Genomic DNA, 57671 nt, shown 5'->3' on the forward strand with positions numbered 1-57671 from the left:
CAAATCCCCTCGCTCCTGTTTCCGGCCCGACTTCGTCGGGTTCCTTCGCCCTGTCACTGATCCGGGGGTCGCCGCAACGGGCCATCCATGGCCCGGTGCGGCTAGCCTGGCGTCCTGCCAGGCTACCCCCGGATCAGCGCCAGGACTCAGCCGTCACCAAGGTCGCAATTTGCGTCGTCTGTACCATCGGGATCGAAAAGCATTTCTGCCTTAACAACTAGCAGACAAGGCATGACTTCGCGTCGCGGCTGCCATGTGAGGCAAGGAGCATCACGCGTAATAATCGATCTCGCTGCTGCCGATCACGCGCGCAGCCGGCTGGCTGACCGGAACAGCGGCATCGACGCCTGCAATTTCATCCGGAGTGTCGCCTGAGCTCACGCCATTGCCACGACCGTTGCGCTGGGCACGGCTGGCCTGCTCTTGAGCCTGTTGCTGGGCCTGCTGTTGCGACTGGTCGGAAACGTTGACGTCGACGTTGCCAAGCCCCTGCTGAACGAACGACTCACGCAACCTCGACATCTGGCTTTCCAGTGCGTCACGCACGCCCATATGGGCGCTCATGAACGTTACCTGGGTCTGCTGCTCAGGTGCCATGTTGATGCGAATGTCCAGACGTCCGAGTTCGGCGGGCTCCAGCTTGATATCGGCGGCTTTGAGGTTCTGGCTCGACAGGTACATGACGCGGTCGACAATGCCTTCGGTCCAGCCGCTTTGGTGCATGGCCAACGGCTGATTCATCAACGGCGCTGCGGCAGGCGCTGCCGCAACACGGGCCGGTTGCGCGGCCTGGCTCAGCGCAGCGAGGCGATCGGCAAAGTTGTCGACGCGCGTGTCGCCCGCGGCGCTTTTGACATCTTTCAGTCCTTCGCCGATCAAGCCGCTGAACGACTTGTCACTGCTTTCCGTGCTGCTCTCTTCCGAGGGAAGCTGCTCGCTCAGGGCCGACAGGTTATTGACGAGATTCTGGTTTGGATCGGCCTCTGCGTTGGTCGGCGTTGCTTTGTTGGCAGCATGGGTATTCTGCGCAGCCAGCTGCGTTTTGGCGTTGGCATTCTCCAGCGCCAATTGCACTGCATCCAGACCATCAAGCGGATCGGCGTCCGGATTGAATGCTTCTTCAGTCGCTGCGGGCGGAGCAGCCTGAGTGACCGTGAGCACGGTAGCTACGGGCGCAGCCGTGGCGTCAGGGCTTTGTGGTCTGGCGACCGGCAACGCAGGCGCTTGAGCAGCCATCGCCTGCAACGCCGGGTCAAGCACCGGATCGACAATCGCCAGCCCTTCAGTCAATGCAGAGTCGGCAGATGCCTGTGCATCATCCTGCTTTGAACCGGCACTGGCAGCATCATCCTCAGCGGCAGTCGATCGGGTTGGCAAATCATTGCCGCTATCGGCAACACTCGACGTGTCAGCGGCATTGGCCTGATCACTGGCAGGCTTGTCCTTGCCGGCGGCAACCTTGTCCTTGTCAGGCGCAGCCTTGTCCTTGTCAGGCGCAGCCTTGTCGCGAGCCGGCTTGACCGGCGCATCATCACGCGACGGAACGGCATCCTTCGCCTGTTTGGCATAGACATTGGAAAAGCTGGAGGCCCCGTCTTTGCTGCTGTCAGCAGACTTGACCGCATTATTGGCCGTACCGGACCTTGAGGTCGCAGTGCTTGTGGCCTGAAGAAGCGCATTGGTAGCGAGGGGCATTTCGGTCTCCGCATAAGCTGCTGGTTATCGCCTTACCAGAACACTGAGCAATATGCGGGCCAACCTTCCACACCCACTTCAAAGGTTGCCGAATAAAGGAAGATCGGGGATCTGGAAATCAGTGATCAGCTGACAAACAACTGCCGCTCTGCGTTAAACAAACCGCGAATAGTCATGTATTCGCTGTCGATTTTACCGATCAACTCTGTCAGACCTGTGAACAACTGCTGACGGGACTGCTCTTCCAACTGATGACACAACTCGGAAAGTTGCAAGGCACCCATATTGGCGCTGCTGCCCTTGAAACTGTGCGCGGTGAGGCTCAATTCCTGAAAGTCAGGATGGCTGACTTGAACAGCAAGACGCAGTTGCGCGATACGCTGCTCGGAATCCTTGAGGAACACATCCAGCAAGGTCGGATATTCGTCCTCCATGACTTCCTGCAAGGCATTCAGCACGCTGTAATCCAGATGAATCGACACTTGTTCACTCCTTGATCAAGACTCCAGGGGGGATTATGCCACTCCCTCCCAGGAAAATTCCACGCAGGCCGTCCTGCCATCCGCGGACCATCGAGCCTCACGACTCAATTCACACACCAGGCGGAGCCCGCGACCATACAGCTCATTGCCCGCAGGTATCTGCATCCGGACTTTTTCAATATCAAATCCCTGACCACTGTCCTCCACACTGAGGGTCAGCCGACCACCCGCTGCGACCGGCTCGACCCGCACAGTCACGCGGATAAACCCGGTCTGAAGCATGCCAAGACGCTCGGCGCGCTGCTGATAATACAGGGCGAAACCTGCTGCATCATGCTTTAGCGCCGAATCCAGCCCTAGTACACCATGTTCCAGCGCATTGCTATAAAGCTCGCCGAGCACCATGTGCAATGCAGCACCCTGATTGCGCAGTCCATGAACTTCAAGCAGCAACTGCAAGACGTACGGCAACGGGTTGAAGCGCCTCAGGGTCGAAGCGCGAAACTCGAAGCTGGCCGACCAGTCCAGTGGGCTGGAGGCACCGCTGTCCGAATAGGTCAGGGCAGGCAGACTCTGCAATGGCTCATCGACGGCACTGATTTCCAGCAAACTGACATCGTCACGTGCCTTGCCGCCAAAATCGTTGAGCGCTTCGAGAATTTCCTCGATCAGCAAGTGCGGCTCGCGGTTGGCAGAAAGCACCTGGCGCAAACGCTGCGCACCGAACAGTTCGTCATTACTGTTGCTTGTGTCGAGCACCCCGTCGGACAACAGGAAGATGCGATCGCCCGGCGCCAACGGATAGACATCGGTGCGTGCATCGAAAGCATCAACACTCAGCACGCCCAATGGCAAGTGACTGGAAGCCAGCGGCACATGCTCACCCTGCGCGCCGCGCAACAGGTAACCGTCCGGCAAGCCACCGCTCCAGACCTCGACCTGCCGTTGTGCAAGGTTGATACAAAGCAGCGTTGCACAACAGAACATGTCGACAGGGAGGATACGCTTGAGCTTGGCGTTCATTTCACGAAGGATTTCAACCAGGCCGTAGCCCTTGGCCGTCATGCCGTAGAACACCTCAGCGAGCGGCATCGCCCCGACGGCAGCCGGCAAGCCATGCCCGGTGAAATCCCCAAGCAGCACCTGCATGTGCCCGGCCGGCGTGTAGGCGGCCAGCATCAGGTCGCCGTTGAACAAGGCATAAGGAGACTGCAAGTAGCGGATATTGCCGGCCCCCAGGCAACCGGCATGGGCAATCTGATCGAACACCGCCTTGGCCACACGCTGCTCGTTGAGCAGGTAATCGTGGTGTTTGCTGATCTGGTCACGTTGTTGACGGACAGTTTCGTGCAATACCCGCAAGCGGTTCATGGCATTGAGCTTGGCGGCCAGCACCAGCGGGTTGTAAGGCTTGGACATGAAGTCGTCGCCACCGGCGTCCAGGCAGCGTGCAAGCGCCTCACCTTCAGTCAGCGAGGTGAGGAAGATGATCGGTACCAGCGACTCACCACTCATCGCCTTGATCCGTCGCGCAGCTTCAAAACCATCCATGACCGGCATCATGGCGTCCATCAGAATCAACTGCGGACTTTCAGCCTTGAAGATGGCCACAGCCTCGACACCATTGCCAGCACTGAGAACCCTGTGGCCCTGCCGCGCAACGATGGTTGAAAGCAGCAACCGGTCACTGGCACTGTCATCGGCGATCAGAATGCACAGTTTTTTCGGGGATGACTGCACTGGGTATGCTCAGTTCGAACAACTTCGAGAAATTGGAAATAGCCAGAATCTTCAGTACATCAGGCGTGCAATTGACAAGGTGCACCACCGCTTTATCGCCACCGGCATGGTCGCGTAACAGCAACAGCATCCCCAGCGCAGAACTGTCCAGGTAATGCGTGCCCCGCAGGTCGACTACATAGTTCAGCGTCTGCGGGTAATCCTCGTAGGCTGCGCGAAACGCCTGATGGGATTGAAAATCAAAGCGCCCTTCGATGTAAAGGGTCAGCGTCTGGCCATCGGCAGAGCGTTCGGAAGTGACTGTCATGGGGAACCTCGAGGTGTTTCATCACCGAGACATTGATAGCGTAGACCAGCCAGAGAAATCACCGCGGGTCTGATTGGGTCAAACGTCAGAATTGTTCGTGACGAGGCAGACGCTGCGACAACTCGTCGAGCAATTTCTGCTCCCGCTTATCCTCCAGCCTGCGTGCTTCATCCATATAACGCTGCACCAGCTTACGCAAGCCTTCGACCCGCGCGTAACAATCCTGCCAGGCGCTCCGCGCCCTATCGAGATTGGCCTTGTGCCACTCAAGGCTTTTGTATTGCTGGGCAACGGCGACATCGAGCTGGCTGAGAAAGCGCTGATAACCCAGTAACCACTGCCCGGAAACCCCGGCACTGCCACGTTGCAACCATTGCTGCTGATAATCCTGACGAAACTGGTCAAGCTCCTGCAGCTTGTTGTTGGCCAGATTGACCTGCCCCTGAAAATGCCCAAGCCGCTGAGCCGCCGTTCGCTCGGCGGCTTCCGCCATCTCGACCACTGGCGCAAGACGCGCCGCTCGACTCTGAGCCATAAGCTATCAGCCGCCAGGTGCCGGTGCGAATATAGACGCCAGCGCCTCGCCACTGCCTTGCATGCTTTCGTTGTCTCGCAGGCCCTGGCGCTGATAGCGCACCAACACCGGGTGCAACGCAATCGCCATGTCGGTCTCGCGATCGCCGCCCGCCACATAGGCACCCACGCTAATAAGGTCGCGAGTCTGCTGATAGCGCGACCACAACTGTTTGAAATGCTGCGCACGCGCCATGTGCTCGGGGCTGACCACCGCAGGCATGACCCGGCTGATGGAGGCTTCGATATCGATGGCCGGGTAATGGCCTTCTTCAGCCAGACGCCGGGACAGCACGATGTGACCGTCGAGCACACCACGCGCGGAGTCGGCAATCGGGTCCTGCTGGTCATCGCCTTCCGACAGCACCGTGTAAAAGGCCGTGATAGAACCACCACCCGCCTCGGCATTGCCTGCGCGCTCCACCAGCTTGGGCAACCGGGCGAACACAGAGGGCGGGTAGCCTTTGGTGGCTGGCGGCTCGCCAATGGCCAGGGCGATTTCCCGCTGAGCCTGAGCAAAACGGGTCAGCGAGTCCATCAGCAGCAGGACATTCTTGCCCTTGTCACGAAAGTATTCGGCGATCCGCGTGCAATACATGGCAGCGCGCAGCCGCATCAGCGGCGCATCATCGGCTGGCGATGCAACCACCACCGAGCGCTTCAGGCCCTCTTCGCCAAGAATGTGCTCGATGAACTCCTTGACCTCACGACCCCGCTCACCGATCAGGCCGACGACAATGATGTCCGCCTCTGTGAAGCGCGTCATCATGCCCAGCAGCACACTCTTGCCCACACCGGTACCGGCAAACAACCCCAGACGCTGACCGCGGCCAACCGTCAATAAACCGTTGATGCAGCGAATGCCGACATCCAGCGGCTGGCTGATGGGGTCACGCTTGAGCGGGTTGATGGTCGGGCCATCCATTGGCACCCAGTCTTCAGCCTTGATGGGCGAGCGGCCGTCCAGCGGCCGGCCCGCGCCGTCAAGCACACGGCCCAGCATGCTCATGCCCATTGGCAGGCGACCGGTATCGGCCAGTGGCACGACCCGCGCACCGGGCGCAATGCCCGCCACGCTGCCGACCGGCATAAGAAACACCTTGCCGCCAGAAAACCCCATCACTTCGGCTTCGACTTCGACCGGGTGATGACTGTCATCGTTGATGACCACACAACGGCTGCCCATCGCAGCACGCAGGCCCTCGGCCTCTAGTGTCAGGCCAACCATACGCAGCAGGCGGCCCTCTACAACGGGCTGGGCAGGCAGACTGATCGACTCGGCGTAGGAGCCGAGGCGCTTGCCGAAACTGGTGCGATCAAGGCGCATCGAGCGTGTCCACGTCAGATTCGGCTGCACTGGAAGCCTTGCCGGGCGCAGCCTCCAGCTCGACGCTGAGGTCCGCCGCAGCCGGATGCGTCACCTGCTCATGCAACTGGTCATGCATTTTGGAAATAGCCAGGGCGATTCGCGTTTCGACACTGGCATCAATACGACTGTGCTCGGTTTCGATACGGCAACCACCCGGCAGCAAGTCTTCGTCTTCGACTATTTTCCACGACTCCTCATGACGCTCGCGCATGGCCTTGACCAGCAGGAAGTCCTGAGGATTGATGAAAATTCGCAGGTTCTGCGCACCCATCGGCAATAGCTTGAGCGCATCGCGCAACACGCTGGCGATCTGCCCGGAATCAGTGACCAGTTCGCGCTGAATGACCTGCCGCGCGATGTGCTCGACCAGATGAATGACGGCCTTTTCGATCTGTGTGTCCTGCTCGGCGATAGGTGCCAACAGGTGGCCCATCAGTTGTTCCAGGCTGGCGACCTTGGCCGCAAGAACGACTTCCGCTTCCTGGCGCACTTTTAGCTGGGTGCTGTGAAAGCCTTCCTTTTCACCGGTGGCGAAGCCTTCGTTCCACGCCTCCTGGCGGATGCTTTCCAGCTCCTCCAGGGTCAACGGCTGAACTTCATCCAGCGGTACTTCTTCCATCTCGGCCGGTTCATCGACCGGTTCCGGTTCGGGCTCAGGCTCGGGTTCCACATGTGGATCGAAGCTGGGCAACGACCAGATATCGAGTAACCCGGCGTCCTTGGCGCGAATGAGGTCGCTGGCCGATTCTTTATTGGAACTGGACATGAGTCGGCTGAATCCTTAGATCATTTCCTCGCCACCCTTGCCACCGAGTACGATCTCGCCGGCCTCGGCCATACGACGCGCAATGGTGAGGATTTCTTTCTGGGCGGTTTCCACATCGCTGACACGCACCGGACCTTTTGCTTCCAGGTCGTCGCGCAACAGTTCGGCGGCACGCTTGGACATGTTCTTGAAGATTTTTTCCTTGATCGCCTCGTCCGAGCCCTTCAGCGCCAGTACCAGCACGTCCGAGGATACTTCGCGCAACAGCGCCTGAATACCGCGGTCGTCCACGTCGGAGAGGTTGTTGAAGACAAACATGAGGTCTTCGATCTGTACCGAAAGGTCTTCGTCGACCTCGCGGATCGAATCCATGAGCGCGCCTTCGATGGAACTGTCGAGGAAGTTCATGATGTCGGCTGCACGCTTGATACCACCCAGGGTGGTACGCGACGTGTTGGCGTTACCGGAGAACTGCTTCTCGAGAATCTGGTTAAGCTCTTTGAGCGCTGCTGGCTGCACTGTGTTGAGCGAGGAAACGCGCAGGATGATATCCAGACGGACCTTGTGGTCGAAATGCCCAAGCACCTCGCCCGCCTGGTCAGCGTCAAGATACGCCACCACGATGGCCTGAATCTGCGGATGCTCGAAACGGATCACGTCGGCGACGGCACGCGGCTCCATCCACTTGAGGCTGTCCAGACCGCTGGTGTTGCCACCCAGCAGGATCCGGTCGATCAGGCCGTTGGCCTTGTCTTCGCCCAGTGCCTGGGTCAGCATCTTGCGGATATAGCCATCGGAGCCGACGCCAAGGCTGGTCTGGTCGCCGACGATGTCGACAAACTCGCTCATGACCTCTTCGACCTGCTCGCGATGCACATTGCGCATCTGAGCCATCGCTACGCCCACTTTCTGGACTTCCTTGGGCCCCATGTGCCGGAGCACCTGAGCAGCGTCGGTTTCGCCGAGGGAAAGCAGCAACACTGCAGCTTTCTCGACTTTGGAGAGTTTGGCTACCATGGCTCGATCATTCATCAGTGTTAATCCACTCTTTCACGACCTGGGCCACACGACCCGGATCTTCGGCCACCAAGCTCTTGATTGCGTTCAGCTGTGCGTCATAACCCTCGGTCGGGCTAGGCAGCAGAATACTTTGCGGGCCACCCAGGCTGACGCGGTCGTTGGACAACTCACCATCCAGGCCGCCCATGCCACCAAGCTCGGCGTCGCCACCGAAACCGGCCAGCTCCTTGCTCTTGCCGGTGGTGATGTTGGTCAACACCGGACGCAACACGCCGAACACCAGGATCAGGATGAAGATCACACCCACCGCCTGTTTGACGATGTCCCAGAACCAAGGCTGCGAGTAGAACGACGCCTCTGGCAACACTTCAGCGCGCTCGCTGGAGAATGGCACGTTGATCACGCTGACGCTGTCACCGCGGCTGGCGTCGAAACCGACGGCATCCTGCACCAGACGGGTAAAGCGAGCCAGGTCCGCCGCGCTCCACGGAGCACGAGTGACTTCGCCGTTGGCGGCGTTGGTCTTGACCATGTCGTCGACTACCACCGCAACTGACAGACGAGTCAGACGGCCCTGCTGCTGCTTGGTGTGACTGATCGAACGGTCCAGCTCGAAATTCTTGGTCGACTGCACGCGTTTGTCGGCAGGGTAAGGAGCCAACGCTGGCTGACCGGTCGCCGGGTCCATGATCTGTTGACCATTGGCATCCAGCAGCGGTTGGCCTGGAGCGATAGGGCCGGCAGCACCGGCCGCACCGGCAGTTGCATTCTGCGGCGCCGTCGCAGGACCTGGCGGCTGGTTGCTCAACGCGCCCGGAACGCCGCCCGTGCTTGAACTGCTGGAGCGCTGTTCGTTGACCGACTGCTCGCTGCGCAAGGCAGGCTGGTCAGGGTTGAAGCTTTCGGCGGTCGATTCGACGGCGCTGAAATCGACTACTGCCGAGACTTCAGCCTTGTAGCGATCGTTGCCCAGAATCGGCTGCAGAATGTTCTGCACACGCTGGGTCAGCATGCCTTCCATGCGACGGCTGTAGTCGAACTGCTTGCCAGCCATGGTCAGTTCAGAGTTTTCCGCCTGATCGGACAGCAAAGCGCCCTTCTGGTCGACAACCGTGATCTGCGACTTGCTCAGCTCGGGAACACTGGTGGCCACCAGGTTGATAATGGCCATAACCTGGCTGGGCTCCAGCGAGCGGCCAGCATACAGCTCGACCAGTACCGAAGCGCTTGGCTTGCGGTCGTCACGGACAAACACCGAACTCTTCGGAATCGCCAGGTGCACACGGGCACCCTTGACGTTGTTCAGGGCAGAGATGGTACGTGCCAGTTCGCCTTCCAGACCACGACGATAACGCGTGGCTTCCATGAACTGACTGGTCCCCAGGCCCTGATCCTTGTCGAGGATTTCGAAACCGATGTTGGCGTCGTTCTGCACCACGCCTGCCTGCGCCAGCTGGATACGCGCACGCTGCACATCATCGGACTTGACCAGCAACGCGCCGGAATTGGGTTCGACGGTGTAGTTGATATTCGCCGCAGTCAGGGTGTCCATGATCTGCTTGCTGTCCATGCCCGCCAGGCTGCCATAAAGCGGACGATAGTCAGGCTGCTGGGACCAGAGCACCACGGCAAAGCCGATGGCCACGCTCGCGGCAAGACCGACCATAAGGCCGATCTGACGCAGCATGGTCATTTCGGAAAGGTTTTCCAGAAAAGACAAACCGAACAACGGTTTCTTATCGGAAGCGCCCGCTCTTGCTGGAACGGGATCGGCAGTTGCTTCGGCCATGACTCAGTACGTCCCTTAAACCGGCATCTGCATGATGTCTTGATAAGCTTGAACCAGCTTGTTACGCACCTGGGTCAACGCCTGAAAAGACACGCTGGCTTTCTGCGACGAAATCATGACGTCGGTCAGATCCACGCCGCTCTTGCCGATTTCAAATGCATTGGCCAACTGGCTGGAGGCCTGCTGGGTCTGCGCGACCTTGTTGACGGCCTGGCCAAGCATGTCGGCAAAGCTGCTGGCGCCGGCTTCCTGCGCGCCGGACACGGGCTTGGGTGCAGACATCGCATCCATCTGCATGGCCCGCATATCCAACATCAAGCGATTAAATTCAACACCTTGGCTCATGGACGTTTCTCTCGTAAGGCCCGCAAATTTTTGACACTGATTCAGCGGGTACAGAAGACATAGCAACAACGGTGCCAGCTAGATGGCGGCTATTTGCCACACCAAATGGGAATACCATGTTGCCCGACATGAAATCACTCCAGACCTCCCGTATTCATGGGGGTATCCGGATATTTCCGGCTTGCGCCGTTTATACGAATATTCAGTGACCGGCGATCACAACCACCGATCAGCGCCACCGGTTCAGGTAGCGAACAGATAGGCTTCCACATCCATCCCGGCATCGCGCATCTGCGCCAGCTTGTAACGCAAGGTACGCGGGCTGATACCCAGGCGCTCGGCGGCCTCCTTGCGACGACCGCGCTCCGCACGCAGCGTGTCAATAATCATCTGAAACTCGCGACGCCTGAGGTCATCACCCAGGGCACCGACAGACTCCGCATTGCCACCAGCACCTGCATTATCAGGCGAGGATGTGACAGGCAAAGACGGCACAGCCTCCACCACGGCAGCGGCTGGAAGACTTGTCACCGGCCCGGAGAGACAGAAATCCTGCGCCTGTATCACCCCGCCCTGCTGCAGAATCAATGCTCGCTGCACGGCGTTATCCAGCTCACGCACATTGCCAGGCCAGGGGTAGCTGACCAGACACTGCTGCGCCTCGGCAGAAAGACGAACCGGCGCGTGCTTCATTTTATTGACGTGCTTGGCCAGAAGCCGCTCGGCCAGTGGCAGAATATCGGCAGTCCTTTGACGCAGCGCCTGCCAGGCCAGTGGAAATACCGACAGGCGATAAAACAGATCTTCGCGAAAGCGCCCCGCCGCCACTTCCCCTGCCAGATCGCGGTTGGTAGTAGCCACAACGCGAATATCCAGAATGATCGGCTTGCGCGCACCCACGCGCTCGACTTCCCGCTCCTGCAACACACGCAACAGTTTGGCCTGCAGCCCCAGTGGCATTTCGGAAATCTCGTCAAGCAGGATTGTCCCGCCGTCAGCCTGTTCGAACTTGCCGGCCTGCGCGGCAATGGCGCCGGTAAACGAGCCCTTTTCATGACCGAACAGCGTCGCTTCCAGCATATTGTCCGGAATCGCAGCGCAGTTGATCGCAATAAAAGGCTTATCGGCACGCGGAGAATTTTGATGAATGAAACGCGCCAGCACTTCCTTGCCTGTGCCGGACTCACCGGAGATGAGCACAGTGGAGTCGCTCTTCGCCACACGGCTGGCCAGGTTCAATAACTGGATACTGGCGGGTTCAACAGCAATCGGCCCGTCGCGCTCGGCAGGCTCCAGACGACCCAGTGCATGTCGTGCAACCAATGCAATCAGGGCCTTGGGCTCGAAAGGCTTGACCAGATAATCGGCCGCGCCCTGACGCATGGCATCGACCGCGCGATCAACGGCGCCGTGAGCAGTCATCAGCAGTACCGGCAGTTGCGGATGCCGGCTGCGCAACAGGCTCAGCAACTGATGACCGTCCATGCCCGGCATGTTGACGTCGCTGATCACCAGACTGAACGGTTGCGCCTCGGCTGCGACCAACGCCTCTTCAGCAGAGCCGACCGCCTGGTATCCATAGCCAGCCAATTCCAGGGTTTCCCCAAGTGCCTCGCGCAGCGAACGGTCGTCCTCGACCAACAGCACGTTGATCGACATCAGTTGTTACCCATCGAGCCGGAAGCCGGAATCAATGGCAGGCTGACAATTGCACAGGTGCCACGACCGACCCGCGACAGATAATGCACGCCGCCCTGATGCGCACGCGACACCGCCGTCACCACAGCCAGACCAAGCCCGGTGCCGGTGGTCTTGGTGGTGAAAAACGGCTCGCCGATACGCGCCAGCGCAGTCTTGTCCATACCACTGCCATTATCGCTGAAGCATATGCGCAACACATTGCCGCGGCTGTACACATGAACTTTCAGCAGTGTCCGGCCAGCACTGGCCTGGACGGCGTTTTCAATCAGGTTGAGCAACGAACCAACCAACGTGTCGCGATTGCACAGCAACTCGCCTTCAATACTGTCGCACTGCCAACGCACCGGTACGCCCTGCACATGGGTGACCGCAGCGTTTTGCAAAGCCTGAAACAAGGCAACGGGCGTCAGGCGATCCGTCAGCGGCAACTCGCCACGGGCAAACACCAGCATGTCGCGAACCTGATGCTCGAGCTCATGCAGACGATCCTTGAGCCGTGCGGCAAAGCGCTGCTGGGTTTCCACCGGCAATTCCTGCTCGGTCAGATGACTGGCATAGATCATCGCGGCCGACAACGGTGTACGAATCTGATGCGCCAGAGAAGCGACCATCCGACCCAGCGATGACAAACGCTCGTGACGCGCCAGTTGCTCCTGGAGATGGCGGGTTTCGGTCAAATCATTAAGCAGCACCAACTGCCCGGGTTCAGCGTCCAGCGAGCGGGTTGCAATGGAAAGCCTGCGGCCGTCCTTGAGCGAAACTTCGTGGCCATCGTCTTCACGCGGGGCAAAACACCGACTGATGACGTGACGCCAGAGCATGCCCAGCAAGGGCTGGCCCAGCAGATCGATTGCCGCAGGATTGGCTTCGCGCACCACGCCCATGCCATCAATAACGATTACGCCACCGGGAAGCAGATCAAGCAGGCTTTGCAGGCGGTTGGCCAGCCGCTCTTTTTCCGCCAGCTCTTGCAGGCGCTGGGCACCGGCATGGGCCAGTTCGCCCTTGAGTTCAGTGACACGCGCTTCGAGCAGACCATAGGAGTCAGTCAATTGCGCCGACATTTGATTGAACAGCGAGAACGCCTGCTCAAGCCCCTGACGACTTTCCAGCTCCGGGGAGTATTGAGCCTGAGCAGATAGGGCGGAAGTCAGTTGGGCGGCCTGGGACATAGTTCATCTCTCTCGTGGCGAACCGTCAGTAAACGGTGTGTTGAGAGGGACTTTGCAATCCTCGTGCCGAAAAAAAACCCCTGAAAATTCAGGGGCTTGATTTTTGGCGCTACAGACAGGCGTCAATCATCTGCCTGTTCATCACCTTCGCGACGGCTCATACCGTACTTGCGCATCTTCTCGACCAGCGTGGTGCGACGAATCCGTAAACGCTCTGCAGCACGGGCAACAATACCGTTCGCGTCGTCGAGCGCCTGCTGAATCAGACCCTGCTCCAGACCACCCAGATAGTCTTTCAGGTCCAGACCTTCAGGCGGCAGCATTGCGCCCGACGCGAAATTCGGCGTATTGCTGTTGATGGCGACGCGCTCTTCGATATCGCTGCGCATGCTGTCGACCATCTGCTCGTCTTCGTCATCGACATAGCGGAATTTCTTCGGCAGCTCGGCCACGCCGATCACGCCGTACGGGTGCATGATCGCCATGCGCTCGACCAGGTTGGCCAGCTCGCGAACGTTGCCCGGCCAGGCATGACGACACAGCGACATGATGGCGGCGGAATTGAAACGAATCGAGCCGCGCTTTTCATGCTCCATGCGCGAAATCAATTCGTTCATCAACAGCGGAATGTCTTCAACACGCTCGCGCAACGGTGCCATCTCGATGGGGAACACATTGAGACGGTAATAAAGGTCTTCGCGGAAGCTGCCAAGCTCGATCATGTTTTCGAGATTCTTGTGCGTCGCGGCAATAATGCGCACGTCGATGCTCTGCGTCTTGTTGCTGCCCACGCGCTCGAAAGTGCGCTCCTGCAACACGCGCAGCAACTTGACCTGCATGGGCAGCGGCATGTCACCAATTTCATCAAGGAACAGCGTACCGCCGTTGGCAAGCTCGAAACGGCCGGCACGACTGGTGATTGCCCCGGTAAACGCGCCCTTCTCATGCCCGAACAACTCGCTTTCGAGCAGCTCGGCCGGAATGGCACCGCAGTTGACCGGCACAAACGGTGCATCGCGGCGCTTGGAGTGATAGTGCAGGTTGCGCGCTACCACTTCCTTGCCAGTCCCCGACTCACCGAGAATCAAAACGCTGGCGTCAGTGTCAGCGACCTGCTGCATCATCTGCCGCACATGCTGAATCGCGCGACTGGTTCCCACCAGACTGCGGAACAGGTTCGGCTCACGATGACGTCCACGCTCGCGGGCCTGGTCGTACATCTCGCGATAGACCTGGGCACGGTGCAGGGAGTCGAGCAGCTTGCTGTAGCTGGGCGGCATCTCAAGCGCGGAAAGAACCCGCCTGCGCAGGTCCTCCGGCAACTCGACAGAAGAATTTTCACTCATAAGCAGCACAGGAAGGAACTCATCCCATGCTGCGATGGTCTTAAGAAGCCCTTGAAGGCTGCCCGGCGCGTTTACGCTGCCGACCAGCACACAAAGGACTTCTCGCGGAGATGCCAGAGAGCCGACCACCTGCTGCCAGTCCTGGCTTGAACAGGAGAGGTTTTCTTCGCCAAGAAAATTCAGGATAACCGCCAGATCCCGGCGGCGCTGGCTATCGTCATCGATTAGCAGAATCTTGATTTCACGCCACATGCAATAGCAACTTCCCTAGTCAACTCAATGCCCATGATTGGGGGGCAGCTTGGCATCTCAGCTGTATAAACCTTGAGACGCCAGAAAATAGTAAACATCACTAGTTAAGTCAAAAAAACGAACACAGTCAAATTTATGGCGAAATTCTTGTCGAACAATAAAAATGACAATTAAACATTAACCGAACAGATGGTATACCTTCGTCGCGTTCTTCGCATTCTGGATTTGAGTCATTTCATCGACGACTGCTTGACGCTCCCCGGTTGCAACATCAATCAGTTGCCTGTAGACCCCCAACAACTCCTCAAGATTGCTGCGCAGAGCCGGTTCGTCAGCAGGCGCTTCGCTGACCACCGCATCGACACATTCGCGACACGCCAGGTCAAGTTTGACGATAGCCTCCCAGTCGCGTTCGGCAAGCGCCCCCACCAGGGCTTCCCGGGTTTCTTCGATACGCTTGAGCGCAGCACTCATCTTATTGTTCTCCTCAGGGCAGCAACTTATTGTTGTGCTTGTGCGGTACCGATAGCATCCCAGCCTTCCTTGACGGTGATCAGCAGCCCGGCAACCTCGTCGAGCATCTTCTGATCGTTGCGTGCGTTGGCTTCGGCCAGACGCGTCATCATGTAGTGATAAAGGCTGTCCTGCCTGACCAGCGCTTCGCTGGGGGCGTTGTCCAGGTCAAGCCCTTCACGCAGACCACCTACGATGCCGATCGCCTTGCTGATGAACACGCCTTTGCTGGCGACGTCCTTGCGTGCCATGGCACCCTTGGCTTGAGCGATACGATCGAGGCCACCCTCCATCAACATTTGAACCAGACGGTGAGGACTGGCTTCCGAGGTCTGAGCCTGGGAGCCGATCTTCTGATACTGCCGCAACGCTAACATCGGATTCATAAGGGGGACCTCGTCGCAAATCCATAATACTGATACTCAAGCTATCGACGCATGGCGCAGAAACTTTAGCCCAAAAGCAGAAACCCGACACGGAGTCGGGTTCTTGATACTTCTGTAAAACGAATTTACGAAGCGTTTTTCTGCGCGTTCATCGCTTCGAAGATCGACGTGATGCTGGTAGCGGTCGCCTTGAGCTGCCCTACAACCAGGTCCATCGCGTTGTATTTCTTGGTCAAACTCGCCGTCAAGCTTGTAATACGACGATCCAGTGCGTCCTGATCACTGGCAATACGAGTCTGTATTTTATTAAGACTGCTCGTCTTGCTGGCCAGAACACCGTCAGACTTTGTGTAGGGCAGAAGCGCCTTGGTCATACGCGAAACCAGGCCGCCATCAACCGTACCGTCGGCATTTGTTGCCCCCGTACCAGTGAACATCGTCTGAATCTGACTGCCCAGTTTTTTATCGTTCAGCGCTGCCGTGAATGTAGCAGTGTCCAGTGACAGCGTACCGTTGGACTGCTGGGTCTTGATGCCCAACTGCGAAAGAGCACTGAGGCCGGCACTTGAAGAGGCACTCGCCAGCTGATCACGGATAGTCGCCAACAGCGCGCGCGGCGTAGCGTCACCAGTAAGGGCGGCCGCCGTGTAAACACCCTTGTCGCTGATCGAACCCTTGGTCAGGGAAGTCACCAGGGTGGCCAGCGTGTTGTAAGAGTCCACGAAGGACTGCAGCGACGCTTTCAACCCATCGGTGTTGGTGGCCACCGTAACGGTAGTGGTTGCTCCAGCAGCAGTTGGCGCGACCAAGTCGAAGGTCAGGCCGGAAATCGCTGTACTGACTGTATTCGTCTTGCTGGTCAGGCTCAGGCCGTCAACAGTGAAAGCAGCATCCTTGGCGGTCGCAGTAATAGCGCCAGCACCGGGAATCGCCTTGCCGTTGGCATCGGTCCCCGTGCTGGTATCGCTCATCAGCTTGGTGCCATCGATATTCAGCGCTTCCTGACCGGAAGCACCCACTACCGAAATGTCACTGCCCTTGCCGGTGGTCGTCGAGCTGAATACCAGCCTGGCACCATTGTCGTCGTTGATGATGTTGGCAGTAATGCCTTTACCCTGCAGCGACGAGTTGATCTTGTCGCGCACTTCCTGCAACGTCGAGGTCTTGTCGATCACGACACTGTAGTCAGTGCCATTCTGAGTGATTTTCAGGGTACCACTCGGAATAGCACTCGCCTGCGTGGAATTCAGCGCGGCTGTGGCCACCTTTGAAGGCGTTGCCAGCTGGGTGATACCGATCGCGTAAGTACCGTTGACGGCCGTGTTGCCGGCCGTTGCCTTGACCACCGCCTCGTTGGCAGATGTCGCAGCAAAGCCCTGAAACGCAGGCGTCGTTGAGCTACCCAGGGTATCCAGGGTTTTCTGGAACGCGGCCAGTGCCGACGTCAGCTGACTCACACCCGACAACGATGCGGTTGTAGCGGCGGTCTGCTTGTCGATCTGGTTTTGCTTGGGCGCTTTCTCGGCACCCACAAGACCTTCAACGATGGCCGTGATTGCCAGACCCGAACCCAGGCCTGTTGTAGATGTAATTGGACTAGCCATTTGCTTCTCCCTTCAAGAATGTCGCCGGTTTCACCGCCTTTTCACAGGTCTCGCAAAACGGCAACAAATACCGTACTGGCAATCAGGCCTTGGCGCGGAACAACAAGCTGTTCGCATCACTCAGGCTATCGGCCAGTTTCAGGATTTCTGCATTGGGAATTTGTCTTACCACTTCACCCGAGTCACTGGCAATGACCTTGACGATCACTTTGCCAGAAGCTTCATCAATCGAAAACTCGAGATTGCGCTTCACCGAGTGAAAAAATTTCTGGATGTCTTCTGCCGCGGCTTTGACTTTCGCCTCGTCGTGGGAGTCATCCTTGTGCAGATCTGAGCCTTTACTTTCCGCCGTGGCGGCAACACGCTCGACTGACGGCGTATCGGCAGGCTTGTCAACAGACTTGTCTGGCACTGGCGCCTGACTCGCCGGTTGAGCGGCCGGATAAGACACGTTCAGCTTTACACTCATATCCATGACCATCACCTCCGAAAGTAAAAAAGCGAGAGAGCGCTATTACGCACTCCCCCGCTAAAACTCATGCCGATATTACTGAAGCAGTTTCAGTACAGCGGATGGCAGCTGGTTAGCCTGAGCCAGAACAGAGGTGGAAGCCTGTTGCAGGGTCTGTTGCTTGGTCAGCTGTGCAGTTTCAGCAGCGAAGTCGGTATCTTGTACGCGACCCAGTGCAGCACTGGCGTTTTCGTTGATGTTCTGCAGGTTGGAGATGGTGCTGGTCAGACGGTTTTGTGCAGCACCGAGGTCAGCACGAGTGGAGTTGATGGTCTGCAGAGCCGAGTCGATGGCGGCGATAGCGGCAGAGAAGTTGGTCTCTGCAGTGGTGCTATCGGAACCAGCGATGGTCACAGCCGAACCGACACCCAGGGTGTTGGCGTCGAAGCTTGCGCTCAGAGTCAGAGTGATCTGGTTCGAAGCGCCCGAGTTGGAGCCAACCTGGAAAGTCATGGTGCTGGCGGAACCGTCGAGCAGGTTCTTGCCGTTCAGGTTGGTACTTTGAGCGATACGGGTCAGCTCGGAACTCATCGCGGTGAATTCTTTGTTCAGCGCGTCACGGTCAGTCGAGCTGTTGCTGTCGTTTCGCGACTGAACAGCCAGTTCACGCATACGCTGCAGAATGTTGGTCGACTCTTGCAGCGCGCCTTCAGCGGTCTGCGCCAGGGACATACCGTCGTTGGCGTTTTTGATCGCCATTGTCTGACCACGGATCTGCGAAGTGATCTTGGTAGCGATTTGCAGGCCGGCAGCGTCATCTTTGGCGCTGTTGATTTTCAGACCGGAAGACAGACGAGTCATCGAGGTCGAAAGTGCGTCGGAAGCGCGACCCAGGTTCTTCTGGACGTTCAACGATGCTACGTTGGTGTTTACTGTTAAAGCCATGATGAATTCCTCGTTGGTTTGGTACTACGTGGCTTCCGGCCCCTGCAAGCGCCGGGTGTGCCTAGAGAACCTTCGTAATAGTTATCGTCGCGATGGCAGGTTGCTTGAGTGTTTTTTTTGAATATTTTGCCATCATGCCTGTACCCCTTATAAAACAAGGGTTTGAGACGAAACCAAACCAACATGACGCGAGAAAACCCGTTGTCTGAACTTCACGTTCCAGAAAGAGCAGGCCACTGTAGAAGTTCAAAAACGTGACCAGAATCGATTATTCAAAAAAAAGCGCCCGGTGAACTAGTCACGGGCGCTGTTTTTAGCCTGCGGCGATTCAGGCTTTATAGATAATCGCAGAACCCCAGGAAAGCCCCACGCCAAAACCGCTCAGTGCTACTCGATGCCACGAAGAGTTGAGTACGTGCTTTTCAATCAGCAATGGAATGCTCGACGACACGGTGTTACCCGTTTCAACCATGTCCTTGAGAAATTTCTCGGGTTTGTCTTCAAAGCGGCGTGCCACGGCATCGACAATAGCAGCGCTGCCCTGATGAATGCAGAATGCATCGATATCGTCAGGCGTCAGGTCTGACTCTCCCAACAGTTCGTGCAGGTGCGCCGGTACTTTCAGCAGCGCAAAATTGAACACCTGACGACCGTTCATGAAAAACACGCCGTTGCTGACCTTCAAGTGCGGCGCACCCGAACCATCGGTGCCGAATTTTGCCTTGCCCAGTTGCCAGGCAGCGTCCTCGCCCATCCAGGTTGCTGTGGCTGCATCGCCAAACAACATGGTGGTGTTGCGGTCCTGCGGGTCGACGATTTTCGAATACGGGTCAGCGGTTATAAGCAGGCCGTTTTTCAGCCCTGCTGCCTCCATGAACCCCTTGATCGCGTAGATGCCATAGACATAGCCGGAACAGCCCAGTGAAATGTCGAACGCAGCGACATTGGTCGACAGACCCAGCTTGTCCTGAACGATGGCTGCGGTATGCGGCAGCCCCTCTTCGTCACCGTTCTGGGTAACGACGATCAAAACGTCAATACTTTCGCGCTTGAGCTGCGGGTTGTTGGCAAACAGGGTATTGGCCGCTTCAACGCACAGGTCCGAGGTTTCCTGGCCAGCGTCTTTACGCGGCAGGAACGTGGAACCGATTTTCCCGAGGATGAAATCTTCATCCTTGCCGAAACTGGCACCTTGAGCGTAGTTATCCACGCCAGCAGTGGGCACGTAACTCGCTATGTTTTTAATGCCAATCATCATGGCTTCCCGATGAGTAAACAGGTCATTTTTCGTCCCGATCAGAATCAGGGCGCTACCGAATAAGGGTGATTGCAGACATTTTCAGGGCGCAAGGCGTGTGAAAGCAAGCCAGGCGCGTGTCGCTCCCTGTAACACAATACAGTGAAGATGCACGTTATGACCCGCAGGTCACGCCGGTTTGCACGCTTTGCGATTATTGGCGGAGGGAAAAAACAAAATGCTGCCGCAGCAGGAGGGCGACGATCCGGCCGTAAAACAGCCGGATCGCGTGATGCATGCAGCTTAAACCGCCAGTGTGAACCCCTTGCCGTCGAGATCAAGATTGGCGTTATAGGCTTCGTCCTGGGCAAACTGCGCCGCCCACTTTCCGGCCAGCGCGCCAAGCGCTGGTTGGGGAGCATTTACCACGCCTGAATGCACCACCTGAACATGCGGGGTCCAGACCGTCAGATAGCCCGACTGCGCCGCCTTCAGGCACAGATCGACATCGCCCAGAGACTCGGCAAAAGCCTCTTCGTCCAGCCCGCCCAGTGAGTCGTACAACGCTTTGGCAATCATCAGGCAGGCCGATGACACCGCGGAGTAGTTCTGCTCGACCACCAGCCGCTGCATATAACCGCGCGACGTCTTTGGCTCGCCAACGAAACCGGAACCGACACCGCCATTAAGTCCCAGAACAAGACCTGCCTGAGTAATGGTTCCTTCACGATCAACCAGACGGACCCCGACCACGCCCACTTCCGGACGTTGTGCCTGATTGAGCAGCGACTCGATCCAGCCGACATTGACGATCTGGCTTTCGGCATCCAGCAGAATCAGGTACTCGCCCTTGGCTTCCTGGCTGACCAGATTGCGCAAGGCGGCCGTGCTGACACGCTGATCGGCGCGGAATACGCGTACCCGGCTGGACAGCTGTTGCTGCTGATCAAGCCACGTTGATAATTCGGCAGAGGTGCTGGCGTTATCACCGATCAACACTTCATAGCGCTGATAGCGGGTGCGTTGCAGGATACTGTGCAGGCAACGCTGCAGTTCCGGCAGATTGTCCTGGCTGTGCAGCAGAATCGAGACCACCGGCCGATGGGCATGGCGATAATCGATCTTGTAGGTGCCGGGCAACGCCGAGCTGACCTCAGCCTGATAACCCCGCTGCCCCAGATGACGCGTCAGCGCCTTTTGCTCGTCCTGATTCTCTTCAAGCTCGGGGGCATCGCAGATCAGTACCGGCTCGCTCAAATGCGCCAGACCGCTCATGCCGCCTTGCTCGATCAGGCGCAGCAGCAGGTCGAATTCCAGCGCCTTGGGAAACTCTCGCGAATAGCCGCCCGCCTCGACCAGCAGTTCGCGGCGAATCAGCCAGTGCCGAGCGGCCAGCGTCGGCACACTTTGCAGCAGATCGAGGTTGAAGCCCGGACGGAACAACGGCGCCAGGGTGCCGTTGGCTTGACGGTGAATTTCATCCACAGCAACGGCTCGGCACTGCCCGGCGTCAATCAGCTCGGCGCTGGCCAGCAGCAGACCGCTGCGGGTGAACTCTTCACCCGCCTGCGCCAGCATCAGCCAATCGCTGGAAGCCTGTTTGACGACCTGATTGATCTTGTCGACATAGTTGCTTTCGGTGACTTTGACGAAGTGCAGTGTGTCGTTCAGGCTGGTGGTTGCCGGCAGATCACCGGTGGTGAATACCACGACCTTGAACGCTCGATAATGGCTGTTGATAAGGCTGTCGAAGGTTGCCTGCAGCTTGAACACGTCGGCGTCCAGATCAAGCAGCAAAATACCGATTTGCGAACCTGCTGGCCGACGCGTCAGCTGCGTGGTGAGCTTTTTCAGTTGTGCCGGTGCCGGATCACGCGCATCGAGCCAGTCGAGCAACTTGCCGGAAGGCATGCCACGCAACAGCTGGCTGTTATCGAAAGCGGAATCAGACTGCAGGCGCTGGCCCCAGGCAACGATGCGCTCGGCGCGCTCGATGTCGTCCTCGTCCTCGGACTTGCCCAACTCATCGGCCAGACGTTGCACGACGCTGTGACTGAAGGAGTAGTGTGCATAGGCTTGCCACAGACGGCTCAAAAGCGACTCGGCGTCCGGATTGCTCTGTACACGCAACAGCTCGGCCTGCTTCACCAGCACGGACTCCAGCCCTTCCATCTGCGCCTGCCCTGCCGGCAAGAGATGGATCAGAAACTCGATTTGCGCCAGTTCGTCGAACAACGGCTGGTTGTAGAACGGCAGTTCAACGAACTGGCGAGGCTCGAACTGCGCATCTGCCTGCGTCAGGGCAACGTTCCACGCTGAACTGATGATTTTTTCGCCGCCCTGATACGGCTGGGTTTCGAGGCATTCAGCCATGGCTGCCAGGCCGGCCAGTACAGCGTGCTCGCCCTGCTCACCTTGCAGATCGCGGCTATTGCCGAGCGACGAAACAACCAGGCGCGCAAGCGTTTCGCGCTCGGCTTTGGCCTTGGGGTCGATATGCTTGACTGCGCCTGCAATGGCAGCGCCATAGCGATGCTCTGCCTCCTTGCCGGCGTTGACGTGCAACGCATAGGGAATGGGCAGGATGCGCAATGCAGCAGCCGCAACCAGAAAGGCCATATGGCCGATTTCCTGCCAGTGCCGCTCGGTGCCCTCAGGCACTGACGTGAACCACTGACGCGCCAGCCCGGTCCGGGTCACGGCGTTGAGCAGTGACACGCTCTGACCCATGAAGCTCAGAAGCCGCTCGCCGGCCTGATCAGACGCGTAGTCCTCATGAACCTTGCGGTCGCGGCGGAAATAATCCACGTGATCGACGTAAGCCTGGTAACCCAGGCTATAGCCCTGGCAAGCACCGTAACGCTCGTTGCTTTCAAGGAAACTCACGGCCTCGGTCAGTGCGTCAGGCAGCAGGAAACTGTCGACCTGCGCGTACACCACAAAGGGCGTGGACACCTGCTTGAGGCCTTCTGCAATTCTGGCGCTGAGCCTGGTTTCACTGAGGGCGGCGTTGTGGATGTACTGCAGCCCGGCACGCTCCGCAACCTGCGCGTCTGGCGCAGGCGAGGCATCGACCACAATCACATTGCACGGATAACTGCTGTAGTACTTCAGCGCACGACGCAGGAAATCCGGCTGATTCTCGGCGAGCAACAGCAGGGTCAAACGCTGGCTCAACGGGGTGGTTTCATTTCCAGAATGGCTTTGCATGAGCTTTCCTTGATAGCGTGCCGATCGCGTCTCTAATCCTGGTGACCAGAAGAAACCCTGATAACCAAAAGACCCGGTCAACGCAAGAGCAAACAACACAGCTCCAGCCATCAGTGACTGGAGCGCATTAAACAGGTCGGGTCAGTCGGGCAACCAGCCGTTAGCCCAATATTGCAGGTTTTCTCCACGCAACATGAAATCGCGCAAGACGGTTTCGCGCAATTCGTCGCCCATACGATAGCTCGCATTGGGGTCTGACAGGTGCATGCGAATCGCCTGCAACCATTCTTCGGAGCTGTTGGTGTAGACCCGCGTAGCCGGCAAATGGCCCCGGTACGCCTCGGTGTCCGAACAGATGACCGGGTAGCCGCACGCACCGTACTCCAGCAGCCGCAGATTGCTCTTGCAGTCATTGAAGATATGAAATTCCAGCGGTGCCAGGGCCAGATCAAGGTTCAGGCTGGCCAGTTTGGCCGGGTAGGTTTGCAGGCTTACAGCTGTGTGATACTCATGAATGTAAGGCTTGAGCAAGTCCGGGCACATGCCGAAGAACACCCACTCGACCTCATCGGCCAGTTCACGCACGACATCGACAATCAATTCCAGGTCGCCCCGATGACTGGTCCCGCCGCCCCAGCCGATGCGCGGCTTGCCGGAGGTGCGACGCTGGCTTTTGAGGCTGCTCCACAAGTGCGTCGCCAACATGTTCGGTACGACACGAATATCGCTGTGCATGCTCGACAGCACCTGAGCCAGTGGCTGGGTAGACACCACCACTCGGTCGCACAGGCCTATGCCCTTGCGCAGCATCTCGGCAATGTTGTCGGGCATGCTGCGCCTGTGCTCGTTGCGCTCGGGCACATCGATGATGTAGTCATCCAGTTCAAAAATGCGCATGGCACTGGAGTAATTCTTGGCCAGAACGATATCCTTGATCTTGGGTTCGGAATAACGTCCTTGAAAGACGATGACATCCGGACGCTGGCGCTCGATCTCGACGGGCGTAGTCGACTCATAGGACATTCGGCCTACCACTCGCCCGGCTGCCATCAACTCAAGCAAGGGTTGGCTGACACGGTAGTGGCCTACCGCCGACGAGTTGACCAGCATGCCCAGAATCGAAGGCAGATGGCGGGTGCAGAACGGTTCCCAGCCCATTTGCAGACCTGGGTCAAGATCGAACGCCTGCACTTCATTGAGCTGAAGACTGGGGTTATAGGCCGGGTCCCGAGCCATTTTCGGCAGCCATTTTTCAAAGAACGATTGCTGCTCTTTATCCAGCGCCTGACGAGACGTTTCAGAGCGCTCGGCGGCGGCAGGCTCGGCCAATACCAGAGACGAATCGGGTGTGCCGACAATCAGGTAGCCGTCACGCCCGACCCGCATGCACAGGTCCAGATCCTGCAGCCCCTGAGTGAAGGTTGCTGCTTCCATGCCGCCTGCGTGGTCGAACACTTCCTTGCGGACCATCAGGCAATTGCCACTGACCGCGCTCCAGTTCTGTGTCAACTGCAAGCGCTGCATGTAGCTGCTTGAGCCTGTCGGATAATTGATGAAGGGCCGACCCGCCAGCCCGTCCATGCCCATCACCATCCCTGCATAGAGAATATTGCCCTGAGGGGTGAGGATTCGTGGACCGACGATACCGACTTCGGGGCGCTGAGCATGGTTGAGAAGGCCTTGCAGCCAGTCAGCCTGATGCAGCACGGCATGCGGGCTGAGCATAAGCAGATAATCGCCGTTGGCGTGCCGGGCGGCGAGGTTCTGGGCGCTGGCTTCGCTGCCGGGCTCGGTCAGCGCATAAATGCGCAGCTTGTCGCTGCCCAGCTCACTCATCGCGGCAAACCAGGCGCGGGTATCGGCGCTCTCGCTGGCGTTGTCGACGATCAGCACTTCAAAATAAGGGTAAGTCGTGTTGCTGAGCAGGCTTTCTACACAGCGCTCCAGTGCTGCCAGTTGATCCCGGGTGGTAATGATCACCGATACAAGCGGGCTTGTAGCATGCCGGTACTCGATCCGGTTCAGCAGTGGCAGCTGATCATGGTGGATGACGTGCTCTCGGCCAATGCGCGAAAGATGGGCCGATACGACCGACTCGCTGTGTTCGATCACCTGAGGCAGCGAAAGCCATTCAGCGTAGGTCAGGGTCGATTCAACCTGAACCTCGGCGATGTGTTCGACAGCCTGAGGCCCGACGCCTTCCACCAGACGCCAGATGAAATCGTGCGGTGCCAGTTCGCCGTGCACAGGGTCGAAGCCGCCTGTGTCCAGCAGATTGCGGCGCTGGAACGCCAGCGTGCGGCCAACGTAAGGATAGGCCCGCATCAGGTCCAGGTTGAAATCAGGCTTGAAGATCGGCTCGCTGGATTTCCCATCGACCAGCGCGCCTTCGTCGCTGTAAACGCACAACAGGCCCTCGCTTTGCGCGACTCGCTCTGCCAGCACCAGCAATGACGGCTGAGTCAGCCGGTCCCCGGCACGCAGCAGATAAACCCAATCGGCGTTCTCCAGCAGCGGCAGCACTTCATTTAGTTGGCGCGCCCAATCCGGCTGCAACGAGAAACGCAGCACCTGCGGATCGTCAACATCGGCATTGGTCAACACAACCACTGAGTCAGCGGCGTAATCCTGCTCGGCAATGCTGCGCAGGGTGATATCCAGCCCTTCGGCATCGCCAAACAGGTCAACGACCACCGGAACGATGCGCGGCTGCCACGTCCAGTGTCCGATGCGTTTCTCGATCAGTTTTCTCTGCGGGGCGGTAAATTGCCGACACGACAGCCATTCGGTGTAGAGCTCGGCGTAGGTTTCGCTCTTGCTGCCCACCCTGCTGTGCATGACACCCTGACGACTGGCCATTATCCCGTAAAGGCCGACCTCGTCCCACTCGCGGGGCTGCTCCAGCGCCTTTCGCAAGGGCAAAAAGCGCACCCAGCCCTGGGCCGGGGCCTGCTCACCGCTACGTGCCTTGAGCATTTCGCTCAGCCAGCCCCATTCAGTGGAGGCCTTTTGAATCACGTCGGGCTGGCCGCTGAAACGATCCGGGTGCCGGCGCTCGACGTTTTGAATAGTATGCAGCGCCACCAGGTTGCCACGGCGCAACAGGCATATGAACAGGGCAAAATCCAGCAGTGCGATAAAACCCTGTCCCGACTGGGCAATCGAAGGCAGGTACTCCATAACATCGGCCCGGCGCATCAGAGCAGCACTGAACCCACCCAGATAATTGCGTGGCGTACGCTCGAAAATCGCCAGCATGTCCTCGCCTTTGAACACGGCGTCATAGGGCACAAGCCCGACGTTTTCCAGACGGGGTGGCAATACATAGTCATCGATGTCGACCAGATGTCGTCGGCCAACGACCAGACTCACGTCTTCATAGGCATCCAGGGCGCCTGCCTGATTAGCGATGAAGTACGGAAAGAGGCGGTCGTCGTCACACAGAAACTTGATGTATTCGCCGCGCGATTCTTCAAGGCACTTCAGCAGATTGGCCTGGAACCCCAGCCGCTGCGGGTTGCGCACGTAACGCGCAAGGTTGCTGGATGCAGGCACCAGTTCGTCGAAAACGGCCTTGATTTCATCGGTGCGGCAATCGTCGCAGACAATGATTTCCAGGTTGTCGTAAACCTGATTCAAGGCACTTTGTAGCGCGGCGCGGAAGAACCGGGGATTGAGGGCAGGAATGACGATACTGACGAGGGGGACTGAATTCACTATTGCAGACTCGCGAGCGGCGGGAAGTTACCGGTCAAGTAACCTCCCTCACCGCTGAAATAAAGACGGCGGATGCTCAATGCCAAGGTTACAGCTGGCTGAACAGGTTCAGCTTGGACAACTGGACAAATACCTGCTGAGAGGCATCCAGCATAGTCTTCTGCAACGTCAATCGGGTGGTGGCCTCAACGATATCGGCGTTGACGTAAGTGCCTTGCTCAACTGTGTTGTTACCCTTGAGCAAATCGTTGGTCGTGCCCTGCGCCGTCGCCGCCAATTGCCGTGCGCCGCCGGCGGAGCGCGCTGTGGACGCCTGGTCGATGCTGCTGGCAATGTTGCCAAGCGCCGAGCCCAATGCGGCATCAAGCTTTTGCGAGGCAACCAGATTGCCGTCAGTGGGTGTCGACAATGCCTTGATCGCTGCGGTCAGCGTATTGAGGATGTTCTCGGTCTGGTGCGTGCCGGACTCCACGACAAACTGGTCACCGGCTGCTGGCGTACCGCTGACCGTAAAATTGACGCCCGACGCATTGGCCGTTGAACCGGTCAACGTGCCACTCGACACCGGCTTGCTGCTGCTGGTGACGGGCGACGCATACAGGTCGTAGGCAGTGGCACTGGTGAACTTGAGAATCGCACCATTGGGCGGAAAGGTGTTGTTGAACGCCGTGCGGTCAGCCGTTGTGTTGCCTACTGCCGAACTGCTGATAGTAGCGGCCGACGTGTTACCCGGGCTGCGCGAGGCCGAGACCGTGTCCGGCGTCGAGGCCAGTTCATAGCTGCGATTGGTCAGTGCAGTAGCGGCCGTTGCAGGCGTGGCAGATTCGGCAGCTGACAGGTTGATGTTCATGGTCAGCTCGACACCGCGGAAGGTGAAGGTCTGATCAGCGAACGAGCCATAGCTGAATTTACCGGCAGTTGACGCATCGGTCGTGACATCGGTGCCACTGGCATCGGTAATCTTGAACTGCGTGCCACTGAGGAACGTCATGGTGTACGGTTCGCCAGCCTGATAGCCCGAGTTGTAGGCGCTGGTGGACGTCACCTGACCGCCAGTCAGGCCAACCTTGCCGTCGTCGGTCGCAGGCGAAAGCAGGGTCGAGGACGTACGGGTAGTGTTGACGGCTTGCTCGAACGCTTCATAGCCTGTGGTGTTGCTCGGTAAAACCAGGCCATCACCAATCGCCAGATTGACGCTGGTCTGGTCCCCGCTATAGCTGTAAGTGCCATCGGCATTCTGCGCGTACGGCGGAGCCGAAGACTTGGACCCGGCAAAAATATACTGGCCGTTGGAGTCCTGGCTGTTCATCAAGCCGAGAAGCTGGCTCTGATACTGCTTGAGTTCAGCGGCCTTGGCCAGGCGGTCGGAATCGGTGTAGGCACCGTTGCCTGCCGACACGATCACTTCACGGGCTGTCTGCATCGTATCAACGATGCTGGTCAGCGCGGTCTCGGAATTGACGATGTTGGTATTGATCGTGCCGATGTTCGACGCGTACTGGGTCAGCATGGAGTTCTGCTGAGCCAGTTGCAGGACACGTGCAGCGCCTACCGGATCATCGCTGGCGGTATTGAGTTTGATGCCGCTGGAGACCTCTTCACTGGTCTTGAGCACATTCGAATAAGTACGCTGATAGTTGGTGTTGGTGGATTCGTAGAACTGGGTAGTTGAGATCCGCATGGTTCACGACTCCTTAAAGGCTGTTGATCAGCGTGCTGAAAATGGTTTGGGCCGCCTTGATGATCTGCGAAGAGGCGGTGTAGTACTGCTGATACTTGATCAGGTTGGCCGCTTCTTCATCAAGCGACACGCCGGAGACCGAATCACGCGCCGATTTGGCCTGTGCAACGACGGCAGCGCTGGCGGTGACATCGCTCTTGCCCTGCCCTGCCAGCGTACCGACCACCGAGACCAGATCGGCGTAAGCGCCGGACAGGCTGGTGCCCACGCCGCCGTTGGTGACGCCGACAGTCTTGGCCGTCTGCAACCCTACTACTGCCAGCGCGTTGCGGTTGTCCGAAGAGCCGGCACCCGTCAGGCCGATGCTGAACGTGTCATTGACCAACGGCGAACCGGAGAGGGTCATCTGCACTTCGAATGCCGTCTTGCCGGCTGGCGTGGTGGTGTTGTCGGTGTAACCGATGCTCAGCTTTATGGCGTTGCTCTGGCCCTGAATGATCGTGCCACTTACCGCGCTGCCATTCTGGTCGAGCACGGGCGCACCACTGGCATTGATCAGCGTGTAGCTCTGCACACCGGTACTGCTGACCGCGCCCATCACCAGCTTCATCGGCGCGGAGTCTTTGATCGCGTTACGCAGGTCAGACGTCTGAACGCTGTTATAGATGTCCGATTTGGTATTGAGCACGGGCTGCGTGAAGCCACCTGTACCCGAGTTGCTGGCCCCGGCAGTAGCGGTCAATGGCGCGGCGGCTGCAATGTCCTTGGGATCGGTCAACACCACCGAGATACCCGAGGCGCCGTTGCGTGTCGGAGTGACCTTGAAAACGTCGCCAGCAGCCAGCGCATTGCCATTGAGGCTGACACTGAAGCCATCGAACTGTTTAGGCGGGTTGTCAGTCAGCGCACCGGTGCCGACGCTTTCGCCGTTGGGCAGGCGACGAACCGTGAAGTTGGAGGCGTCGCTGAAGGTGACTTCATAATCGTCGGCGGTCAGTTTGCTGGTATCGCCAATGGTCACGTCCAGGTTGCCGGAACCGGCACTGTTGGTGGTCTTGCCGGTACTGCGCTGCGAAATGGCGTCGGCACTGTTGATGTTGGAATACAGGCTCGAACCGAAGTTGCCTTTGCTGTCGATGCCCTGGCTCATCTGGCTGTTGACCTGATCGGCCAGCACCATCGCGGCACGGCCAAGCTCATTGGTCGCAGGCACCAGCACGTCCGAGCGATAGCGCAGCAGACCGCCAATCGAGCCACCGCTGATCACCGAGGTGACGTCAGTCTTGGTCTGGCCGTAAGCGATTTGTACGTTGTACTGCAGAGGATCGGCAGGGCTCGGGGTCGCCGACATGGTGTACGACGTGCCACCGCTGACCAGCGATTGGCCGGTGCCGGTGTAGATATCGTAGTTGCCGTTGTTCTCGATTACTTTGACACCCACCAGCCCGTTGAGCTGGCGCACAGTCTCATTGCGCGAATCGAGCAGCGAGTTGGGCGTAGTGTTACCAGCCCCTGCCTGAGTGATCTGCTTGTTCAGGCTTGCCAGGGTCGTGGTCAGCTCGTTGACCTGTTTGGTGAAGGTGGTGAGCTGGGCATTGACGTTGTCATTCTGCGACGACAACTGTGAAGCGACCGAATTGAAGCGTGAGCTCAACGCAGAAGCCTGAGTCAGAAATGCCGAACGGTCCGACGACTGAGTAGCGTTGGTGGCAATACCCTGCATCTTGGTGAAAAAGTCAGCCAGCTGCGTGGACACGCCAGTCGCGCTATCGGACAGCAGCGTATCGGTCTTGCTGGCCTGGCCGGAGTACGCAACCGCGTCGGCGCTCAGGGCAGTACTGGTTTGCAATTGGGCATCAAGGTAGCTGTTGTAGATACGACGCACGTCGGACAGCGTCGTACCGGTGCCTATGTAACCGACACCCAGGCCGATATTGATCTGTGCCGAAGCCGTGGTCATTACCTGCTGACGCGAGTAACCGGCGGTATCCACGTTGGCCGTGTTGTTACCGATGGTGTTGATCGCGGCACTGCTGGCATTGATACCTGAGAGCCCAATTGAAATCAGCGACATGATTCAAAACCTTATAAAGTCGTGGAAGAGCCCGATGCAGCAGCGTAAGTCTGGTAACTCTTCATCTGCTTCGCGATCTGCGAAATCTTGCTGGCATAGTCCGGGTCAGTGGCGTAACCGGCCTTCTGCAATTCTTTTACAAACTGTTCCGGTTTATCGGCCGAATTGACCACTTCTTTATAGCGATTGTTGTTCTGCAGCAGGCTGACCAGGTCATGGAAGCTGTCGGCGTAGGAATCGTAGGAACGGAAATCCGCGGTTTCCTTGACCATCTTGCCGTCACGGAACTCGCTGGTAATGGCGCGCGCTTCAGCGCCTTTCCAGCTACCCGCTGCCTTGATACCGAACAGGTTGTGACTGCTGCTGCCATCCTGCTGACGCATGATCGACTTGCCCCAGCCGGTTTCCAGCGCAGCCTGCGCCACCAGCATCACTGGATCGACGCCGATGCGTGCGGCTGCTTCCTTGGCCAGCGGCAGCATGGTCTCGACAAACTGATCGGCGTTGCTGAATGCGCGCTTGGCCGGTGCCAGCGGTGGCTGGGCCATGGAACGCACGTACTCAGGCGCGGGCGCCAGGTTGGGGTCGAGCGTCCAGTCGCCGTTGTTGCCGTTGCTGCTGGCCGTTGCGCGAGCAGGCACCGGGCTATTGCTGACGGCGGCTGTAGCGGAAGGCACGATGCCGGCCAGCAATCGGTCGGTGAGTTTGGTTGGCAACGACAGACGACGCGAGTTGAGCGCCGCCATGTCATTGCGCCCATCACCAGATGCCGAAACTGCCGCAGCCGCCTGATCTGCCGCCGCCGAGCGCGTGGCCCACAGCGGACGCTGATAGACACTGGTCGCCAGTCCGGTTTTGGCCGGGGTTGCATCGGTGGTCGTTGCAGGCGTGGCCGTCGTATCGGTCGGTGCTGCGTGCTGAATACCCTTGTCCTTGGACAGTTGACGCATCAACACGTCCTGCAAACCGATGCCGTTGCCACGGGTGGACAGGGTGACCGCCAATTGCTGGTCATACATGTCCTGATACTGGCGCGTCGCCGGGGTGTTCATCGGGTTGTCCTTGGCCAGCACTTCGTTGGCCGAGCGCATGGCCTTGAGCATCTGGCTGACGAACAGCGACTCGAACTCGCGGGCCACCTTCTTCTGGTTTTCCACACTGTCCTTGTCGCCGTGCTTCAGCGACGCCAGACGGTTGACGTCGGTGTAGGCACCCGAATCGACCGCCGACGAAATTCCGCTCTTGGGCATGTCCATAATCGAGTCCTCAGATGACGATCAGGTCGGCTTGCAACGCGCCGGCCTGCTTAAGGGCTTCGAGAATGGCCATCAGGTCACCGGGCGCAGCGCCCACCTGATTGACCGCACGAACAATCTCATCCAGCGTGGTGCCTGGACCGAACTTGAACATCGGGTGTAGCTCCTGCTGGGCATTGACCCGCGAACGCGGCACGACCGCCGTCTGACCACCGGACAATGCGCCCGGCTGGCTGACAATCGGGTCTTCGGTAATGGTCACGGTCAGGCTGCCGTGCGTTACCGCAGCGGGCGAAACCTTGACGTTCTGACCGATCACGATAGTGCCGGTCCGCGAATTGATGATGACCTTGGCAGCGGTCTGGCCCGGATCGACTTCCAGGTTTTCCAGAATCGACAGGTAGTCGACACGCTGGCCCGGATCAAGCGGCGCGGTCACACGTACCGAGCCACCGTCCAGCGCCTGAGCAACACCAGGACCAAGCAGCTCATTGATCTTGTCCACAATCCGCTTGGCAGTGGTGAAGTCGGACCGGTTCAGGTTAAGAGTCAGGGTATTACCCTGATTGAAGCCGCTCGGCACCGAGCGCTCGACCGACGCACCACCGGGAATACGGCCCGACGACGGAACGTTGACAGTGATTTTCGAACCGTCACGGCCTTCCGCGTCAAAACCGCCGACCACCAGGTTGCCCTGTGCGATGGCGTAGACATTGCCATCGACACCCTTCATCGGCGTCATCAACAGCGCACCACCGCGCAGGCTCTTGGAGTTACCGATCGAGGAAACGGTGATATCGACCGTCTGACCCGGCTTGGCGAACGCTGGCAGATCCGCGTACACAGCAACTGCTGCAACGTTTTTCAACTGCACAGTGCCGGAACCGGACGGCACCTTGATGCCGAACTGCGACAGCATGTTATTGAACGTCTGCAGGGTGAACGGGGTCTGGGTGGTCTGGTCGCCCGTACCATTGAGACCCACGACCAGACCGTAACCGATCAACTGGTTGGCCCGCACGCCGGAGATGCTTGCGATGTCCTTCAAACGCTCGGCGTGAACGCCGAACGCTGTGGACAACAACAAGGTCGCCGCTATCAGTTGCTTGAGCTTGATCATGTTTATCCCGCTATCAGAAAGGGAACAACGGGCTGAGGAAGAACCGGTCGAACCAGCCTGGCTGGCTGGTATCGGCAAAGGCTCCAGTCCCCGAATAGGTAATACGTGCATCGGCAATACGGGTGGACGACACGGTGTTGTCGGTGGCGATGTCATCGGCCCGAACCAGCCCGGCAATCCGCACCAGCTCGTCACCGGTATTGAGGGTCATCCACTTCTCGCCACGCACCGCAAGAATGCCGTTGGGCAAAACATCCGCCACAGTCACAGTGACCGAACCGGTCAGGCTGTTGCTCTGTGCGGCCTTGCCATCGCCCTTGGTAGTACGAGCGCCGTTGTAGCCTGCGTTGAGGCTCAAGTCATTGCCACCAATCGGGTTGTTGGTGGTCAGGCCCGAACCGAACAGCGAGGTAAGACCAATACTGTTGGTGCTGTCCTTGGTCATCGCCGAAGTGGCCGCCTTGCTGGCTGCCATACGCTCGGAAAGCGTGATGGTGATGATGTCGCCGATACGGAAAGCCTTGCGGTCGCCGTACAGGTTCTGCTCGAAACCGGCCTGATAGATGGCACCATTGTTGGCAGCGGCCGACATGGGTGTACGCGGCAACACCGGAGCGTAATAAGGGTCATTGGGCTTGGCCGTCGGCGCAACACAGCCAGACAGCAGGGTGATCCCGCACAATGAAGCGATCAACACTGAAAAACGCGGAACACTAATGCGGCTCATGACACTTGAAACCTCGCGGTGTAACAGGCGCTTATCAGGCGCCCTATCGGATTGAGCAGTTTTACGAGCAACAACATCAAATACTTACAGGTTCTGAGTCAGGTTCTGCAGCATCTGGTCGGCGGTCGAGATCACTTTGGAGTTCATCTCGTAAGCACGCTGGGTGGTGATCATGTTGACCAGTTCTTCAACTGTGCTGACGTTGGAGTTTTCCAGGGTGTTCTGCAGGGTCGGCCCCAGGCCGTTGAGGCCAGGCGTGCCGATCTGCGGCGCGCCGCTTGAACCGGTTTCCAGATAAAGGTTGCCGCCAATGGCCTGCAGACCGGCCGGGTTGATGAAGTCAGCGGTCTGGATGTTGCCGATGATCTGCGGTGTGGCGGTTGCACCGGCCAGGGTGACGGAAACAGTACCGTCCTGACCGACAGTGAAGGTCTGGGCGTTCTGTGGAACGACAATCGCAGGCTCAAGAGCGTAGCCGTTGGCAGTCACGATCTGGCCGTTGGCGTCCAGGTGAAAAGTACCGTCGCGGCTGTAGGCAACAGTGCCGTCCGGCTGGGTCACCTGAAAGAAACCACGACCGTTGACCGCCAGGTCCAGCGGGTTGTTGGTGGTCTGCAGGCTACCGGCTGTGAAGTTCTTCTGCGTACCGACAATGCGCACACCGGTACCCAATTGCAGACCGGATGGCAGCTCGCTGTCCTGAGTGGACTGGGCACCCGGCTGGCGTTTGATCTGGTACAGCAGGTCCTGAAACTCGGCACGGTCACTCTTGAAACCTGTGGTCGAAACGTTCGCCAGGTTGTTGGAGATGGTGGTCAGGTTGGTGTCCTGAGCGGCAAGACCGGTTTTAGCGACGTATAGTGCAGGAAGCATGTGTGTTCTCCTCAAGCGCCGGTTTGTCGGCGCAAGCTGTCATTGATTAGCCAAGTTGCAAGACGCGAGCCATCGACTGATCGTCTTCTTCGGCGGTCTTCATCATCTTGACGTGCAATTCGAATTGACGGGACAAGGCCAGTACCGAGGTCATTTCCTCGACCGCATTGACGTTGCTCGCCTGCAGAAAGCCGGACTCGACCTGAACGGTGGCATCTGCGTCGGCAGGCCGACCGGTCTTGGTGTGGATCAGGCCATCGGGGCCTTTTTCCATGGTCTTGAGGTCAGGCTTGACCAGCTTGATACGGTCGACCTGCGCCATCACCTGTGGGCTTTCGCCCAGTGAGCGAATGCTGATTGTGCCGTCGGCACCGATCTCGATCTGCTGCTGAGGCGGCACGGCAATCGGACCGCCATTGCCCATTACCGGCAAACCGCTGCCGTCGCGCAACACACCCAGAGCATCGATGTTCATGCCGGAGCTGCGGGTGTAGGCTTCGCCACCATCGGGGGTCTGCACTGCAATCCAGCCATCACCTTTGACGGCGATGTCCAGTTCACGGCCGGTCTCGACCATGGCACCGGCGGAAAAGTCGGTCCCCGGACGTTCGCTCATCGCATAGGCACGCGACGGCATGACCTCGCCAAACACCGGCATCGAGCGGGCCTGTTCAAGGTCACGCATGAAACCGTTGGTTGATACGTTTGCCAGGTTGTTGGCGTGAGCCTTCTGCGCGATCGCGTTTTCGGATGCACCGCTCATTGCGACGTAAAGCAACTTGTCCACAGTCTTCCTCCTCCGACAGACGCTTGCCGCCTGTAGCTTTTCTGAAAGGGTTAAAGCAATTTTTGAACCAACTTGTCAGGCTCGATACAAATGCCTGATTAACCAGCAAAAACCGGCATTCGATGAGGCCCTTCGGGCAAAGCGCCACCCAATAGCGGCGGAGGACTGCCGCCTGCCGATCATCAAGCAGCGAGCACCGCCAAAAAAACTTCATTGGTATGGGCTGACAAGCGGATCGACAGTGATAATCTTGCCGACACCGCAGCCCTGAACGGGAACCCTCATGCTTTTTCGTGCGTGCATTGCCGGCATCGCCAGCGCGAGCCTGATGACCCTCGCCCTCCTCGCCCAGGCCGCCCCCGCCCACTATTACAAATGGCAGGGCGACAGCCGGATTGTCTGCGCCCAGACCAGCCCCGGGCCTGGCTGGACACGGCTGAAAGGTCACTTCATCAAATCCGACTGCTCAATCTGATCAGGTCGACTGAATCAGCGTCTGCATCACGGTCGCCTCTGTCGATATGGCTTTGGAGTTGGCCTGATAAGCCGTCTGCGCCTGGATGAGAGCAATCAGTTCATCAGCCAGGACGACATTGGACCCCTCCAGCCCGTCGCCAATGAGGCTGCCCAGCGTGCCGACGCCCGGCACATCGTAATCGGCAACGCCAGAGTCGGCGGATTCGGTCCAGCGCGTATCACTGCGCGCCTGCAACCCCTGCGGATTGGCGAAGCTGGCGAGTATCACCTGACCGATATTCTTGTTCATGCCATTGGTAAACCCGGCACGCAGGATGCCATCGCGCCCCACGCTCAAGCTGCTCAACTGCCCCGCCGCATGGCCATCAACATGGGTGGAAGAACGAGAACTGGCGGCGTTGTGCTGCAGCAGGTTGGTGAAGTCGATCGTAATGCCCTTCGCACTGCCAGCCGCACCGTTGGGCACCCATTTTTCTGGCCCTGTGACCCGCTCGGCAGGCATGGCCGGTGTCCAGCCGGTTAGTTGCAGACCGTTGCTATGGGTACTCGCAAAACCAGGGCCGCCGGTCAATGACTGTACCCAGCCGCCAGAATCAAACACGATGTTTGCCGTCAGCGGGCCGGTGGAATCAGGCATCTGCGGGTTGCGGCCATCAATCAGCGCATGAATGCGCCAGCTGTTGGTGCCGTCCTTCACGAAATACTGCTTCAGCTCGTGCTGATTACCCTGGCTGTCGAAAATCGCATTGGCAAACATATCGCTGTACGTCTTCAGGTCCGATGGATCGAACGCCGGAACCGGGCGATCCATCAACGCATCACCAGGGTCAAGCATGCTGATCGGTCCATTATTCAACGGCAGCGACACTGTGCCGCCATTGGCAGCGCCGTTACTGACCCAGGCACCACCGACCTCTTCAGCCGGCCGCCAGCCTTGCAGGGCAAATTCTGTGTCCGAGACCTTACGAAGGTGCTGGCTATTGCCGCTGTATGACAACGATCCGTTTGGCCTTTGCTCAAGGGTGACGTGCAACGGCGCCACGCTGTTCGGATCCACCGGATTGCGCCCATCGATCAGCACATACATGGACCACTGACTGTCGCCGGTCTTGACGAAATACTGCTTGAGCTCATGATCCGACGCGGGCACAGCAGTAGCCCCCGCTCCAGACCCCGCGTCCTGAATGGTACGGCCAACGGCCCGCGTGTAGGTCGCAGGATCGGCCGGATCGAAGACCGGCAACCGCGCGAGCGAAGGCAGCGAGGCGTCCAGGTTGATGTTCTCGGCAACCCGCGTGGTGGCTCTGGCAGACACATTCGACGTGTCAATCTGCAAGTCGGTACGCAATCCCCGTTTGATCTCGCCCTGCTCGTTTGCCGCATAGCCTTGCAATCGTCCACCCTCGCTGTCGACGACGAAGTTCGCCGCGTCCTTGAGGAACGCTCCGGCACGGGTATAGGCAAGAGACCCACCGTCACTCACCACAAAAAAGCCGTTGCCCTGAATACGCATGTCGAGCGGATTACCCGACGTGGTCATGCTTTCGCCCTGATTGAAGTTTTGCTGCATTGAAGCAAGACGTACGCCATCACCTACAGCATTGCGACCACTGCCCAACTGGCTGGCTGAATACAGCGCCGAGAACTGCGCACGCGACGACTTGAACCCGATAGTGCCGGAGTTGGCAATATTGTTACCGGCCACCTCCAGCCTTTTGTTCGCGGCATGAATGCCGCTGATCGCGGTATTGAACGACATGAAAACTCCTTTACCCCAAAGGGCAACTCATAGAGGAGTTTTGATTCTCACATCATCGCGCGTAGGAGATTTCCAAGTACATTGACTGAACTTTCTGCAAGTTTAATTAAACTCGAGCGTGCATCACTTTGTAAAAAACAACCAAAAAAAAGCCCCTTCGAAAAGGGGCTTTATTTAACGCTCTACACTATCAAGTCATCTGAATAGTGGTTTGCATGATGGTGCTTTGAGTGGAAATAGTCTTGGCGTTCGCCTGGTAGTTGCTCTGCGCCTTGATCAGGTTGACCAGCTCCATGGTCAGATCGACGTTGGACTCTTCCAGCGCCTGACCAGTGATGTAGCCGAGGGTGCCCGATTGCGGCGTGCCGCTGACCGGTACGCCCGAAGCGAAGGTTTCACGCCAGTTGGTGCCACCTGCCTGCGCCAGGCCTTGCACGTTGGCAAAGTTGGTCAGCGAGGTCTGCCCGATCACTTGGGATTTGCCGTTGGTGTAGGTCGCGAACAGGTTGCCGGTTGCATCAACGCTCATCGCACTGAGCTGGCCAGTGGCGTAACCGTCCTGATCCTGAGTAATCAGGCCCGACACCGACGCGGTCTGGGTAATACCGGCCATGTTCAGTTTGATGGAGGCACCCGTAGCACCGTTCGCGCCCCAGCTGGTGGTCGTGCCGGTGCCGGATTGCACACCTGGTACCCAGTTGGCGACAGTAAAGGTGCCATCAGTGTTGAACTTGATGTTCGCACTGTCGGTCGGTACGGTGCCCGGCGCTGCGACGACCAGATTACCCGATGAGTCGAATGTCAGGTCGTTCTTGTCGGCCGTAGTAGTGGTCGGGTCGGAAATGCTGCGACCGTCCATCAGCGAGTACATGGACCAAGTGTTGGTGCCGGTCTTGACGAAATACTGATCCAGCGTATGCGCGTTACCCTGAGTGTCATAGGTCGGCGTGCTGTACTTCATGTTGTACGACTTGGTGTCAGTCGCGTCGAACGTAGTGAGCGACGGCAAGGCAGTGGTCGAATTCAGGTTGGCAACGTTGGTAATGGCGGTGGTTGCCTTGGGCTGAAGGTTGGACGAATCCACCCGCAGGTCGCTCAATGCACCGGTTACCACACTGCCGTTGGCATCAACGTTGTAACCCTGCAACTTCATACCGCCGCTGTTGACGACGTAGCCTTCCTTGTCGGTGTGGAATGCACCGGCACGGGTGTACAGCTTCTCGCCGTTATTGCTGAGCATGAAGAAACCGTTGCCGTTGATGGCAAGGTCGAGGCTGTTGGCAGTACCGGTAGTCAGGTTGCCCTGCGAGAACTGCTGGGAAACCGCTGCGGTTGTTACGCCGCTGCCCACATTGGTCTGGCCGGAAGTGCCGCGAATCGATTGAGCGTACTGATCGGCAAACTCCGCGCGCGACGATTTGAAGCCAGTGGTCGCAACGTTGGCAATGTTGTTGCCGGTAACGTCGAGACTTTTGTTTGCAGCATAGAGCCCACTAAGGCCGATATTGAAAGACATGTTTCACTCCTGCGCCTGGTAGGCTCTACAATCCGATGGTTTGAACTTTGGACAGGGCAACACTGCCGCTGGCCAGATTGAGCATTGTTTCTGCACCATTCACACCCAACGTGACGCTGTTGACCGTGGCAGGCAGGTAAGTCGAAAGCTGTGTGTTCTTGCCGTCAACCGAGCCTTCAGCCTTGAAGGTGTAGTTGCCCGACGCAAGCGCTGTACCGTCGCTGTCCGTACCGTCCCAGGAAAAGCTGGTGGTGCCGACTTTCTGCGCGCCCAGCTCGACGGTGTCGACCAGATTCGATTGCGAATCGTAAACCTTGATACTTGTCGCCGTAGTGGCGCTCGGAATAACGATCGAACCGGTCATACCCTTGGTGGTATCCACGGTGGTGGAGCTCGAATCGATGATCACCGAGCGACCTACCAGCGACGATGCCTGCAACGCCTGAGACGACTTGTAACTGGTTGCAATCGTGTCAACCGTCGACGTCAGGTTCTGCATGCTTTCAAGGCTGCTGAACTGCGCCAGTTGGGCCACGAACTGAGTGTTGTCCTGTGGGTCCAGCGGGTTCTGGTTTTTCATCTGCGTCACGAGCAGCTGCAGGAACGCGTCCTTGCCTAGCGTACCGGTGGAATTCGTCGCGGTCGGCGTCGGATTCTGCAGTGTGTTCAAGAACGTCGATGAGACGCTGCTTGCTGTGGTGTTATCGGCCATAACGTTCGCCTTCTATCACTGACCGAGGGTCAGAACCTTCTGCATCATGGATTTAGCGGTGTTCATGATTTCGGCGTTGGTCTGGAAAGACCGGCTGGCAGAAATCATGTCGGCCATTTCTTCCACGACATTGACGTTGGGGTAGTAGACATACCCGTCCTTGTCAGCGGAAGGATGATTGGGCTCGTAACGTGCTTCCAGGTTCGAGCTGTCTTCGATGATGCCGTTGACCTGAACGCCCTGCCCGGCTTCGCCCTGATCCTGGAACAACGAACCACCTGTGGACTGCTGACCCTGCATCACGGTGGCAAACACCGGGTGACGGGCGCGGTAGGTCTGGTCCATGCTCGAAGACACGGTCTCGGCGTTGGCGATGTTACTGGCCGTAGTGTTCAGACGCGTGGTCTGGGCACTCATGGCGCTACCGGCAATGTTGAACACATTGGCTAGTGACATGAATTATTCTCCGCGAAGGGCTGCAACCAGCCCCTTGAACTTGCTGTTGAGCAATGTGAAGCTGGCCTGAAAGCCCATGGCGTTCTCGGTGTAGCTGGCCTGCTCGACCTGGGAATCGACGGTGTTCTGGTCCAGCGAAGGCTGCGACGGGGTGCGATACAGCAGCGTCCCGTCATCATTGCCCATGCCTTCGGCTTCGATATGGCGGCTGTTGGTCTTGTTCAGCGCGAAATGACCGTTCTGCACCTTGTCGTTTTCGGCAGCCAGCACCGACGAGAAGTCCAGATCGCGAGCCTTGAAGTTCGGGGTATCGGCGTTGGAGATGTTGTTGGCCAACACCTCTGCACGCTGAGCCCGGAAGTTCAGAGCCTTTTCATGTATGCCTAGCGCTTTATCGAAGCTGATGCTCATTTCGGGAAACCTTTGCCGGTTGACCTGATTCTGTTGTTACTGACAAAGCAATCAGCGTGCCATGTTGCAAAAGCCAATGATTGCGGGGGCCGGAGCCAGCGGCGAGGCAGCGATGCCAGAAAAGCGGCAAGGCATTTCCGCTGTGGGAGAAGAAAGCGGCAAGAGGGGTGCCGTTTTTTTGCCAGTATCGGCTTGCCGCCTGACAATGGCGGCACTTCATTACTGCCTCATTCGGACACCCAATAAAAAAGAGACCCGAAGGTCTCTTTGACGACTGAATCAGAGGCCAAGCTCACTCAACCCAGGGTGGTCATCAGGTCGGCGCCCCAGTGGCCAATGGTATTTGCGCTCGGACTCGGCGATCGGCAAATCGTTGATGCAGGCAAAGCGCCGCTGCATGAGGCCGTTTGCAGCGAACTCCCAGTTTTCGTTGCCATACGAACGGAACCAGTTGCCAGAGTCGTCATGCCATTCATAGGCATAGCGCACGGCAATGCGGTTATCGGTAAATACCCAGAGCTCCTTGATCAGCCGATAGTCCAGTTCCTTGCGCCACTTGCGCTCCAGAAAGGCTTGAGCTTCTGCACGACCATTGATGAACTCGCTGCGGTTACGCCAATACGTGTCTTCGGTGTAGGCCAGCGCAACTTTCGCTGCATCGCGAGAGTTCCAGCCATCCTCGGCGCCACGGACTTTCTGGACAGCCGTCTCCAGGGTAAAGGGTGGAAATGGCGGTCTTCCTTTATCACTCATCTCAGCGTCCTCAGAACGGTTTGTAGGGCAGAAATTTTCCATCAAGGGTTATCACGGCTCGCTCACCCCCTTCCGGATCTTCGACTTTCTTGATGTCGAGCTTGAAGTTGATTGCGCTGATGATGCCGTCGCCGAACTGCTCATGCACCAATGCCTTCAGCGTAGTGCCGTAAACCTGAACCATTTCGTGGAAGCGATAGATAGTCGGGTCACTGGAAACGTCTTCGACATTGCCGCGCAACGGGATGGTTTGCAGTTCGGCGACCGCATCCCTGTCCAGCCCGAGACGCTCGGCGACCACTTCGGCCACCGCTTCCGGCAATGGGTGCTGACCGAGCAATGCAGCCGTGACATACACCACGCTCAACCCCGTACCCTCTGCAAGCCCTGCCCACGTCAGGTTCTTTGCGGTCTTGGCCTGCAGCACACGTTCAGTCAGATTCTGGCGCGGCGCTCTGGAAATGTTGCTGTGCGGCATAGGTAACCCTCCGGAATGAATGCACATCAATCACAGCATCAGCAACTATCACCATAAGATCCAAGACTGATTTATGATCATCGCCATAATCCTGCCTTATGGTGATGCCGTGCTGTTACGCCATATACGTTATTTGCTGGCGGTCGCCGACCACGGCAATTTCACCCGGGCGGCCGAGGCCCTGCATGTCTCGCAACCGGCGTTATCGCAACAGATCAGGCAACTGGAAAGCAGCCTGGGTGTACAACTGTTCGACCGCACCCGCCGCAGCGTCGTGCCGACCGATGCTGGCCGCGTGTATCTGGACCACGCGCGTCGCTGCCTGCTTGAGCTGGAGGCCGGGAAGCGTGCGCTCAACGATGTCAGCGATCTGTCACGCGGACAATTGCGCCTCGGCGTCACGCCAACCTTCAGTGAATACCTGATAGCGCCGCTGATCGACCGCTTCAGCGCGCTGTACCCCGGCGTGGCAATCATCCTCACAGAGCTGCCTCTGGAGCAGATCACCGAGGCATTGATCAATGACGCGCTCGATCTGGCCATTGGTTTTGCCGGCAGTCATGCTGTCGAGATAGACAGCCAGCCTCTGTTCGATGAACAACTGTGCCTGGTCATGGCCAAGTCTGCCCCCGAAAAACAGACCGCGCTGACACTTGAGGACCTGCAAACGCTTCGCTTTGCCTTGCTCGCCCCCGGATTCGCCACTCGCCAACTGCTGGATGCTTGGTGCCAGACGCAGAATTTCAAGCCTGCGGTCGGCCTGGAGGCGAACTCGATCGCCATTTTGCTCAAGGTCGTTGCCCAGGGGCGTATGGCGACCATTCTTCCCGATGCCATCGTTCGCGAGCAGCCCGGGTTGCGCGAAGTTCAGACGACCCCTGCCCTGCCTGGGCGGACGGTTGCGCTGCTGCGGCGTAAAAACGGCTACCAGAGCGCCGCCGCCAACGCTTTTGCCAAACTGGTGAGTAACAGTACGCAAACATGAACCGATCGGCAGACGATCGAAGCTGTTTTCAGCCGCGCACAAAAAAAGAGACCCGAAGGTCTCTTTTTTCATCGCAGGCAACTGACAGACCGTCACTTGGCCTTATAGATGATCCCGGGGCTGCACTGAACCATCTGATAGTGATCCGGCAAACCATTGAGCGCTTCGGAAGCCCCCAGAAACAGGTAACCGCCTGGCTTGAGCGTACCGTGGATGCGCAGCAGGATGTCTTTCTTCACTTCGGCGGAGAAGTAGATGAGTACGTTGCGGCAGAACACGATGTCGAACTTGCCCAGCGCAGCGTAGCTGTCGAGCAGGTTGAACGAGCGGAACTCCACACGGCTCTTGATCGGCGTTTTGACGACCCAGCGACCCGGACTTTTCACGTCAAAAAAGCGCTGTAGACGATCCGGCGACAAGCCGCGGCCGATAGCCAGGCTGTCGTACTCGCCAGTCTTGCAGTTGTTGAGCATTGCACCAGACAAATCGGTGGCAACAATCTGCACGCCCGATTTGAGCTGGCCCTGATTGGCGCGCTCGAACTCATCGATCGACATCGACAGTGAGTACGGTTCCTGGCCCGATGAACAGGCCGCCGACCAGATGCGCAGTCGCTGACCAGGGCTGGCCTTGATCTGCTCGGGCAGCACTTTGTTCTTCAGCACTTCGAACGGATAGGTATCGCGAAACCACAGGGTTTCGTTGGTGGTCATCGCATCGACAACCTGTTCGCGCAACCCGCTGCGCGGCTGGGTCTGGATGCGCTGAACCAACTCGCCAAGCGACTTGATGCTTTGCTGCTCCATCAGTTTGTTGAGGCGGCTGGACACCAGATACTGCTTGTTTTCCCCAAGCAAGATGCCACAGGCTTTTTCCAGAAATACCCGGAACTGATCAAAATCCAAATTACCCGTAGACAAGGTGCCGCCTCTCAAATCATGTGAATCACCGGGGACGACGCCCCCGGCTGGTTATTCTGCTGCATTGATCCGCGCAACGACCCTGGCCGCCAGATCATCAGGCCGGAATTTCGCGAGAAAGTCATCCGCGCCGACTTTCTTGACCATCGCCTGGTTGAATACCCCTGACAACGAGGTATGCAAGGTGATGTGCATCTTCTGCATGCGTGGATCATTACGTATTGCTGCGGTAAGGGTATAGCCATCCATCTCCGGCATTTCAATATCGGAGATCATCATCAGGAACTCTTCTTCAGGCTTTTTGCCTTCTGCGACCATCTTGAGCAGGTAGTCCAGCGCCTGACGACCATCGTTGAGCGCGACCACCTCCACCCCGACGGTTTCCAGGCAGCGGCTCACTTGCTTGCGGGCCACCGACGAGTCATCGACCGTCAGCACGCGCATGGAGACAGCCTTGTGCTGAACCTCGGCGTCAATGACACCGACCGAGATTTCTTCGGACACTGGCGCGACTTCGGCGAGAATTTTCTCGACGTCGATGATTTCCACCAGTTGGTTATCAACCCGGGTGACGGCGGTCAGGTAATGATCGCGCCCGGTCCCCTTGGGTGGTGGATGAATCTCTTCCCAGTTCATGTTGACGATGCGTTCTACAGAATGCACCAGAAACCCCTGAACCTTGGTGTTGTACTCAGTAATGATGACGAAGGAATTGACCAACGAAATCATGCCCGTGGAACCCGTCGCCATCGCCAGATCCATGATCGGGATCGTACCGCCACGAATATTGGCCACACCCCGGACGATCTTGCTCGATTTGGGCATGATGGTGAGTTTCGGGCATTGCAGTACTTCTTTTACCTTGAAGACGTTGATCCCGTAGAGCTGCTTGCCGTCGAGACGGAACAAGAGCAGCTCCAGGCGATTCTGACCCACCAGCTGAGTTCGCTGGTTTACCGAATCCATTACACCTGCCATGCCGAACCCCCTTACCAAAATGACCGCCGCCCAGACACCAGATCAACAAGCGGCACGGGCTTTGCTATTTATTACCTCATGAACGCAAAGACGACAATTTCTCGACACCTCGCATTAGAAACCCGCAGGCTTCTGTGCGCAATCGCTCTGCTGTGCCTTTGTGGCACGGTGAGCCTTGCTCGCGCAGAGAATTTCACACTGCCTGAACAGCTTATCGGCGTCACCCAAGGGTTTCTTGAGTTCACAGTAGAAGACTATTTGGCAACCAACCAGATTGACGGGCGTCATGACATACAGGTCAAGCAGCTCGACCCGCGTTTACGGATGGGTGCCTGTGACAAGGATTTGACAGCCACACTGGAAAGCCCGCGCCCGGTCGGCCGGGTTACGGTGCGGGTACGCTGCGAAGGTTCTTCGCCCTGGACAGTGTTTGTGCCAGCCCAGGTGCTGCTATATCGCAACGTCGTAACCGTGATGCGCCCGTTAAAACGCGACGCCATCGTTACTGAACAAGACGTTGCGCTGCGTGAGCGCGACGTGAGCAGCCTGGGCCAGGGATTCCTGGCCTCCCTTGATCAGGCAGTCGGTCAGAAGGTTGTCCGACAAATGGTCATCGACCAGGTCGTTACCCCGGTGGCGCTGGAACAGCCACAAATGATTCACAAGGGCGACCAGGTGATCATCATCGCCCGCAGCGGTTCGCTAGCGGTGCGCATGCCCGGCGAAGCGATGTCCGACGGCGGTTTCAACGAACAGATACGGGTGAAAAACCTTAATTCCCAGCGGGTGATCAAAGCGAATGTCACCGGCCCAGGGCAGGTGGAAGTGGCCATGTAATGCATTGATGCTGGCGCAGAGGGTGTGTTTTTTTTAGACTGCGGGGAATATCCGACGGTGAAAAGCGTCTATTGGGAAGCTTTCTCACAATCGGCCTAAAGTTTGATAGGGGTTGGCCGAAAACAAGGCAAGCGTCCAAACACCCAGAGGTTTTTTCAATCATGGTCATAGATTTCAGTCGCCTTAACAATTCACAGTCTGTTGCCGGTACAACACGTACCAGTGCCAGTAAAGACACCGTCAAAACCGATGCGACAGCTCCTGCAGCCACCGCAGGTATCAAAAGCACCGGGGAAACTTTTTCTTTGAGCAGTGAGGCTCAACAGTTGCAGAAAATCACGGACAAGCTGACCGATCTGCCAACCGTCAATAGTGCTCGCGTTGCCGAGCTCAAGCAGGCCATCGCCGACGGTAGTTACACAGTGGACAGCAACCGTGTCGCCAGCAAGCTGTTGAATTTCGAAACCCAACGCTAAGCCAAGGCTGGCGCTGGATATTCTGGACGCTTAAAAACCAGAGCATGCGATGCAAGACACTACTTTGTTGCAGATGATCACTGACGACATGGTTTCGGCCCGACAGCTTCTAGAGCTGCTGCAGGCCGAATCCCTGATTCTTCACGGCCGCGACATGGGCGAGATGGAGCAGGTGCTGGCGCAGAAACAGGCGCTGGTCATTCTTCTCGATCAACATGGGCGCAAACGTAGCCAGGTGCTTGCGGGCATGGGGCTGCCAGCCAATCGCAGTGGTCTCCAGCAACTGGCCAGCCAGTCGGATGTCGGCGAGCAATTGCTGATGGCCGGTGACGAACTGAATGCGTTGATCAATGAATGCCAGACGCTGAACGAGCAGAATGGTAGTCTGATCCAGCTGCAACAGATCAGCACCGCTCATCAACTTCGCATACTGAACGGCGGTGAGACGCCCACGCTCTATGACAGTCGCGGGTCAACTGCGCTTAGAGCAAAACCACGCCCTCTGAGTCAGGCGTAACTTCCTGTATCAAGGTTTCGTGCGTAGTGGCAGAATGCCTGTTGTTGCGTTGCCGTAGTATTTTGCCTGGAGATTCAAGAACGTGAATGGCTCAAGCGCGGACGATGCTCCGCAGCCCCCGAAGGTCCTCAACACACCTTTGGAAATTGCCGCTAACCTGCGGTTGCTACTCGAGAGTCATGATCCTCTGATCATTACCTTCCATGAGCGTGCTCAACGCTTTCAGAGCTACCTGCTTGAAGTCGACCGTGACAGCAACGTCATGGCGCTCGACGAAATGATCCCCCGTGATGGCGAACGCTTTTTAAGTAATGGCGAATCTTTCCGCGTCGAAGGTTTTCACGACGGCGTGCGTATCGCCTGGGAAAGCTCGTCTCAGATGGAGATTGTCGATACCGACGGGCAGCGCCTGTACCGCGGACCGATGCCTGAAGAAGTGATTTACCACCAGCGGCGCAACGCATTTCGTGCAGCGCTGAAGCTGGCACAGCTGGTCGACATCGAGATCGGCGGCGACCGTTTGAAATCCCCTCTGACCGGCAAACTGCTGGACATCTCTGCAACCGGTTGCAAACTGCGCTTTGAAGGCGATGTGTCCGAGCGCATGCAGTTGGGCCAGGTATACGAACGCTTTATTGCGAAGTTGCCATTCGGAGCAATGACAGCCCCCGTAGAGCTGCGTTATCTACACTTCGAAGAAAGATTTCACACCACCTTTGCCGGCGTGCGCTTCCACAACATGAGTGGGCTTGTGCAGCGTCAGGTTGAGCGTTTCGTCTACCAGTTGCAGCGTGAAGCTCGCCGCTTCGACAAAGACGACGACTTCTGATCCCCGCTTCTGCTTGCTGGTGATTGCGGCAACCTGCCGCAATCACACCGTAATCCCCTGCTCTGCCCCCCGCTACACTCAAGCCTTCCAGGTCTCGCTTTCACGCTCGCGTTCGTGCTCTTCAGCTTCGGCTGTTTCCGTGCCCGCGACCGGCTCGGCCTGTGCCTCGGTTTCTGCGTCGGCGTCGGCCACCACTTCAGACTCAGGTTCGGACTCCGGCTCGACGGTGGTCTGCATCTGCTCCTGAACCACCTGCTCATCGACACGCGGGTCCAGTGCAACCACCAGGGGCGAACTGGACATGCTGTCCGGCATGGCGACGTGATGCAGCGGTGCGTTTTCGACCTGATGCAAATGGGTAACGGCCTTGGGTCTGATCAGCAGCACCAGAATCACCCCGGCACCACAGACGAACGCATACAGCATGTGGCCGCCAAACAGCTTCATGACCACGCCGGCAGCCAACGGGCCGATACTCGCGCCGATGCCATAGGTCATCAGCAACATGGCCGTCAGCGACACCCGGCGCTCGGCCTCGACGTGGTCATTGGCAAATGCCACCGCCAGTGGATAGAGGCAGAACTGCATCAGCGAGGCGAGAAAGCCGACGCCGAACAGGACTTCGACCGGCACACTCGGAAACACCGCCAGCGGCAATGACGCCACCACCAGTGCAGCGGCAAAGATGCGCATCAGTACGGATCGGTCATAGCGGTCGGAAAGCAGACCCAATGGCCACTGCACCAGGAACCCGGCCAGAATGCAGCAGCCCATGAACAGACCGACCTGCTCGGTGGACAGCCCCTGTTCGGCGGCGTAAACCGGTGCCAGACCGTAGAACGAACCGATGATTAGCCCGGCACCCAACACCGCCGTCAGCGACTGCGGCACACGCTTCATGAAGAAGAGCGGCTCCAGCGGTGCCGGGTGCAACGGTGCGGGGTGAATTGCCCGGGTCATGGCGACCGGCACAAGACACAGCGCGAAGCACAATGCCACCAGCATCAGCAGCTCAGGGCCCAGTTGCGGGTGGACCACCAGTACCAGTTGCCCCAGCACCAGGCCCAGATAGGACGCAATCATGTAACCGCTGAACACCATGCCGCGCTGTTTGGCGGCGGCCTGCTCGTTCAGCCAGCTCTCGATGACCATGTATTGGCACATCATGCCAAGGCCGACAATCACCCGCAGCACCAGCCAGGCGGGCAACCAACTGATCAGGCCATGCCCGAGCACCGCAGCACCAACGATACCGGCGCAGGTGGCATAGGCCCGAATATGACCGACACGGCCGATCAGACGGTGACCGATCTTGCCCCCCAGGACCAGACCGAAATAGTTGGCGGCCATCAGCGCACCGACCCACAGACTGTCGACCTGATCGGCCGCCAGGCGCAGGGCCAGATAAGTGCTCAGCAGACCTGAGCCGATCAACATCATCAACGAGGCAAAATAAAGCGCTCGAAAGGACTTCCAGATTTGGCGCATCAACTTTCCAAAAATAGGGAGTCGCCCGACCGGGCGAGCCCAACACTGCGATTCTTAAACCTGAGCAGCCAGAACGCGCCGTTCCCAGGGGGTTATCTCGTCGAAAAAACTGGTCAGTTCCAGGGTCTTCGACGCGATGTAGCCTTCGATGAATTCATGACCAAACAGTTCCTTGGCCAACTGACTGCTTTTCAGACGCTCCAGAGCGGCGTGCAGGGTACACGGCAATGACAATTCTTCCGGCACCTCAATCGCGCCTTGCATGGGCGGGGTGGGTTCCAGCTTTTGCTCGATGCCATGCAGCCCGGCCGCCAGGCTTGCGGCGATGGCCAGATAAGGATTGGCGTCGGCGCCTGGCAAACGGTTCTCCACCCTTCGAGCCGCCGCTGCACTCGACGGGATGCGCAGGCCGGCTGCGCGATTGTCGTAGGACCAGCAGGCGTTATTGGGCGAAGCATAGGGCTGGCACAGGCGCTGATAGGAATTCACGTTGGGCGCGAACAGCGCTGTGAAATCAGCCATGCAGGCCTGCTGACCCGCGATAAAGTGACGAAACGTGTCAGTCGGTTGGCCATCTGCACCACTGAAGACGTTTACCCCGGAGTCTGTTGCTACAACGCTCTGATGAAGATGCATCGAACTGCCCGCCGTGTGCGCGAGCGGCTTGGCCATGCAGACCACAATAAGCCCGTGCTTGAGCGCGACCTCCTTGAGCAGGTGCTTGAACAGAAAGGTCTGGTCGGCGAGCAGCAGCGGGTCGCCATGCAGCAGGTTGATCTCGAACTGGCTGACGCCCATCTCGTGCATCACCGTGTCACGCGGCAGACCCAACGCCGCCATGCAGGCGTATACCTCGGCGAAAAAAGGCCGCAAGCCATTGTTCGAGCTGACACTGAACGCTGAATGCCCCTGCTCGCGTCGTCCGTCCAGCCCTGTCGGCGGCACGAACGGATACAGCGGCTCGGGGTTGGGCGCAAAGACAAAGAACTCCAGTTCGGTGGCCACCACCGGTGCCAACCCCCGTGCGGCGTAGCGGGCGATGACGGCCTTTAGCTGGCTGCGCGTCGAGAGCATGCAACGCTCGCCGCTCAACTCTTCGGCATCGCAGATGGCCAGGGCGCGCGGTTGCTCGCTCCAGGGCAGACGATGGACCTGCTGCGGATCGCTGAGCAGCGCGAGGTCGCCATCATCGCTACCGTAAAACCGTGACGGCGGGTACCCGCCCATGATGCATTGCAGCAACACCCCCCGCGCAAGCTGCAATCGCCTGCCCTCCAGAAAACCGGCAGCGGTCATCACCTTGCCGCGAGGCACGCCGTTCAGGTCCGGGGTCACACACTCCACTTCATCAATGCCCATCAGCAGCTGTGCCAGCGGATGGGGGTCATTGCGTGTCATGGTTCAATCCTTTGTCATGGGCCAGGCCGCTTGGCGGCAACCCGTACAAAATACGCAGCGGGCGTTCGGGATATCAAGCACTGAAACACCTTCGTGAGAATGATCACTACCCGACCTCTACCTGATCCGGCAAAAGCGGTCTTGGCCGGGTTCTTGCTGTGTACCCCGGTCACAACAGTTCGACTGTCATTTTTATGTCAATGGCAACGCCTTTGCCGGAAGCCCTTGAAGCAGATGCCCTTTCGAACAGCAATCGGATAAAACACGAGCAGAGAACCCTCCATGAGCGCACCGATTCCAGTAACTCGTCCTCTGTTACCGCCTCTGGAGGAGTTCATTCCCTACCTCGAACACATATGGGAAAGCCGCCAGCTCACCAATGGCGGGCCGTTTCACCAGCAGCTTGAAAAGGAGCTGGCCGAGTACCTGGGCGTGCAGCATCTCTCGCTGTTTTCCAATGGCACGCTGGCGCTGATGACCGCCATTCAGGCGCTGCGCATCAAGGGCGAAGTCATCACCACGCCCTACTCGTTCGTGGCAACCGCCCATTCGCTGCTCTGGAACAGCCTGACGCCGGTGTTTGTCGACATCGATCCGGGTACTTACAACCTGGACCCGGAGCGCATCGAAGAAGCCATCACTCCGGCTACCACGGCGATCATGCCCGTACACTGCTACGGCATCCCGTGTGACGTCGACCGCATTCAGCAGATCGCCGATCGCTATGGCCTTAAGGTCATCTACGATGCCGCCCATGCGTTCGGTGTCCAGCATCGCGGGCAAAGCCTGTTGAATCACGGGGATCTGTCGGTGCTGAGCTTTCACGCCACCAAGGTGTTCAACACCTTCGAAGGCGGGGCCATCATCAGTCCGGATGCCAAGACCAAGCAACGTATCGATTACCTGAAGAACTTCGGATTTGCTGACGAAGTGACCGTGGTCGCGCCGGGAATCAACGGCAAGATGAGTGAAATCAACGCTGCGTTCGGTCTGCTTCAGTTGAAGTACATCGATGAAGCGCTCTTGAAACGGCAACGTATCGATGAACGCTATCGCGATGCGCTGGCAACGGTACCGGGGCTGAAAATTCTCTGGAAAAGCACCGAAAAACACAATTACTCGTACTTCCCGGTGCTGGTCACCGAAGACTTCGCGATTTCTCGCGATGACCTTTATCAGCGGTTCCGCGACCACAATATCCTGGCGCGCCGTTACTTTTACCCGCTCATTTCCACATTCCCGATGTACCGGGGCCTTGACTCGGCAAAACCTGATCGCCTGCGTGTCGCGACCGGTCTGTCCAGTCAGATCCTGTGCCTGCCGATCTACGACAGCCTGACGGATGAAGCCTTCGACAGCATCATTGATGTGATCGTCACAGCCAGTAAAGAGAACTGCTAATGCGAACGTGCCCGGTCTGCTCCTGTCGTTTTCCGAACTTCTATCCGCTGGGTAGAAGCCATCTGGAAATCCTCCACCGCCTGAACGTCCACTACTGCATCGAAGACTTCGAGACCCTTAACGTCGGGCAATACAGCTGCCCCGAATGCATGGCGTCGGACCGTGACCGGCTTTACGCGCTGTTTGCCATGAACATGCTCTACAACCCGCCGGGCAAACCACTGCGCATTCTCGATATCGCACCGGCAGTGGTGCTCTCGAAGTTTCTGCGCAGCCTGCCCAACGCCCGATATCGCTCGGCAGACCTGTTCTCGCCGCTGGCTGATGACGTGGTCGACATCATGGACATGCACATGTATGCCGACGAGTCCTTCGATTTCATCGTGTGCTCGCACGTACTTGAGCACGTACCTGATGACCGCAAGGCCATGTCCGAGCTGTTTCGGGTACTGGCCAAAGGCGGCTCTGCCATCCTGATGGTGCCGATTCTGCTGACCGCCACCGAAACCGAAGAAGACCCGGACGAGGCCAGCGTCGATGAGCGCTGGGCGCGCTTCGGCCAGGACGATCATGTGCGGATGTACGCCGGACAAGACTTCCAGTCCCGTTTGACGCAGGCCGGTTTCGACGTGAAGGCCCTCGGCTCGCAGGCATTTGGTGAAGGCGTCTTCAAGCAGCACGGCATTACGGAGCAGTCGGTTTTGTATATAGGCCAAAAAAGCTGACGACAACTGCAGATCATGGACGCCGACTGCGTTGCCCGGTTGGTTTTTAAAACTTTTTCAAAAGTGGTATTGCGATGAGTTCTTCACGCCTGGTCAGTATTGTCATCCCCGCTTACAAACCGGCTTTCTTCGAAGCAGCGCTTGCCAGCGCGCTGCGCCAGAACCACGACGACATCGAGATCATCATCACCGACGACTGCCGTGACGATGGCATCAAGGCTATTGTCGAAAAGCTCAGCCCGAACAGCCGCTGGCCCATTCACTATTTCAAAAATGCAACGCCGCTGGGCGAACCTCACAACATCGCACACGCCATAGCGCGTGCGCAGGGTGAGTACATCAAGTTTCTCTACGACGATGACATCCTTCTCCCGGACTGCGTGCGCCTGATGTTCGATGTCATGCACGACAGCCCGGACATCAAAGTCGTGTCAGCGACCAGAAAGAGGATCGACGCCAACGGCGCTCTGCTGGCAGACAACCTCTACACGGCCTACCCATTCGGCAAAAACGTCGTTCTGAACGGTCCCGAGCTGGTGTCCTTTCTGGCCAGTCACCCGATCAACTTCGTCGGCGAGCCCAGTGCAGTCATGTGTCGTCGCGAAGACCTGCTGGTATTCGGGCAGGACATCATGTCTCTGCAACAGGTGCTGATCTGGGGGCTGGGTGATTTGGCCATGTACGTAAAGCTCTTGCGTCATGGAAACCTGGCGATGCTCGCCCGTCCCCTTTCCTATTTCCGGGTGTCGGATCAGCAGAGCAGCGAGGCATTCAGAAAAGACCCGACCCTGCCTCGCGAAGGTCACGCCAACTTCAGGCGCATTCCCACAGAGCTGGGCTGGGTAAGGCCTGACGAGTTCAATGGCAAGGTCAAGGTTGCTCCGCTGTCACAACGCGACAATATTCAGGAAATGGACCTGCTGGCCTACTTCGACAGAAGGCCCGAAGCCACTGTTCGGAATACCCGTGTCGCCGGCTGGCTGGCTCAGCGTCGACCTACGCCAGCCCAGCATGTGTTGCTTGAAGAGTACCTGCAACAACACAACGGCGGCCCTGCGGTTGCGATTGTCGTGTCGGACTTCAATCAGCAGCCCGAGAGCGTGCTGAGCACGCTGCAAAGCCTGGCGTCCGATGCGCCGCTGCTCGACAAGCTCAAGGTGTTTGTCCTTGCCGACTACGACCGGGAACAGCAGACGCCGCTGCAAGCGCAACTGCCCTGGCGGGATGCCAGCATGGAAAACCGTGCAACGGTCATCAACGCGTTGATGCAGGAAAACGACCAAGCGTGGTGGATCCTGGTTGACGCCGGCACGACGTTCACCTCGAGCGGCCTGCTGTGCGCTGTCATGAAAATGATCGAAACGCCCGAAGCCTGCGCAGTGTTCGGCGACGAAGTGACCCTGCATGCGCAGGCAGGTGCTCATCTGGCCTTTCGCCCGGACTTCAGCCTGGATTACCTGCTGACCTGCCCGGCGGCAACCAGCCGCAATTGGCTGTTCAATCGTGAAAAAGCTCTGGAAGTGGGCGGCTTCGACCCAGTCCACGCGCAGGCCATTGAACTCGACCTGATCCTGCGCATGATTGAGGGTTCGGGCTATACCGAATTTGCGCACTCTTGCGAGCCGATGATCATCTCGCCCTTATGGCAGGCGCAGGAGAACTACGATCAGGCGCGCACCGTGCAACGGCATCTGCACGTGCGTGGCTACCCAGGCAGTAAGGTGCATGCGCTGGAATCGGGACTTTACCGGATCGATTACGGCCATGCCGAACAGCCTCTGGTCTCCATTCTCGTCACCTCGCAGGATCAGCTCGAAACGCTGCTGCCCTGCGTAGAGAGCATTCTGGAAAACACGACATATCCGCACTATGAAATTCTGATTTGCGACAACAACAGCCAGTCGGCGCAGACCACGCAATGGCTGGCGACCATCGATTCGATGCAGTCGGAACGGATTCGCATCGTTCGCCACGAACAGGCACTGAGCCCGTCGGCGCTGCTCAACTCTGCAGCCGAACACGCGCTGGGCGACTATCTTGTGATGCTCGACAGCCACGCCCTGATCATCCAGCAGGACTGGCTCAACCACCTGCTCAACCACGCACTGCGCCCTGAAGTAGGCGTTGTCGGCGCGAAACTCATTTCGACGGATGGTAATGTCGTGCAGGCCGGCATCATCATGGGCCTCAATGGCACCGCGGCCACCGTCACTGCCAGCGACATCGCAGGATCTGCGAGCGATGCGCAACGTCTGGAAACAGATCAGAACTACAGCGCTGTCAGCGGCTCCTGCCTGATGATTCGCAAGTCCGTGCATGAAGAGGTGCAAGGCCTGGACGAACACTTGTTCCCCCTGCACTTCAATGATGTGGACCTGTGCCTGAAGGCGCGCAGCACTGGGCATCTGGTCGTCTGGACACCGCACGCCATCGTCGCGCTGCGCCCGGACGACGCACAGAGCGACGCTGAAGCACTGGACTTCGCGACGCGCGCGCTCTACCACCGCTGGCTGCACTACATGGCCTGGGACCCTGCATACAACAAGAATCTGACGCTGACTGACAGTTTCGTCGCCCAGAGCAACCCGCAGTTGAGCTGGCGGCCATTGACCCACCGTCCACTGCCGGTGGTCCTTGCTCTGCCCTGCAATCATGCGGCTGCCGGCAATCGCATCAGCGCCGCGCTGCAAAGCCTGAGCGCCGAGCGCGAGACAGACGGCATCATCAGCCATGCGCCGCTTCCATTCGTGGAAACTGCCAGACTCAGCCCGGATACGGTGGTTATCCAGGGGCCAGTAAACGAAAGCCTGATTGCCAGCATCAACGCGATCAAGGACCACACCAATGCCTGGGTGGCCTACGACCTGCCGCACTACCCGGCGTACGCTGAAATCGACAAGAGCGCTGTGCCACTCGCAACAGTGCAGGCTTCCCTGCGCCACGGGCTGGCGCGGGCAGATCTGATCACAGTCCCCACAACAGCACTGGCGGAGCTGCTGGAGGGCTCACATCCCAACGTTCAGGTGATTGAAACCCGACTTGCGCCTGAGCCATGGCGCAATCTGCAAAGCCAGCGCCAGACTCGCCCCAGACCTCGTGTAGGTTGGGTAGGCACGGCGGCAGAAACGGGCGACCTGCTGATTCTGTCAGAAGTCATCAAGGCACTGGCAGACCGTGTGGAGTGGGTCATCATGGGACCCTGCACGCGCTGGCTACGCCCTTATATTCATGAACTGCGTTCGCCCGTGGAGGGCACTTTGTTCCCTGGGACGCTGGCCAGTCTGAACCTGGATCTGGTGTTGGCGCCTGCAGAATCCAACCTGATCAATACGAGCAAAAGCCCGGTGGCCCTGCTGGAGTTCGGTGCCTGCGGTTTTCCAGTCATTTGCAGTGATGTGCTCAGCGTGCCTGAAGACCTGCCCGTCACTCGGGTGGAAAACGAGACGAATGCCTGGGTCAGTGCCATCGAGCAACACATTGATCAGTTGGATGAGTGCGCACGCAAGGGCGACGCCTTGAGACAGGCTGTCATTGATAACTGGATGCTTGAGGCCGATCACTTGCAAGCCTGGCGCGATGCCTGGCTGAAGGGCTGATCAGAAAGGATTAAAACCAACAACAAGCTCTGCGTCCGGGCGGTGACGCAGAGCGATGATGTTTACCAGCGTATGACGCACGCCCCCCACGAATAGCCCACCCCGAACCCGACCGCAGCAACCCGGTCGCCCGGTTTCAGCGTACCGCGGTTCAAGGATTCCTTCAGCGCAATGGGAATGGTGCACGACACCGTATTGCCACAGTGCTGGAAGGCAGAAACGAACTTCTCGACCGGCAACTTCAAACGCCGACGCAGGGCATCCAGCATGAAGTGGTTGGCCTGATGAAACACGAACAGATCGACATCGGCCACACCCAGTTCGTCATCGAACAACGATGCGAACAACTGCGGTACGCGGGTCATGGAAAACTCGAAAATCGCCGGGCCATTCATGTACAGGTGTGCATCGGTACGCACACTGCCACCGTCATCCTGATACTCGGCAGGCTGAAGGTTTTCCGCCGAGGGTCTTCGCGCACCGCCAATCGGGACCATCAGGTTTTCCGCCCCGGAGCCGTCACTGCCATAACGAAAACGTTCCAGGAAAGGCCCGCCCTCAGTCGCGCTGAGCAGGGTCACAGCCGCGGCGTCACCGAACAGGGTACGAACACTCTTGTCCTGCGGATGAATGTAGCGACTGTAGGTTTCCGCCGTCACCAGCAATACGTTCCGGCATTGCCCTGACTCGATCAACCCTTTGGCGATGCCAAGCCCGTAAATGTAGCCTGAACAGCCCTGATTGAAATCGAAGGCGGCGCAGTGGGTGGGAAGTTGCAAGCGGTGCTGCAGAATGCAGGCGGTGGCGGGCAATACATAATCCGGGCTTTGCGTGCAGTAAATCAATGCGTCTACTTCGCTGCGCTGAATATCTCCGTTGAGAAACAACTTCTCGCAGGCGCGGTACGCAAGGTCGGACGCAGTTTCGTCCTTGTCGATGATGCGCCGCTCGCCAATACCGGTCTTCGAGAAGATTTTCTCGACATCCCATTCGGGAAATTCGCGCGCCAGTGTTTCATTGTCCAGCGAATGAGCAGGCAGTTCATATTCTATGTTCACGATCCTGGCATGAGCGCCCATGAGCGTTACCCCGATATGCGTGTGGCAGGTACACCGAATACTGTAGTGCCAGCGGCGACATTGCGTATTGCAACGCTACCCGCTCCGACCACAGCCTGTTTGCCGATCCTTACCTTTGGCAGGACGCTGGCATGCGTCCCCATGAAAACACCCTCCTCCAGCACGACACCGCCAGTGATATCGCAATGCCCGCTCAAGGTGGAGAAGTCGCCGATGTCTGCGTCATGCCCCACCAGACAGCCAATATTGAGGGTTACAAATGCGCCGATACGAAGATCGACCGTGAGCACCGTTGAAGGACAGATCACCGCACCCTGGCCAATGGAAACATTTTCGCCAATGATGACCGAGGGGTGAATGAGGGTGAAAAATTGCGCGCCCCTGGCAAGGAGTTTTTCCACGACCAGGCGCTTGCCGCTCGGGTCGCCAATCGCGCAGACCAGATACTCTTCGGGCTTTGGCTGGTAGCCGTCCACCGTCGAAACGACAGGCGGATAATGGTCGAAGCGCTCGGTCGAGCCCGGGCCGTCATTGATGAATCCGGCGATGAGCCATCCCGGATTGTTCTCCACCCAATCCGTCAGCCAAGCGTGCACTTCACGGCCGAAAGCGCCGGCACCTACGATGAGCAATCTATTGGCATTCATTGCGCCAGGTATCCTCCATCCACAACCATCGCTGTTCCGGTCACCCAGCGAGCCGCCGGAGACAACAGGTAATTGACCGCATAGGCTATGTCCAG

Annotated in this window: 51 protein-coding genes (1 of these 51 running past the window's edge); 9 read left to right on the forward strand and 42 right to left on the reverse strand. The window is 58.2% G+C overall.

Going from position 1 to position 57671, the window contains the following annotated elements:
• Positions 1-270: 270 nt before the first annotated feature.
• The 28 genes from RYB66_RS12730 to RYB66_RS12865 form a co-directional block, all read right to left on the reverse strand.
• A complete protein-coding gene (locus RYB66_RS12730) occupies positions 271-1695 on the reverse strand; it encodes a flagellar hook-length control protein FliK (protein ID WP_316894538.1) in 1425 nt (474 codons plus the stop codon).
• A gap of 125 nt (positions 1696-1820) precedes the next feature.
• Positions 1821-2177, reverse strand: a complete 357-nt coding sequence (locus tag RYB66_RS12735) for an Hpt domain-containing protein (RefSeq protein ID WP_057405267.1) — start codon at positions 2175-2177, stop codon at positions 1821-1823.
• A gap of 33 nt (positions 2178-2210) precedes the next feature.
• Positions 2211-3917, reverse strand: a complete 1707-nt coding sequence (locus RYB66_RS12740) for a fused response regulator/phosphatase (RefSeq protein ID WP_004664462.1) — start codon at positions 3915-3917, stop codon at positions 2211-2213.
• Positions 3874-4224 carry an STAS domain-containing protein gene (locus RYB66_RS12745; RefSeq protein ID WP_002554287.1) on the reverse strand — a complete coding sequence of 117 codons (351 nt, stop codon included), beginning with the start codon at positions 4222-4224 and terminating at the stop codon, positions 3874-3876. Before RYB66_RS12745 ends, RYB66_RS12740 begins: the two co-directional genes overlap by 44 nt.
• 85 nt (positions 4225-4309) lie before the next feature.
• Entirely contained in the window at positions 4310-4759 is a 450-nt protein-coding gene (gene fliJ / locus RYB66_RS12750) for a flagellar export protein FliJ (RefSeq protein WP_002554288.1), read from the reverse strand.
• A gap of 6 nt (positions 4760-4765) precedes the next feature.
• Positions 4766-6124 (reverse strand): flagellar protein export ATPase FliI, encoded by a 1359-nt coding sequence (fliI, locus tag RYB66_RS12755; protein WP_004664459.1) that lies wholly within the window; start codon positions 6122-6124, stop codon positions 4766-4768.
• Positions 6114-6932 carry a flagellar assembly protein FliH gene (gene fliH / locus RYB66_RS12760; protein WP_057405268.1) on the reverse strand — a complete coding sequence of 273 codons (819 nt, stop codon included), beginning with the start codon at positions 6930-6932 and terminating at the stop codon, positions 6114-6116. Before fliH ends, fliI begins: the two co-directional genes overlap by 11 nt.
• A gap of 15 nt (positions 6933-6947) precedes the next feature.
• Positions 6948-7964 carry a flagellar motor switch protein FliG gene (gene fliG, locus RYB66_RS12765; RefSeq protein ID WP_002554291.1) on the reverse strand — a complete coding sequence of 339 codons (1017 nt, stop codon included), beginning with the start codon at positions 7962-7964 and terminating at the stop codon, positions 6948-6950.
• Positions 7957-9741 carry a flagellar basal-body MS-ring/collar protein FliF gene (fliF, locus tag RYB66_RS12770; RefSeq protein ID WP_002554292.1) on the reverse strand — a complete coding sequence of 595 codons (1785 nt, stop codon included), beginning with the start codon at positions 9739-9741 and terminating at the stop codon, positions 7957-7959. Before fliF ends, fliG begins: the two co-directional genes overlap by 8 nt.
• Positions 9742-9756: 15 nt before the next feature.
• Positions 9757-10086 carry a flagellar hook-basal body complex protein FliE gene (gene fliE, locus RYB66_RS12775; protein ID WP_002554293.1) on the reverse strand — a complete coding sequence of 110 codons (330 nt, stop codon included), beginning with the start codon at positions 10084-10086 and terminating at the stop codon, positions 9757-9759.
• A gap of 243 nt (positions 10087-10329) precedes the next feature.
• The gene (locus tag RYB66_RS12780) at positions 10330-11745 is read right to left on the reverse strand and encodes a sigma-54-dependent transcriptional regulator (RefSeq protein ID WP_004664453.1); all 1416 of its coding nucleotides are present in this window, start codon (positions 11743-11745) and stop codon (positions 10330-10332) included.
• Entirely contained in the window at positions 11745-12959 is a 1215-nt protein-coding gene (locus RYB66_RS12785) for a sensor histidine kinase (RefSeq protein ID WP_316893267.1), read from the reverse strand. Before RYB66_RS12785 ends, RYB66_RS12780 begins: the two co-directional genes overlap by 1 nt.
• Positions 12960-13081: 122 nt before the next feature.
• Entirely contained in the window at positions 13082-14557 is a 1476-nt protein-coding gene (gene fleQ, locus RYB66_RS12790; RefSeq protein ID WP_004664450.1) for a transcriptional regulator FleQ, read from the reverse strand.
• A 177-nt stretch (positions 14558-14734) separates the two neighbouring features.
• Positions 14735-15031, reverse strand: coding sequence for a flagellar protein FliT (fliT, locus tag RYB66_RS12795; RefSeq protein ID WP_002554297.1), 297 nt, complete (start codon positions 15029-15031; stop codon positions 14735-14737).
• Between the two features lie 26 nt (positions 15032-15057).
• Positions 15058-15456 (reverse strand): flagellar export chaperone FliS, encoded by a 399-nt coding sequence (gene fliS / locus RYB66_RS12800; protein WP_002554298.1) that lies wholly within the window; start codon positions 15454-15456, stop codon positions 15058-15060.
• Positions 15457-15581: 125 nt separating this feature from the next.
• Complete coding sequence (fliD, locus tag RYB66_RS12805; protein WP_004664447.1) at positions 15582-17060, reverse strand: flagellar filament capping protein FliD; 1479 nt, start codon at positions 17058-17060, stop codon at positions 15582-15584.
• 82 nt (positions 17061-17142) lie between these two features.
• Positions 17143-17535: a flagellar protein FlaG gene (locus RYB66_RS12810; protein ID WP_002554300.1), complete on the reverse strand. Its 393-nt coding sequence runs from the start codon at positions 17533-17535 to the stop codon at positions 17143-17145.
• Between the two features lie 72 nt (positions 17536-17607).
• On the reverse strand, positions 17608-18456 hold the full coding sequence (locus RYB66_RS12815; RefSeq protein WP_002554301.1) for a flagellin domain-containing protein: 849 nt from the start codon (positions 18454-18456) through the stop codon (positions 17608-17610).
• 328 nt (positions 18457-18784) lie between these two features.
• Entirely contained in the window at positions 18785-19711 is a 927-nt protein-coding gene (locus RYB66_RS12820; protein ID WP_016981486.1) for a ketoacyl-ACP synthase III, read from the reverse strand.
• A 285-nt stretch (positions 19712-19996) separates the two neighbouring features.
• Positions 19997-22903 (reverse strand): glycosyltransferase, encoded by a 2907-nt coding sequence (locus tag RYB66_RS12825; RefSeq protein ID WP_016981488.1) that lies wholly within the window; start codon positions 22901-22903, stop codon positions 19997-19999.
• Between the two features lie 141 nt (positions 22904-23044).
• Positions 23045-26620, reverse strand: a complete 3576-nt coding sequence (locus tag RYB66_RS12830) for a glycosyltransferase (RefSeq protein WP_046832747.1) — start codon at positions 26618-26620, stop codon at positions 23045-23047.
• Between the two features lie 88 nt (positions 26621-26708).
• Positions 26709-28301, reverse strand: coding sequence for a flagellar hook-associated protein 3 (locus RYB66_RS12835; RefSeq protein WP_002554305.1), 1593 nt, complete (start codon positions 28299-28301; stop codon positions 26709-26711).
• 13 nt (positions 28302-28314) lie between these two features.
• A complete protein-coding gene (gene flgK / locus RYB66_RS12840; protein WP_005744568.1) occupies positions 28315-30375 on the reverse strand; it encodes a flagellar hook-associated protein FlgK in 2061 nt (686 codons plus the stop codon).
• A gap of 11 nt (positions 30376-30386) precedes the next feature.
• Positions 30387-31631 (reverse strand): flagellar assembly peptidoglycan hydrolase FlgJ, encoded by a 1245-nt coding sequence (gene flgJ / locus RYB66_RS12845; protein WP_005754767.1) that lies wholly within the window; start codon positions 31629-31631, stop codon positions 30387-30389.
• A 10-nt stretch (positions 31632-31641) separates the two neighbouring features.
• The gene (locus RYB66_RS12850) at positions 31642-32751 is read right to left on the reverse strand and encodes a flagellar basal body P-ring protein FlgI (protein WP_003404340.1); all 1110 of its coding nucleotides are present in this window, start codon (positions 32749-32751) and stop codon (positions 31642-31644) included.
• Between the two features lie 13 nt (positions 32752-32764).
• Positions 32765-33478, reverse strand: coding sequence for a flagellar basal body L-ring protein FlgH (gene flgH / locus RYB66_RS12855; RefSeq protein ID WP_316886866.1), 714 nt, complete (start codon positions 33476-33478; stop codon positions 32765-32767).
• An 84-nt stretch (positions 33479-33562) separates the two neighbouring features.
• Positions 33563-34351: a flagellar basal-body rod protein FlgG gene (flgG, locus tag RYB66_RS12860; RefSeq protein WP_002554310.1), complete on the reverse strand. Its 789-nt coding sequence runs from the start codon at positions 34349-34351 to the stop codon at positions 33563-33565.
• Between the two features lie 46 nt (positions 34352-34397).
• Complete coding sequence (locus RYB66_RS12865) at positions 34398-35138, reverse strand: flagellar basal body rod protein FlgF (protein ID WP_004658719.1); 741 nt, start codon at positions 35136-35138, stop codon at positions 34398-34400.
• 283 nt (positions 35139-35421) lie between these two features.
• Between RYB66_RS12865 and RYB66_RS12870 the strand changes: the two genes are divergently transcribed.
• Complete coding sequence (locus RYB66_RS12870; RefSeq protein WP_005754776.1) at positions 35422-35613, forward strand: hypothetical protein; 192 nt, start codon at positions 35422-35424, stop codon at positions 35611-35613.
• Here the strand turns inward: RYB66_RS12870 and RYB66_RS12875 are convergent, their stop codons facing one another.
• The 7 genes from RYB66_RS12875 to cynS all read right to left on the reverse strand — a co-directional run bounded on the left by RYB66_RS12875 (position 35614) and on the right by cynS (position 41700).
• On the reverse strand, positions 35614-37374 hold the full coding sequence (locus RYB66_RS12875; protein ID WP_316894543.1) for a flagellar hook-basal body complex protein: 1761 nt from the start codon (positions 37372-37374) through the stop codon (positions 35614-35616).
• 190 nt (positions 37375-37564) lie between these two features.
• The gene (gene flgE / locus RYB66_RS12880) at positions 37565-38890 is read right to left on the reverse strand and encodes a flagellar hook protein FlgE (protein ID WP_004664434.1); all 1326 of its coding nucleotides are present in this window, start codon (positions 38888-38890) and stop codon (positions 37565-37567) included.
• Between the two features lie 25 nt (positions 38891-38915).
• Positions 38916-39602, reverse strand: coding sequence for a flagellar hook assembly protein FlgD (flgD, locus tag RYB66_RS12885; protein WP_002554315.1), 687 nt, complete (start codon positions 39600-39602; stop codon positions 38916-38918).
• 15 nt (positions 39603-39617) lie between these two features.
• The gene (gene flgC / locus RYB66_RS12890) at positions 39618-40058 is read right to left on the reverse strand and encodes a flagellar basal body rod protein FlgC (RefSeq protein ID WP_002554316.1); all 441 of its coding nucleotides are present in this window, start codon (positions 40056-40058) and stop codon (positions 39618-39620) included.
• A gap of 3 nt (positions 40059-40061) precedes the next feature.
• Positions 40062-40469, reverse strand: a complete 408-nt coding sequence (gene flgB / locus RYB66_RS12895) for a flagellar basal body rod protein FlgB (RefSeq protein WP_002554317.1) — start codon at positions 40467-40469, stop codon at positions 40062-40064.
• Between the two features lie 279 nt (positions 40470-40748).
• Complete coding sequence (locus tag RYB66_RS12900; RefSeq protein ID WP_316894545.1) at positions 40749-41222, reverse strand: nuclear transport factor 2 family protein; 474 nt, start codon at positions 41220-41222, stop codon at positions 40749-40751.
• 10 nt (positions 41223-41232) lie between these two features.
• Positions 41233-41700, reverse strand: coding sequence for a cyanase (gene cynS / locus RYB66_RS12905; protein ID WP_004658714.1), 468 nt, complete (start codon positions 41698-41700; stop codon positions 41233-41235).
• Positions 41701-41773: 73 nt separating this feature from the next.
• Here cynS and cynR point away from each other — a divergent pair, with 73 nt between their 5' ends.
• The gene (cynR, locus tag RYB66_RS12910; protein ID WP_316886869.1) at positions 41774-42685 is read left to right on the forward strand and encodes a transcriptional regulator CynR; all 912 of its coding nucleotides are present in this window, start codon (positions 41774-41776) and stop codon (positions 42683-42685) included.
• A 92-nt stretch (positions 42686-42777) separates the two neighbouring features.
• Here the strand turns inward: cynR and cheR are convergent, their stop codons facing one another.
• Positions 42778-43605: a protein-glutamate O-methyltransferase CheR gene (gene cheR, locus RYB66_RS12915; RefSeq protein ID WP_004658712.1), complete on the reverse strand. Its 828-nt coding sequence runs from the start codon at positions 43603-43605 to the stop codon at positions 42778-42780.
• A gap of 51 nt (positions 43606-43656) precedes the next feature.
• Positions 43657-44583 carry a chemotaxis protein CheV gene (locus tag RYB66_RS12920; protein WP_004658711.1) on the reverse strand — a complete coding sequence of 309 codons (927 nt, stop codon included), beginning with the start codon at positions 44581-44583 and terminating at the stop codon, positions 43657-43659.
• Between the two features lie 78 nt (positions 44584-44661).
• Between RYB66_RS12920 and flgA the strand changes: the two genes are divergently transcribed.
• The 4 genes from flgA (at position 44662) to RYB66_RS12940 (ending at position 47242) form a co-directional block, all read left to right on the forward strand.
• A complete protein-coding gene (gene flgA / locus RYB66_RS12925) occupies positions 44662-45420 on the forward strand; it encodes a flagellar basal body P-ring formation chaperone FlgA (RefSeq protein ID WP_016981585.1) in 759 nt (252 codons plus the stop codon).
• A gap of 161 nt (positions 45421-45581) precedes the next feature.
• Positions 45582-45896, forward strand: coding sequence for a flagellar biosynthesis anti-sigma factor FlgM (gene flgM / locus RYB66_RS12930; protein WP_004664423.1), 315 nt, complete (start codon positions 45582-45584; stop codon positions 45894-45896).
• A gap of 49 nt (positions 45897-45945) precedes the next feature.
• On the forward strand, positions 45946-46413 hold the full coding sequence (locus tag RYB66_RS12935) for a flagella synthesis protein FlgN (RefSeq protein WP_002554325.1): 468 nt from the start codon (positions 45946-45948) through the stop codon (positions 46411-46413).
• 82 nt (positions 46414-46495) lie between these two features.
• Positions 46496-47242, forward strand: coding sequence for a flagellar brake protein (locus RYB66_RS12940; RefSeq protein ID WP_005759338.1), 747 nt, complete (start codon positions 46496-46498; stop codon positions 47240-47242).
• A 78-nt stretch (positions 47243-47320) separates the two neighbouring features.
• Here RYB66_RS12940 and RYB66_RS12945 read toward each other — a convergent pair whose 3' ends face one another.
• Positions 47321-48730, reverse strand: coding sequence for an MFS transporter (locus RYB66_RS12945; protein ID WP_004664422.1), 1410 nt, complete (start codon positions 48728-48730; stop codon positions 47321-47323).
• Positions 48731-48784: 54 nt separating this feature from the next.
• Positions 48785-50026: a glutamine synthetase family protein gene (locus RYB66_RS12950; RefSeq protein WP_162491510.1), complete on the reverse strand. Its 1242-nt coding sequence runs from the start codon at positions 50024-50026 to the stop codon at positions 48785-48787.
• A 384-nt stretch (positions 50027-50410) separates the two neighbouring features.
• On the opposite strand from RYB66_RS12950, the gene vioA reads away from it, so the two are divergent.
• The 3 genes from vioA (at position 50411) to RYB66_RS12965 (ending at position 55850) form a co-directional block, all read left to right on the forward strand.
• A complete protein-coding gene (gene vioA, locus RYB66_RS12955; protein ID WP_002554329.1) occupies positions 50411-51529 on the forward strand; it encodes a dTDP-4-amino-4,6-dideoxy-D-glucose aminotransferase VioA in 1119 nt (372 codons plus the stop codon).
• The gene (locus tag RYB66_RS12960) at positions 51529-52254 is read left to right on the forward strand and encodes a methyltransferase domain-containing protein (protein WP_005780400.1); all 726 of its coding nucleotides are present in this window, start codon (positions 51529-51531) and stop codon (positions 52252-52254) included. Before vioA ends, RYB66_RS12960 begins: the two co-directional genes overlap by 1 nt.
• Before the next feature lie 74 nt (positions 52255-52328).
• Positions 52329-55850, forward strand: coding sequence for a glycosyltransferase (locus tag RYB66_RS12965; protein ID WP_316894547.1), 3522 nt, complete (start codon positions 52329-52331; stop codon positions 55848-55850).
• Positions 55851-55912: 62 nt separating this feature from the next.
• On the opposite strand, the gene RYB66_RS12970 is transcribed toward RYB66_RS12965, so the two are convergent.
• The 3 genes in view from RYB66_RS12970 to RYB66_RS12980 are tightly spaced (at most 5 nt apart) and all read right to left on the reverse strand, a layout consistent with a single transcriptional unit that may run on beyond the window.
• Entirely contained in the window at positions 55913-56929 is a 1017-nt protein-coding gene (locus RYB66_RS12970; protein WP_004658699.1) for a ketoacyl-ACP synthase III, read from the reverse strand.
• Positions 56930-56934: 5 nt separating this feature from the next.
• Positions 56935-57576, reverse strand: a complete 642-nt coding sequence (gene vioB / locus RYB66_RS12975; protein ID WP_002554333.1) for a dTDP-4-amino-4,6-dideoxy-D-glucose acetyltransferase VioB — start codon at positions 57574-57576, stop codon at positions 56935-56937.
• Positions 57573-57671 carry the 3' portion of an SDR family NAD(P)-dependent oxidoreductase gene (locus tag RYB66_RS12980; RefSeq protein ID WP_054995771.1) on the reverse strand. Its footprint extends 663 nt past the window's final position, so 99 of the gene's 762 nt are visible here — the last part of the coding sequence; the start codon falls outside the window, past its right edge; it ends in the stop codon at positions 57573-57575. Before RYB66_RS12980 ends, vioB begins: the two co-directional genes overlap by 4 nt.

This window comes from Pseudomonas syringae group sp. 243L2, assembly GCF_032587875.1.
In the GTDB taxonomy this organism is placed as follows: Bacteria; Pseudomonadota; Gammaproteobacteria; order Pseudomonadales; family Pseudomonadaceae; genus Aquipseudomonas; species Aquipseudomonas amygdali.

Coding starts and splice junctions, on each gene's coding strand:
- fliS (WP_002554298.1), bottom strand. CDS start 15,456: ATGAATCCGATGTTAGCGTTGCGGCAGTATCAGAAGATCGGCTCCCAG.
- RYB66_RS12850 (WP_003404340.1), bottom strand. CDS start 32,751: ATGATCAAGCTCAAGCAACTGATAGCGGCGACCTTGTTGTTGTCCACA.
- RYB66_RS12870 (WP_005754776.1), top strand. CDS start 35,422: ATGCTTTTTCGTGCGTGCATTGCCGGCATCGCCAGCGCGAGCCTGATG.
- RYB66_RS12900 (WP_316894545.1), bottom strand. CDS start 41,222: ATGAGTGATAAAGGAAGACCGCCATTTCCACCCTTTACCCTGGAGACG.
- fliI (WP_004664459.1), bottom strand. CDS start 6,124: ATGCGCCTTGATCGCACCAGTTTCGGCAAGCGCCTCGGCTCCTACGCC.
- fliE (WP_002554293.1), bottom strand. CDS start 10,086: ATGAGCCAAGGTGTTGAATTTAATCGCTTGATGTTGGATATGCGGGCC.
- fliH (WP_057405268.1), bottom strand. CDS start 6,932: ATGTCCAGTTCCAATAAAGAATCGGCCAGCGACCTCATTCGCGCCAAG.
- fliD (WP_004664447.1), bottom strand. CDS start 17,060: ATGGCTAGTCCAATTACATCTACAACAGGCCTGGGTTCGGGTCTGGCA.
- cynS (WP_004658714.1), bottom strand. CDS start 41,700: ATGCCGCACAGCAACATTTCCAGAGCGCCGCGCCAGAATCTGACTGAA.
- flgB (WP_002554317.1), bottom strand. CDS start 40,469: ATGAGCATCAGCTTCGATAAAGCGCTAGGCATACATGAAAAGGCTCTG.
- fliJ (WP_002554288.1), bottom strand. CDS start 4,759: ATGGCTCAGAGTCGAGCGGCGCGTCTTGCGCCAGTGGTCGAGATGGCG.
- RYB66_RS12965 (WP_316894547.1), top strand. CDS start 52,329: ATGAGTTCTTCACGCCTGGTCAGTATTGTCATCCCCGCTTACAAACCG.
- flgH (WP_316886866.1), bottom strand. CDS start 33,478: ATGAGCCGCATTAGTGTTCCGCGTTTTTCAGTGTTGATCGCTTCATTG.
- flgK (WP_005744568.1), bottom strand. CDS start 30,375: ATGTCGCTGATTTCAATTGGGCTCTCAGGTATCAATGCCAGCAGTGCC.
- flgJ (WP_005754767.1), bottom strand. CDS start 31,631: ATGGACATGCCCAAGAGCGGAATTTCGTCGGCGGTCGATTCGGGTGCC.
- RYB66_RS12960 (WP_005780400.1), top strand. CDS start 51,529: ATGCGAACGTGCCCGGTCTGCTCCTGTCGTTTTCCGAACTTCTATCCG.
- RYB66_RS12730 (WP_316894538.1), bottom strand. CDS start 1,695: ATGCCCCTCGCTACCAATGCGCTTCTTCAGGCCACAAGCACTGCGACC.
- RYB66_RS12815 (WP_002554301.1), bottom strand. CDS start 18,456: ATGGCTTTAACAGTAAACACCAACGTAGCATCGTTGAACGTCCAGAAG.
- flgM (WP_004664423.1), top strand. CDS start 45,582: ATGGTCATAGATTTCAGTCGCCTTAACAATTCACAGTCTGTTGCCGGT.
- vioB (WP_002554333.1), bottom strand. CDS start 57,576: ATGAATGCCAATAGATTGCTCATCGTAGGTGCCGGCGCTTTCGGCCGT.
- RYB66_RS12935 (WP_002554325.1), top strand. CDS start 45,946: ATGCAAGACACTACTTTGTTGCAGATGATCACTGACGACATGGTTTCG.
- RYB66_RS12820 (WP_016981486.1), bottom strand. CDS start 19,711: ATGATTGGCATTAAAAACATAGCGAGTTACGTGCCCACTGCTGGCGTG.
- RYB66_RS12780 (WP_004664453.1), bottom strand. CDS start 11,745: ATGTCGATCAACGTGCTGTTGGTCGAGGACGACCGTTCGCTGCGCGAG.
- RYB66_RS12875 (WP_316894543.1), bottom strand. CDS start 37,374: ATGTCGTTCAATACCGCGATCAGCGGCATTCATGCCGCGAACAAAAGG.
- fliG (WP_002554291.1), bottom strand. CDS start 7,964: ATGAATGATCGAGCCATGGTAGCCAAACTCTCCAAAGTCGAGAAAGCT.
- vioA (WP_002554329.1), top strand. CDS start 50,411: ATGAGCGCACCGATTCCAGTAACTCGTCCTCTGTTACCGCCTCTGGAG.
- flgE (WP_004664434.1), bottom strand. CDS start 38,890: ATGTCTTTCAATATCGGCCTTAGTGGGCTCTATGCTGCAAACAAAAGT.
- RYB66_RS12920 (WP_004658711.1), bottom strand. CDS start 44,583: ATGGCAGGTGTAATGGATTCGGTAAACCAGCGAACTCAGCTGGTGGGT.
- RYB66_RS12825 (WP_016981488.1), bottom strand. CDS start 22,903: ATGCAAAGCCATTCTGGAAATGAAACCACCCCGTTGAGCCAGCGTTTG.
- RYB66_RS12785 (WP_316893267.1), bottom strand. CDS start 12,959: ATGTCCCAGGCCGCCCAACTGACTTCCGCCCTATCTGCTCAGGCTCAA.
- RYB66_RS12835 (WP_002554305.1), bottom strand. CDS start 28,301: ATGCGGATCTCAACTACCCAGTTCTACGAATCCACCAACACCAACTAT.
- RYB66_RS12745 (WP_002554287.1), bottom strand. CDS start 4,224: ATGACAGTCACTTCCGAACGCTCTGCCGATGGCCAGACGCTGACCCTT.
- flgD (WP_002554315.1), bottom strand. CDS start 39,602: ATGGCCGATAACACCACAGCAAGCAGCGTCTCATCGACGTTCTTGAAC.
- RYB66_RS12970 (WP_004658699.1), bottom strand. CDS start 56,929: ATGGGCGCTCATGCCAGGATCGTGAACATAGAATATGAACTGCCTGCT.
- flgC (WP_002554316.1), bottom strand. CDS start 40,058: ATGTCACTAGCCAATGTGTTCAACATTGCCGGTAGCGCCATGAGTGCC.
- fliT (WP_002554297.1), bottom strand. CDS start 15,031: ATGAGTGCTGCGCTCAAGCGTATCGAAGAAACCCGGGAAGCCCTGGTG.
- fliF (WP_002554292.1), bottom strand. CDS start 9,741: ATGGCCGAAGCAACTGCCGATCCCGTTCCAGCAAGAGCGGGCGCTTCC.
- fleQ (WP_004664450.1), bottom strand. CDS start 14,557: ATGTGGCGTGAAATCAAGATTCTGCTAATCGATGACGATAGCCAGCGC.
- cynR (WP_316886869.1), top strand. CDS start 41,774: ATGATCATCGCCATAATCCTGCCTTATGGTGATGCCGTGCTGTTACGC.
- flgG (WP_002554310.1), bottom strand. CDS start 34,351: ATGCTTCCTGCACTATACGTCGCTAAAACCGGTCTTGCCGCTCAGGAC.
- RYB66_RS12950 (WP_162491510.1), bottom strand. CDS start 50,026: ATGACCGCTGCCGGTTTTCTGGAGGGCAGGCGATTGCAGCTTGCGCGG.
- RYB66_RS12945 (WP_004664422.1), bottom strand. CDS start 48,730: ATGCGCCAAATCTGGAAGTCCTTTCGAGCGCTTTATTTTGCCTCGTTG.
- RYB66_RS12810 (WP_002554300.1), bottom strand. CDS start 17,535: ATGGATATGAGTGTAAAGCTGAACGTGTCTTATCCGGCCGCTCAACCG.
- flgA (WP_016981585.1), top strand. CDS start 44,662: ATGAACGCAAAGACGACAATTTCTCGACACCTCGCATTAGAAACCCGC.